This is a genomic window from Xylophilus sp. PBN-3R, from assembly GCF_057747805.1.
In genome coordinates, this window is the sequence record NZ_CM173225.1 from 2,002,358 (window position 1) to 2,058,390 (window position 56,033).

Below are 56,033 nucleotides of genomic sequence, written 5' to 3' on the forward strand. Positions count from 1 at the left end.
TTGCAATTGTTTTCACTCCCGTCACATAAATTCCTGACGAGTCTGAATTTAAACATTTTAAAATAGCGGACTCATTTAAATTTCCTGTCCTATTTGTGCTTCTATCAATTTGCGGATCAACCAACGCATGAACTAGGAACAAATCATTTTTTGCGCAATCGTCGTAAAAGTTGGAGACGTTTTTTTGATAAAGCGGATCGAAGAACTCCAGATTCATTTTCCACGCGGTAAGCATGGCTGCAACGTAATCACCCGTTCGCCCCATCATTCCATTTGACTGGCGTGCCCAGTGCTCGATTAGTGCCCGTCTAGCAGCTATGTCTGCATTGCTTTTCGGTCTAAGATACGAATTGCCAACTAATTCGCCGAGGGCTTCGTTCCAATGAGTGATTGATCCCTGTATTTCAGGGGAATGTTGATCTTCGTATAGGTTCGCGATGTGTTGAATAGAGCCGGAAAAGGCGGGATGTGATTCAAGTTCTTCAACTTGTTGACCCTCATACCAGACTTCACGGCCATCCTTCAGCGATTCTTTGTAATTTTTAGCAGTTCTGAGGCCCATATCTTAAACTTTCAATGAATCGATTAACATAACGGTCAAAGAGTATAAGCACCTTGCATTAATTGGATCTTCTTTAAAGCTTTTGTTAAAAACAGTGTTTGTCGCTTCGCGTAAAGTTGCACCAGTGTTCATGCATGTGATTAAAGCGTCGCATTCAACGAGGGGTGCAAGGAGATAGTCTTCGATCTCTAATTCCCACAGGCCATCAGGAAGAATTCCGAGTTTTGAGATATATTTTGCGGTGAGTTTTTTGTGATCGTATTTGGACGTAGTGCTTTTTGAATCTAATGTAACGTCGCCGTATTGATATACAGGAAGTGATTGAAATTGCGCTTTACCATCAAACGAAATTACTGAGCTGCATGTATAAAAATAACTCGAATTTATGCTTGTGTTGTGCTTGTCAAATTCAGCCAAAAGCTGTGTTGGAGTGTAAGACTTGTTTAGTGGTGCGGCCCAGCGGGTAGATATTGCAGCTCTAATTTCGATAGGAATTCTAGAATGCTGGACAAATCTTATGGAGCAACCCGTTCGTTCAACCATTTCTTTCAGTAAGAGTTCTGAAAAAGGTGATTTATCTGTACCGATGGACTCAAATTTGTGGAATATTTGTCCTTTTTGTTCAATTGATTTTTCTGCCAATTTAAGGGCTGACTTTGATATCGATAAACCGTCGGGGCCGCCATTCCCAGCCGGCGAATATTCAATATGAGGTGGGATTGGAACGCCAGGCGTATTGCCTATAATGATTCCATATTTGTTATTTGTTTGGTAGGTCGTTAGATCGCTATTTATGACATGGATCTTATTTGATGCGCTGTTTAGCGTTGCGGTTATGTGGATCGCTTCGCAACTAATAGGATCGATCTCGATCGCATCGACATAATTTGATATTTTGCTTAGTGCGACACACGATATGCCAGATCCTGCGCCAAGATCTAATGCTTTATCGCACGGTCGTGCATTTGAGAGCCAATCTACAAAGTGTAGTGAATCTTCGCCGATATATACGCTCGAATCCCGGCCTGATTTAGGTGTATCTGTGACCGCAAAAATACCTTTGTACGACGTCATGCGCCATTTTCCTGGCACGAAACTATTTCCTTTCTCTTCCATAAATCTTGCTTTGACTAGCATCTCTACAAGAGTCTGGTTTAACTCGGGGTGCCGTTGGGCAGTCTTTCCTTGATGAAGAACCTCAATTAAAGAACCAACTGCTGTGCTAGTTATGTATTCAGGCAGCGCTGATTCAACGTATGCAGCGTAAGGGTGAGCTACTGCCGCGCGTGCTGCATCTAAGACGGCTGCAAAGCCGATTTCATGGAGGGCAGAATTTAATTCGTTGTTTGCTTGCATTTTAGTTTTTTGTAGTTAGATTGGTTGTCTGAAGCTTTTCAATTATTTTCTCAATTGCTACAGCTGCTGGTGTATCTAACGTGCTTTTGAGGTATCTATCGATGAATTCCGCAGTATCATCTAAGTTTCCATTTAGGATCGAGTTGGTGATGCTTCTGCACAAATTGAACACGCCATTTTTGATGGATTCAAGTGTCCATGTTATTTTCCCGGCGGCGTCAATGGTAATGTGCTTGTTGAGAATGAAATATTTTATTTCGAAATAAGCAGCCTGGCTGTCGAAAAAATACTTTTGATCGCGCCTCAGATAATTCAATATTTCGCACATAAATCCATACACGACGGCATTTTGGTCTAGCCCAAAATCTTTTGTAATGGGTTTTGTTAATAGGCTTGCCAAGCCAAAGCTATCAGCTACGATTTCGCCGAGCACCGATACATATTCAGATCCAAATCGTCTTTTAACATCGGCCCAATTTGTTGACTCTCCGAGTATGGTGTGCGAGATGTCATGTGCTCTTAGCCACAGAAGCTGATTCCGAAACATGTCTTCTGATCGGTTCCAGTGCTTTGCGGCGTCGATGTATTCGCGACCTAAGAGCATGCTCATGCTCTCAAATCGGGAGCGATAACTATCGACAAATAGTATTACTATATTTTCCTGGCCGATAGGGTGGCCATGGTCTTCCGGAAAGAAGTAAGCAAAATGGTAAGGCGGTATCGCAGCCTCACCTCCCCTTGCGATTGAGTTCGTACATAAAAATTCGGGTGGGGCAGCGAAGGTCGTATTGTGTACACCGAGTTCGATCTTTAATGAAGAACTAAATGTGCTTAAAAAAACTTCGTCGAATCGTTTGACTAAATCATTGTTTTTTCCATCCAACTCCGACAGGAAAAATGAATGAAGTGGTTTTTCGCTTTTGTTGCGCCAAGTCCCGAGGCCACCCCAGTGGATAATATATTTTTGATCAGATTCTGATGAGCTGAACTTTATGTTTGTATATAAGGAATTAAAATTTACATCGTTGTCTAATCCCGTTATTTTTGGGGCAAGAATTCCATATTTTTCGGTTAGGCGTATTACTGATAATTGTGCTTTTTTATAGATATCTTCAACTACGCTTTTGTTTGAATATATTCCATCAACGTTTTGTAATGCACGAAGTGCATCGCTTAGAAGAGCAACCTCTTGGCATAGGTGATCGCTCCTAATTATCGACTACGCTGCTGTGGGGGGGTCTATTAAAATGCCTGCGACAGAATGGTCTCGGTAGTTGCCGTGTGGCCATAAATTTCTATTGCCGTATTGGTTTAGCTTAAAACTATGTTGGCGATGGTTGTCTATGCTTATTTTTTTCTTTTCAATTTCACTCAAGGTCTATCTCCACGCGCCATTGACGGTTGACTTGCACCCGTTGGGTAATACCTCGTCCCCGGAATTTGGCGGGTCGCCGACCAGGACAACTTTACGCTCCATGTACGTTGACTGCCAGTTTTCCGGACGACCGCATTTCAGCCGCTCTCAACTCAATTTCCATGTTCTGCATCTTTCATAAAGTGACGAAAAATAACGGAGTCAGGACTGTAGACGCCGCAGTCAACCGTTGAAAAGAATATTTTGTGGGAAAGTTTTGCAAACGCTGCAAAATATTTTTAATATCTGGATTGCAGGGGTAGGCATATTGATTATGGATACCTCCGCGCCACGCAGCGCAGAGCCAGCGCAATCAGCGCAGCTTTAATCAATAGGGGAATCCAGCTTCTGCCAGACTTGGCTAGGGCTATCGAGCTACTGTCTTACCGCGCAGCCGCCACCGCCGCACCCAGATCCAGAACCGCCATCGCGTAATAACTCGACCAGTTGTACCGGGTAATCACATAGAAATTCTCGGTACCGGCCACGAAACTCGGTGCGTCATCTCCGTTTTGCAATTCAATCAACGCCAGCGGGCCGGCATGTTGCAAGGCCGCCCCTTCCAGAACGGCGCCTTTCGCCATGAAGGCGGCAGGACTGAAAGTCGGCAGGATGTCCGGCGCCAGCAGGCCATCCAGGTCCAGCCGGCCGGCATCGAAGGAAACCGGATAAACCGCCGGCATGCCGGTCTTCCAGCCGTAGCCCTTGAAGTAGCTCGCCACCGAGCCGATGGCGTCCTGCGGGCTGTTGAACAGGTCGATCCGCCCATCCCCGTCGAAGTCGATGGCCCATCGCCCCCAGCTGGAGGGCATGAACTGCGGCAGGCCCATGGCGCCGGCGTAGCTGCCCCGGGCGGTGTCCGGGTCCAGGGTGCCGCGCTGGACCATGGTGACGAACTGCTCCAGCTCGCCGCGGAAGAAGTCGGCCCGTTCTTTCGCTCTCGGATGGGCGGCGGGGAAGTCGAACGACAAGGTCGCCAGCGCGTCCAGGATGCGCACGTTGCCGATCTGCTGGCCGTAGATGGTCTCCACGCCGATGATGCCGACGATGATTTCCGCCGGCACGCCGTATTGGGACTCGGCGCGTTCCAGGGCGGCGCGGTTCTCGTTCCAGAAACGCACGCCTGCGCGGAGGCGGATGGGCTCCACGAACCGGCTGCGGTACAGGCGCCAGTTCTTGGCGGTGCCCTTGGTCGGCGGCAACACCAGCTTGGGAACGTAGGGCAGAAAACCCGCCTGGCCGATGATTTCGCGGGTCCACGCGGCATCGAAGCCACGCCGGTTGGCCAGGTCGTCGGCAAACCGCATGGCGTCTTCACGGCCTGCATAACGGACCAGCGGCGCGGCGGGCTTGGCGGGTGTTTTGGCCTTTGGCGGATGCAGCGGCTTGTGCCCCGAGGCCGTGTTGGCCCGTGCGATGAGGGGGAGGGCGCTCGAGGCGATGGCGGCGGCCGCACGGAGCAGGGCGCGGCGAAGAAGAACAGAGGTCATGGAGCTTTTTCAGGACACGGCGGGCGGCCAGCGCAGGCCGCGCATTTCTCGAGCCAGACGACCCAGCGCAGCGCGGCGTTCGTGATCGGCGGCAGGGGCATAACGTTGGGTTTCCAGGCGCAGCAGCCAGTCGGCGACAGGCCGTGCGGCTTCACCCCTCTGCTGCAACAGTTGGCGTGCCAGGGCGCGGGGCGGTACGGCTTCCGACGACGGCAGGCCACGCCGTGCCAGGCGGCTGCGAGCTTGCGCATACAGGCGCAACCAGGGGTCCCGGCGGCGTTGCTGCAGGGCCTGCCAGCCCAGGCCGCCCAGCAGTGCCACAAGCACGAGGCTGCCCAGCACACGTGCCATGCTGGACCAGTCGGGATCGCTGAAACCCAGGCGCTTGAGCAGGTTCAGCTGGCGGTCTTCGGTGTAGTTGAGCACCCACTGGTTCCAACGGTCGTTGAGGGCTTCCCAGGTGAAACGCAGGCGGGTGGCCCAGCCCCTGCCGCCCCCCAATACCTGGCCGAAGACACCCGGTGCCGCCTCGGCGCGGAATTGCTGCAGCCTTTGAGGCGCAACCGATGCGGTGGGGTCGACCCTGACCCAGCCCTGGTTTTCGATCCACACCTCGGTCCAGGCGTGGGCGTCGCTCTGGCGCACGGTCCAGACGCCGTCCACGCTGTTGATGGCGCCGCCCTGGTAACCCGTCACCACCCGGGCCGGCACGCCGGCGGAGCGCATCAGGACGACGAAGGCCGAAGCGATGTGTTCGCAGAAACCGGCCTTGCGGTTGAACCAGAACTCATCCGCCGTATCGCGGCCGTAGACGCCCGGTTCCAGCGTGTAGCTGTAGCCCCCCGTGCGCAGGCGGGCCAGCACCGCGTCGACGAGGGCGGATGTGCCGCCCGCGGTTACGGCGGGCTCGGCCAGCAGTTGTGCGGCCAGTTGGCGGGTGCGCGGGTCGAAGCTGTCGGGCAGGCGGGTGAATTCGGCCAGCGACCTTTCGATGCTGCGCGGGCCGTGGGTGAAATCGGGATAGGCCACTGCGCGGTAACGCTGCAGCTGGGTGAGTGGCCGCGACGAGATCCATTGCAGTTCGGCACTCTGGAAACCGTCGGAGCCGTCGGGGCGGGCGGGCGTGGCGTCCAGGGCCAGCAGCCAGTGGCGGCCGCTGGGTTCGAGGGTGGTTTCGTATCGCAGGGCTTCACCCCGCACCTGCAGGCGTGAGGGTGGATACCAGCGCGGCTGCACCCGGCCGTTGATCTCTTCACCGGCCGGTGTCCAGTTGCGGCCGTCGAAACGCGACAGCACCGGGCCGCGGAAATACAGGTCCTGTTGCGGCGGCGAGGCGCCAGCGGCCAGGTCGGGGAAACGGATGCGCATGACTGGCGAGCCGTCCTGGGCCAGCGATGCGATGGTGCCGACCCGCATCTCCTGCGAAAGGCCGGTGCGGCCGGCCTCGGTGGGGCCGGGCACGCCCCACAGCGGCGAGATGCGGGGGAAGAACAGGAACAGAGCGGCCATCAGCGGCGCGCCATAGAGCATCAGCCGCGCCGCCACCCGGCCGGCCTGGGCGATGGTGGGGCGGCCCACCGGCATGTGCGCCTGCACCAGGGCGGTCATCAGGCCGAACAGCCCCAGCGTTGCCATGAAGGCGAGCGGCAGCGCCTGCGAATACAGGAAGTTCATCAGCAGCACGAAGAACCCGAGGAAGAACACCACCAGCGCATCGCGCCGGGCGCGCAGTTCGAGTGTCTTCAGGGCCAGCAGCAGGATGGCCAGGCTGATGCCGGCCTCATAGCCGGCCAGGGTGCGAAAACGTACGAACACCGCGGTCACCGATACGGCCAGCATCAGCACCCGCAGCGCCGGGCGCGGCAGCGCGGCCGAACGCCAGGCGAGCAAGGCCCGCCACAGCAGCATGCAGCCGGCCAGCGCGCCCACCCAGGGCGGCAGTTGCAGGCTGAGCGGGGCGATGATCCAGGCCAGTACGGCCAGCAGGAACAGGGTGTCGCGGCTGTCGCGCGGCAGCTTCCCGAAGGTTTGGAGAGGAGCGGTTTTCAGCATCGCGCCAGCGCCTCCAGGCAGCGGTGACGATGGGCTGCGCCCTGGTCGGGGGCGATCTCCACGCCTGGCAGGCGCAGGCCGTAGGGCTGGCCCAGCTGGTCCGCCGCGACCACCCAGGCGCACAGGCGCGACAGGCGGCTTTCCAGGTCGGGCGCGCCGGTGTGCTGAATGTCGAACCAGAGATCGTGCTCGCTGGGCTGGGCGGTGTCGCGGCTGGTCAGGTCGCCGATACCGGCGGCAATGGCCCGGGCGGAGAGTTTCCACACCACCTGTCGCAGCGGGTCGCCGCGGCGGTAGGGGCGCACGCCTTCGGGATCGGTGCCGGTATTGAGCATGGCGCTGGTGTGCGGGGCACTGCCTTCACGCGGGGCTCCCGGCGGCAGCGGCGGGGCGGGTTGTTCCGGCCGGGGGTAGACCAGCAGCTCGGCGGCTGGCCGCCACACCGTCCAGGCGCGGAAAGCGCCGATGGGAAAACGTGTTTCGGCTTCGATGGCGGGCAGCGGATGCTGCCCCCGGCCAGGTGGCGTCCAGCCGACCGACAGGCGGGCTCGGCCGCCGGCCGGCACATCGGTCAAGGCACGTTCCGCCTGTCCACGCAGGCCGACGGCGATGGCCGGACGTGGTTGCTGGCCTTCGTCGGCGATCTCGACCTCCAGCGCGGCGGCGCTGCCGGCGAACACCGGCGCCGGCTGCAGCAGATGCAAGGTGGCGCCGCGCAGGGTGGCGTGGCCCACATGCATGGCGGCTACCGCGCTGCCGCCCAGCAGGAAGGTGAGCAGATAACCCAGGTTGAGCTGGAAGTTGATGGACGCGATCAGCAACACCAGCAGTACCAGGGCCAGCGTGGCGCCGGCTCGCGTCGGCAATATGTAGACGTTGCGCTGTGTCAGCAACTGGGTGTCCTGCCGGCGGGTGCGCGAGAAGATCCAGCGCGAGACCCGGCCGGCCTCCGGGTCGGAGGGCCGCAAAGACTGCGGTGTCACGGCAAGGGCACCGCCTCGGCCATTGCGCGCACCTGCTCGATGGCACCGCGCCCGGCACCACTGACCGGCACCAGCCGGTGGGCGATGCACTGTGGCAGCACCGACTGGATGTCGTCCGGCGCCACGTAGTTGCGGCCGGCCAGCAAGGCCTGCGCCTTGGCGGCCCGGAGCAATGCCAGGCCGGCGCGTGGCGACAGCCCCTGCAGAAACCAGCGGCCCGATCGGGTGGCGGCGATCAGTGCCTGCAGATAGTCCAGCAGCGCGTCGGACGCATGCACCGACAGCACTTCCTGCTGCAGGGCGTTGAGCTCATCGGGCGTCAGGCAGGGCGCCAGGTGGTCGACCATGTCGCGCCGGTCGCCGCCCGCCAGCAGCACCCGCTCGGCGGCGCGGTCGGGGTAGCCCAGCGAGATACGCATCAGGAAGCGGTCGAGCTGCGATTCGGGCAGCGCGAAGGTGCCCAGCTGGTCGTGCGGGTTCTGCGTGGCGATCACGAAGAAGGGTTGGGGAAGGGCGCGGCTGTCGCCTTCCACGGTCACCTGTTTTTCTTCCATCGCCTCGAGGAGGGCGCTCTGGGTCTTGGGGCTGGCGCGATTGATCTCGTCGGCCAGCAGCACCTGGGCGAAGACCGGACCGGGATGGAACACGAAGGTCTCGGCGCCGCGTTCGTAGACCGACACGCCGATGAGGTCGCTGGGCATCAGGTCGGCGGTGAACTGCACCCGTGAAAACTGCAGGCCGAAGGTGCGTGAAAGCGCATGCGCGAGAGTGGTCTTGCCGACTCCTGGAACGTCCTCGATCAGCAGGTGGCCGCCGGCCAGAAGACAGGCCACGCAGTCCCTGACCTGGTCGGCCTTGCCGACAATCACCGTGTTAAGCTGGTCCAGCAAGGACTGGAGTTTCTGAGGTGTCTGCATGGCGCCGACGTTAGCCGAAAAAAGAGACATCGATCTAGCCCCATGAACAAGACCGGTTACTTCAGCCATCCGGCCTGCCGCCGCCACGACATGGGCCGCGGCCACCCCGAATGTGCCGCGCGGCTCGACGCCATCGACGACCGCCTGCTGCTGACCGGCGTGCTCGACGCGCTGGAGCGGATCGAGGCCCCGGCCGCTCAAGATTCGGACCTGCTGCGCGCCCACACTCCCGCTCATCTCGAATACCTCCGCACGCTCGATGCAAGGCTGGCATCCGACGTCGCGGCCGGCGGCCCGGCGCATGCGGCCATCGACCCCGACACCAACCTGTGCAGCCACACGCTCGAGGCAGCGCTGCGGGCGGCCGGTGCCGCCATCGCCGCCACCGATGCCGTCGCGGCTGGCGAGTTGTCCAACGCCTTCTGTGCGGTGCGGCCGCCCGGCCACCACGCCGAACACGACAGGGCGATGGGTTTCTGTTTCTTCAACAACGTCGCCATAGCCGCGCTGCGCGCGCTGGAGGTACACGGACTGCAAAGGGTGGCGGTGATCGACTTCGACGTCCACCACGGCAACGGCACCGAAGACATCCTGGCAGGCGACGAGCGGGTGCTGATGGTCGGCCTGTTCCAGCATCCGTTCTTCCCGTTTTCCGGCACCGAGGCGCCGGCCGACAACATGCTCAACCTGCCGGTGCCGGCCTATACACGCGGTCCGGCCATTCGCGAGATGGTGTCGCAGCAATGGCTGCCTCGGCTGGATGCCTTCATGCCTCAGATGGTCTTCATCAGCGCCGGTTTCGATGCCCACCGCGAGGACGAACTGGGCCAGTTGGGTTTGGTCGAAGCCGACTTCGCCTGGATCACCGAAATGATCCACGGCGTGGCTGCCCGGCATGCGGGCGGTCGCATCGTGTCCTGCCTCGAGGGCGGTTATGCCCTGGACGCGCTGGCCTGCAGCGTCGAGGCCCATGTGCGCGTATTGGCCGGGGTTTAATGGGTCGAAACGATTCACGCGCCATCCGCGACATAAAATTGTCCGGATATCTTTGCTATTGAATCAATCTCATCTGGAGGCGCTTGCAATGAAGGTACTGGTCCCCGTCAAACGGGTCGTCGACTACAACGTCAAGGTCCGCGTCAAGTCGGACGGCACGGGTGTGGACATCGCCAACGTGAAGATGAGCATGAACCCCTTCGACGAAATCGCCGTCGAAGAAGCGGTTCGCCTGAAGGAAAAAGGCATCGTCACCGAAGTCATCGCCGTGTCCTGCGGCGTCGCTCAGTGCCAGGAAACCCTGCGCACGGCCCTGGCCATCGGCGCCGACCGCGCCATCCTGGTCCAGACCGACGTCGAACTGCAGCCCCTGGCCGTCGCCAAGATCCTCAAGGCCCTGGTCGACAAGGAACAACCCGGCCTGGTCATCCTCGGCAAGCAGGCCATCGACGACGACAGCAACCAGACCGGCCAGATGCTGGCCGCGCTGGCCGACCTGCCGCAGGCGACGTTTGCCAGCAAGGTCGACCTGGCTGCCGACGGCGTCACCGTCTCGCGTGAAGTCGACGGCGGCATGGAGACCCTGGCACTCACCCTGCCCGCCATCGTCACCACCGACCTGCGCCTGAACGAGCCCCGTTACGTCACCTTGCCCAACATCATGAAGGCCAAGAAGAAGACGCTCGACACGGTCACGCCGGCCGACCTGGGCGTCGATGCGGCGCCCCGCCTGAAGACTCTGAAAGTCAGCGAGCCGCCCAAGCGCGGCGCCGGCATCAAGGTGCCCGATGTCGCCACGCTGGTGGCCAAACTCAAGACCGAAGCGAAGGTGATCTGATGGCTGTCCTCGTCATTGCCGAACACGACAACGCCGGCATCAAGCCCGCGACCCTCAACACCGTGACCGCAGCTGTCGCCATCGGCGGCGACGTGCACCTGCTGGTCGCAGGCCAGAACGCCCAGGGCGCAGCCGATGCGGCGGCCAAGGTCGCCGGTGTCTCCAGGGTGATCCTGGCCGACGGTCCCAGCCTGGCCGAAGGCCTGGCAGAAAACGTCGCCGCGCAGGTGCTGGCGCTGGCGCCGGCCTACAGCCACATCCTGTTCCCGGCGACGGCTGCCGGCAAGAACGCCGCGCCGCGCGTGGCCGCGAAGCTGGACGTGGCGCAGATCAGCGACATCACCAGGGTCGACGCACCCGACACCTTCGAGCGGCCGATCTACGCCGGCAACGCGATCGCCACCGTGCAGAGCGCGGATGCGACCAAGGTCATCACCGTGCGCACCACCGGCTTCGACGCCGCGGCGGCAGAAGGCGGCAGCGCATCGGTCGAAAAGATCGAAGCGGTGGCCGACAGCGGCAAGAGCAGGTTCGTCAGCCGCGAGGTGACCAAGAGCGACCGGCCCGAACTGACCGCGGCCAGGATCATCGTCAGCGGTGGCCGGGCCCTGGGCAGCAGCGACAAGTTCAACGAGGTGCTGACGCCGCTGGCCGACAAGCTGGGTGCGGCGCTGGGCGCATCGCGTGCGGCAGTCGATGCGGGCTACGCGCCCAACGACTGGCAAGTGGGCCAGACCGGCAAGATCGTGGCGCCCAGCCTGTACATCGCCGCCGGCATCTCGGGTGCGATCCAGCATCTGGCCGGCATGAAGGATTCCAAGGTGATCGTGGCGATCAACAAGGACCCCGAGGCTCCGATCTTCGGTGTGGCCGATTACGGGATCGAGGGGGACCTGTTCACCCTGGTCCCCGAACTGGTGGCTGCCCTGTAAAAAAACAGGCCATGTCATCTAAAATGCCGGCGCCGGTGACGCCGGCATTTTTTTGCGCGTCATAAAAACAATCGAGACTGCTGCGCTCCGCGCCCCATGAAGACTTCCGCCTCGCGGCTGCCCCTGATCGATAGCCTCAAGGGCCTGGCCTGCTGCCTCATCGTCTGGCACCACCTTGCTTTCTACGGCCCCATGTCCGAGGTCGCGCGTCCGCTCGCACCCTGGCTGATGGACGTGCTGGCCGACTACGCACGCATGGCGGTCCAGCTGTTCCTGGTGATCGGCGGTTTCCTGAACGCCCGGTCGCTCGCGCCGCGCGGCACCTCGTCCATCGACGCACCCTGGTCCCGCATCGGCAGGCGTTACCTGCGCCTGGCCACGCCTTATGTGGTGGCGCTCTTCACCGGCCTGATCGCGGCCATGCTGGCCCGGCCCTGGCTGCCCGGTCCGCTGGTTCCCGATGCACCGCATGAATCACAGCTGCTGGCGCACGGGCTGTTCCTGCAGGACCTGCTGGGTTCCGAGGCGCTGTCGGCCGGCGTCTGGTACGTGGCCATCGACTTCCAGTTGTTCGCGGCCACGGTGCTGCTGCTCTTCGCTGCGCAACGCTGGTCGCGCCGGCCGGCGCTGACGGCCTTCTGGCTGGTACTGGGCATCGCCAGCGGCTCGCTGGTGTGGTTCAACCGGCATCCTGAACTGGACCCGACGGCGCTGTACTTCTTCGGTGCGTACGGCCTGGGCATCCTGGCCTGCTGGGGCGCGACCTCGCAGCGGCCGTGGCAGTGGATGGCCGGCATCGCCGTGCTGGGCGGGGTGGCGCTGGCCATCGACTTCCGTGCCCGCATCGCCATCGCGCTGGTCGCCGCGCTGATGCTGGTGTGGACCCAGGCGCGCCAGGAGTCGCAGGGCGTGGACTGGCAACCGCCGCGGCCCATCGCGGCGCTGGGCCGCATCGGGCGCATCTCTTATTCGGTGTTCCTCATCCACTTTCCGATCCTGCTGTGCGTGGGCGCGCTGGTGCATCACCTGTGGCCGACCGCGCCGGTGGTCAACGCCCTGGGCATGCTGGCGGTGTTCGGCCTGGCCTTGCTGGCCGGCCTGCTGCTGCACCGGACGGTCGAATCGCGCGCCACCGGGCCGGGCCGCCTGTTGCTGGCGATGGTGTCCATCCTGTGTCTGGGTGCCGTCCTGAGGTGATACGGGCGATGGCCTGCGGGTAAGCCCTGGTTTGGGTATGCTCGCGGGCCTTCTTTTCGACCCCTCAATGAAAAACAATTTTTTGCGCGCCGCACTGGTGCTGGGCCTGCTGCAGGCCATCGGTCCTTTTGCGATCGACATGTACCTGCCGGCGTTGCCGTCCATCGGCCAATCGCTGAACGCGTCGGCGCTGGCTGTGCAGATGAGCCTGATGGCCTTCTTCATTTCGCTGGGCGTGGGCCAACTGATCTACGGTCCGGTTTCGGACATGTACGGCCGCAAGCTGCCACTGTATTTCGGCCTGATCCTGTTCGCCGTCGGCAGCGTGGGCTGCGCCCTGGCGCCGGATATCCAGACCCTGGTCGCCCTGCGTTTCATCCAGGGATTGGGCGCCTGCGCCGGCATGGTGGTGCCGCGCGCCATCGTGCGCGACCTTCATACAGGCAACGAAGCGGCGCGCCTGATGTCGCTGCTGATGCTGGTCTTCAGTGTGTCGCCCATCCTGGCGCCGCTCGCCGGCAGCTTGGTGATCGAGTTCTTCGGCTGGCGCGGCGTGTTCTGGACGGTGCTGGTCGCTTCCCTGCTGGGCCTGGTGCTGCTAGGCACCAGCCTGCCGGAAACCCGGCCGCCTGAAGAGCGTCTGGGCAGCAGCGTGCGCGGTGCCGTGGCCGCCTATGCGCAACTGCTGCAAGACCGCCATTTCCTGGGCCTGGTGTTCATCGGCGCATTCGGCATGTCGAGCTTCTTTGCCTATCTGGCGCATTCGTCCTTCGTGCTGATCGACCATTACGGGCTGACGCCGCGCCAGTACAGCCTGGCGTTCTCGCTGAATGCGGCGTCGTTCATCGGCGTGTCGCAGTTCACCGGAAAACTCAGCCGCCGTTTCGGCTTGAAGCGGCTGGTGTCCGGTGCCGTCGCCGGTTTCACTGTCACCATGGTCGTGCTGGCCGCATTGAGCGTGGCAGGCGTCGGCAACCTGCCGGTGATGGTGGCGTTGCTGTTCGTGGGCTACGGATTTCTGGGTCTCATCGTGCCGACCACCGCGGTGCTGGCGCTGGAAGACCACGGTGCCATCGCCGGCACCGCATCGGCCCTGATGGGCACCCTGCAGTTCGTCACCGGAGCGGTGGTGGTGACGATCTCGGGCCTTTTCCTGGACGGAACCGCCCGGCCGATGCTGGTGGCGATCGCCGCCTGTGCGGTGGCGGCCTACCTGATGACCCGGCTGACACTCGGACGCCGGGCCTGAGCAGGTTCCTTCCGGCTCTTCAGCCAGCGGCAATCGCGGGTGGGGTGGCGACCGGGCCACCCACGAAATAACGCGCGGCGATCAGCAGCGCACCAGCGCCGACCAGCGCGCCGACGAATGCGCCCATGGCTTCCTGGTCCCAGAGCTTCATGCCCTGGCCGGCGAAACTCACCGCCAGCGCGCCGACGATGCCGATGCCGCAGGCCAGCAGCAGGGCTTTCAGACCGGTGGCCAGGCGCATGGGATGGAAGGCGTTCATCAACATGCCCAGGATGAAACCTGCGAACAAAGTCCAGAAAAGACCGACGGTCATGAAATTCCCCTTGAAAACAGCCGTGCGCGGGCAGCACCCAGACGGATGTGTCGGGGTGGGGCGAGACTAGGCTTCTCCGATGCGGGTGCCACGCGGGTAAGTGCCCGGTCATCGCGGATGAATACCCTATGGCCGGGTATTCGGACAGGCAGGTACGAACATTGCGGCGAGTTAAATTCGTGACCGGTCACCTTTTTCGTCATTCTTCAATTTCTTCCAGCCGCATGAATCCCGCTCGTCTGCTTCGAGGCATCGCTCTCACTTTTTGTCTGGGTGCCGTATCCGCCTGCATGGCCCAGGCTTATCCCAACAAACCGATCCGGCTGATCGTTCCCTTCCCGGCCGGCGGCGCCACCGACCTGTTCGCCCGCACCCTCGCGCCGAAGATCGCCGAAAAGCTCGGCGGCTCGATCGTCATCGACAACAAACCCGGCGCGGGCGGAGTGATCGGCTCCGACCTGGCGGCCAAAGCCCCGTCGGACGGTTACACGCTGCTGCTGACGACCACCAGCACCCATTCCATCGGCCCGGCGCTGGGTGCGAAGATGCCTTTCGACCCGGTGCGCGACTTCACGCCCATCGCCCACGTGGGCGACGCGCCCTCGGTCATGCTGGTGCCCAGCAATTCGCCCGCCCACACGGTGCGTGAGTGGATCGACTACGCAAAAAAGAACCCTGGCAAGCTCAACTACGCATCCAGCGGCAACGGCACCATCGTGCAATTGACGGCCGAACTGTTCAAGGCGCAGGCAGGCGTGTTCGTCACCCACATCCCGTACAAGGGCACCGCGCTGGCCATGCCCGACCTGATCGCCGGCAACATCGACGTGTTGTTCGATTCGCTGCCCACCGGCATGCCCCACGTGCGCGACGGACGCCTGCGCGCGCTGGGTGTGACCACCCTCAAGCGCAGCCCGCTGGCGCCCAACCTGCAACCCATCGCCGAGGTGTTGCCGGGTTATGAATCCAACACCTGGTTCGGCATCTACGGTCCCAGGGCATTGCCGGCCGAACTGGTGACCCGCATCAACAGCGCCGCGAATCAGGTGCTGGCCGACCCGGAGGTGAAAACCAAGCTGGCCAGTCTGGGCGTCGAGCCTGCGGGCGGAACGCCGCAGCAGTTCGCCACGATGGTCGCGGTGGATGCTGCCAAGTGGAAGAAGATCGTCCTGGAGCGAAAGATCTCGAACGATTGAAAAGGGGCCGGCCTGTCAGTCCTCGACGGACTCCCCCAGGAACCCGCCGCTCTGATGCGCCCACAGGCGCGCATAGATCCCGCCCGCGGCCATCAGCGTGCGGTGATCGCCCACCTCGGCAACGCGCCCGCCGTCCAGCACCACCAGCCGGTCCATCGCGGCAATCGTCGACAGCCTGTGCGCGATGGCGATGACGGTCTTGCCTTCCATCAGCCGGTAAAGGCTTTGCTGGATCGCCGCTTCCACTTCCGAGTCGAGTGCGCTGGTGGCTTCGTCCAGCAGCAGGATGGGCGCGTCCTTCAGCATCACGCGGGCGATGGCGATGCGTTGCCGCTGGCCTCCCGACAGCTTGACGCCGCGTTCGCCCACATGGGCGTCGTAACCGGTGCGTCCCTTGGCGTCCGACAACTGGCCGATGAAACCGGCGGCTTCGGCCCGTTCCGCCGCATGGCGGATGGCGGCATCGTCGGCATCCGGCCGGCCGTAGGCGATGTTGTCGCGCACCGAGCGGTGCAGCAGCGAGGTGTCCTGCGTGACCATGCCGATGTTGGCGCGCAGGCTGTCCTGGGTGATGCCGGCGATGTCCTGGCCGTCGATGAGGATGCGGCCGTTGTCGAGTTCATAGAACCGCAGCAGCAGGTTGACCAGCGTCGATTTGCCTGCACCCGAACGGCCGACCAGGCCGATTTTTTCACCCGGCTTCACGACCAGGTCCAGGCCGTCGACGATGGGGCGGGGCGGCGGTGCGTCTGCCGGTGCGTTGGCCGCCACCGGGTAAGAGAAACGCATGTTCTCGAAACGCACCTCGCCGCGCGGCACGGCAAGGGCCGGGGCGGCTGGCGCGTCCAGCACGGCCTGTGGGGTGGACAGCGTCTTGATACCGTCCTGCACGGTGCCGACGTTTTCGAACATGCTGCTCAGCTGCCACATGATCCAGTGGGCCATGCCGTTCAGCCGCAAGGCCATGGCGGTGGCCGCGGCGATGGCGCCCACACCGACCAGGCTGTGGGTCCAGAGCCAGAGCGAACAGCCGGCCACGCCGATGATGAGCGACATCGACAGGGCATGGTTGACGGTCTCGAAGCTGCTGACCAGCCGCATCTGCGCAAAACCGGTGCCCTGGAATTCCCGCATGGCTTCGCGGGCGAAGCCGGCCTCGCGCTGCGAATGCGAGAACAGCTTGACGGTGGCGATGTTGGTGTAGGCGTCGCTCACACGGCCGGTCATGAGCGAGCGGGCATCGGCCTGTTCGCGGCCGACCCTGGCGACGCGCGGCACGAAATACACACAGGCCGAGGCATAGGCCACCAGCCAGACGGCGAAGGGCAGCACCAGACGAATGTCGAAGGCGGCTGCGAACACCATGATGGTGACGATGTAGATCAGCATGCCGACCACCACTTCGCATACGGTGAAGATGAGGTCGCGTACCGCCAGGGCGGTCTGCATCATGCGGGAGGTGATGCGGCCCGAGAACTCGTCCTGGTAGAAGGTCATGCTCTGGCCGAGCAGCAGTCGGTGGAAGTTCCAGCGCAGGCGCATCGGGAAGTTGATGGCCAGGGCCTGGTGCTGCACCGTGGTCTGCAGCCATACCACCCCCACGCTGGCCGCGATGACCACCGCCAGCAGGGTCAGCAACGGGCCGCGCTGTGCCCACAGGTCTGCGGGCTGGGTCTGGCCCAGCCAGTCGACCACCCGGCCCAGAGCGGCGAACAGCACCGCATCGAACACGCCGATGGCGGCGGTGAGCAGCATCAGCAGCAATACCCAGCCGCGCGAGCCTTCGGTGCAGCGCCAGATGAAGGCTGCGAAGGAACGCGGCGGCAGGGACGGCGCGCCAGGCGGGAAAGCCTGCACCCGCGACTCGAAAAAGCCGAACAGTCCCGAGGGTCTTGGAGAGTCGGGCGGAGTGGAATTTAGGGATTCTGGCGTTCGGGACAAACGGAAACTTTCTGGAGTGAACCATCACTATGCCAACGATGTGTGCAGGGATGGCGGGCCGGGAACGGTACGAAAGGACCGTGGCCTCTGGATGACAGGCAATTTTCGCGCACCTCGCCGGTGCCTGCGTAAAAAAGCATGGACGCCCCTATCGCAGATGGCGTTACTGTATAAAAATACAGGTGTCCGTGGTTTTTCCTCTCATTCTTTTTGTCTCGCTCTCATGTCCCTCGCTGCCTTCGATGCCCATGCCGCCGCCCAGCCTGATGGCTTCAGGCAGGTCTGGCGCGCCGAATCGCTTGCGCGGGCCGAGGGTGCGGTTGAATCCAGCGGGTTCGCCGCCCTCGATGCCGAACTGCCTGGTGGCGGTTGGCCCGTGGGGGCCATGACCGAGGTGCTGCATTCCGGCCCCGAGACCTTTGCCTGGCCGCTGTTGTTGCCGGCCCTGGGCCGTGCGGTGGCGGCGCAAGAGCGGCCGGTGGCGATGATCGGTGCGCCTTACCAGCCCTTCAGCCCGGCACTGGCCGCGCAGGGGGTGCCGCCGGAGGCCTTGTTGTGGGTGCGGTGCGATGCGCCCCAGGCGCGCCTGTGGGCCTGCGAACAGGCGCTGCGCTGCGCCGATGTAGCGGCGGTGCTGGCCTGGCTGCCGCAGGCGCGGGTGGGTGAACTGCGAAGGCTGCAGCTGGCGGCCGCGCAGTTTGATCGGTTGCTGTGGGTGTTCCGACCCGCCGCGCAGGCCGGCCATGCATCGCCCGCCCGTCTGCGCCTGCTGGTCGAAGGGGGCGATACGCCCGACCAGTTGTCCATCCACCTGCTCAAACGGCGCGGTCCGCCGCTGGCCGCACCCGTGTCGGTGGCGGCGCATCCGCCGCGGCTGGCGGCGGTGCTGGCTGCCGCGCGGCAACGGCGGGACACACGCCAGCCCGGTGTTGTCACGGCGCCTGTCGCTTCGGCCGGAGTCACCGTCCTTCGCCTGGTGCTGCCACCCAAGGAGACCGCCAATGCGCTGGATCGCCCTGCAGTGGCAGCTTGAACACGCTCCGGTGGTGCCGGGTGAGCCCCTGCCGCCGGATGCGACCCTGCCCACCCGCGAGGCGCTGGGCTGGTGGGCGCTGCAGTTCACGCCGCGTGTGGCCTGGCTCGACGAGGCATTGCTGCTGGAGGTGTCGGCCTGCGAACGTCTATGGGGTGGCCCGCGCGGGCTGGTGGCGGCCATGCTGTCGAGCAACCCGGCACCCGAAGCCCGCCTGTTGCGGGCCGACGGCAGCAGCAGCGTCACGGCGCTGGCTCGGCTGCGGCTCTTTGCCGCGGATCGGCGTCCGCCAGCCGATGTCCCTGCCGACCTGCCGCTGTGCACACTCAGCGCGGCCCGGCCACATCTGGACATGCTGGAACGCCTGGGCTGCCTGCGTTGGGGAGACGTCGAAAAACTGCCGCGTGCCGGTGTGGCGCGGCGTTTCGGCATCCCGCTGCGCGAGGCGCTCGACGTCGCCTGGCTGCGTCGGCCCGAGGTGTTTCCCTGGCTGCAATTGCCTGAGCATTTCGAACTGAAGCTCGAATTGCCGGCACTGGCCGAAAGAGCGCCCGAACTGATGTGGTCGGCCGGCCGGCTGCTGAAGTCGTTGCAGATCTGGCTGCGTGCCCGCCATCGCGGTGTGCTGGCCCTCGAACTGCAATGGACACTCGACCTGAAACGTATCGACGGCGTGGACCTGCCGCCGTTCCAGGAGCTCCTTCTGCGCACCGCCGAGCCGCTGCAGGACACGGCACACATCCAGCGCCTGATGGGCGAGAAGCTGGCCCTTCAGAAGATGCTCGCGCCGGCCAGCTGGCTGCGCCTGCGCTCGCTTGAAACCGCGCCCTGGGGGGGCGCAAGCTTCAGTTTCCTGCCCGAGGACAACCGCAAGGGCGATGCGCTGCATGAACTGGTCGAACGCCTCAGCGCGCGGCTGGGCGAGGGCAGCGTGCTGGCCGCCGTGCCCCAGGCCGACCACCGGCCCGACGGCATGCAGCAGTGGTTGCCGGCACGTTCGAACCTGCGCCGCTTTCTCGGTAAGACCGCACCTGGCAAGCCGTCGCCGGTCCGCCGCGACGTGCAGGCCGACGGCATCTACCCCGGCTGGCTGCTGCCCGACCCGTTGCGCCTGGAAACCCGCCAGGGCAAGCCGCTGTGGCGCGGCCTGCTGCGCACCGTGGCGGGCCCGCAGCGGCTGGAGACCGGCTGGTGGACATCGCCCGACGGCAAGGCTCCGCAACGTGCGGTGCGTGACTATTTCATTGCCGAGAGTCCTGGTGCGGGTCTGGTGTGGATTTTCCAGGAACTGCATCGGCAGCGCGACATGCCGGTCGAACTGGAAACCGAAGGCGGCGACTGGTTCCTGCACGGCCTGTATGCCTGAAAAGGAAGTCAGCCTGCAGGGGCGGCCCGATCCGCCTTCGGTGCTGCGGTTTCCTGTGCCCGCACGCCCGCCCGCCGTCGAGGCAGCCCTGGCGCCGCCTTTTTCCGTTCTCTATACCGAGCTTCACTGCATCAGCAACTTCAGTTTCCAGCGCGGCGCCTCGCACCCGGACGAACTGGTGATGCGCGCGCTCAAGCTGGGTTACCAGGGCATCGCCATCACCGACGAATGTTCGGTGGCAGGTGTGGTGCGGGCCTGGGACAGCCTGCGGCAGTTCAACCGCGACCTGCCCGAACCGGTCGAATTGCAACTGCTGTACGGGGCCGAGTTCCTGCTGGAAGACGGTGCCCGCCTGGTCGCCATCGCCCGCGACCTGGACGGCTGGGGGGGCCTGTGCCAGGCCATCTCCGCGGCGCGCATGGCGGCCGAAAAAGGCCGGTACGACATCCGCGCCATCGACTGGCGTTTGCTGGCGGGCTGCGAACGTATCTACCTGCCGGTACGCAAGGTCGACACGGTGTCGGTCGACCTGTCGGCCACCTGCGAGCGTTTCGGTGCAGACGGGCTTTGGCTGGGCGTCGAACTGCTTTGCGACTTCGACGACGACCTGTGGTTATCGATGCTGCAGCAGGCGGGCGAAGCGGCCGGCGTGCCGCTGCTGGCCTGCGGTGACGTGCACATGCACGCGGCCGGCCGCAAGCCCTTGCAGGACGTGATCTCGGCGGTGCGCGAAGGCCGGACGGTGGGCGACTGCGGTTTTGCACTGCAACGCAATGCCCAGCGTTACCTGCGGCCGCTGGACCGGCTGGAAACGCTGTACCCGTCCGAACTTCTGCAGGCCACCCAGGTGCTGGCGGCGCGCTGCAGTTTCCGGATGGAACAGATTTCCTACCGCTACCCCAAGGAAAGCGTGCCGCCCGGGCTGTCCCCCGGACAGGCGCTCAACCGCCTGGTGCTTGCCGGTGTCCGGCGGCGTTATCCGGATGGCTCTTCGCGCAAGCTGCGGGTCCAGATCCTGAAGGAACTGCGGCTCATCGCCTTCAAGAAATACGAGATGTACTTCCTGACGGTCGAGGACATCGTGAGGTTCGCCCGGGACGAACACATCCTCTGCCAGGGCCGCGGCTCGGCCGCCAATTCGGTGGTCTGCTACTGCCTCGGCATCACCGAGGTGCGGCCGGACGATTCGAACCTGCTGTTCGAACGTTTCATCAGCAAGGAACGAAACGAGCCGCCCGACATCGACGTCGACTTCGAGCACCAGCGGCGCGAGGAAGTCATCCAGTACATCTATGAAAAGTACGGCCGCGACCGCGCCGCCATCGCGGCCACCGTGGTGCGTTATCGGTCACGCATGGCCATCCGCGATGTGGGCGCGGCCCTGGGCGTGCCCGAGCCGCTGATCGACGCCTTCGCCAAGGACCACTACTGGTTCGACAAGGACATCCTGGAAAAACAACTGGTCGAGGTACAGGCCCGGACCGGGGTGTCGGCGCCTCAGCCCCTGGTCGACCATTGGCTCGAACTGACCCATCAGCTGCGAGGTTTTCCGCGCCACCTCAGCCAGCACGTGGGCGGTTTCGTGCTGACCGACGGCCCGCTGACCCGGCTGGTGCCGGTCGAGCAGGCCAGCATGGAAGGGCGCTCCATCATCCAGTGGGAAAAGGACGATCTCGAAGCCGTCGGCCTGATGAAGGTGGACGTGCTGGCCCTGGGCATGCTGTCGGCCCTGCGCCGCATGATCGATTTCCGCAACAGCTGGCGCGGTACCGACTGGACCATGGCCGAGATTCCCCGGGATCAGGCCGCGGTGTTCGACATGATCTGCACCGCCGATACCGTGGGTGTGTTCCAGGTCGAAAGCCGGGCGCAGATGTCGATGCTGCCGCGCCTGCTGCCACGCAAGTTCTACGACCTGGTGGTCGAGGTGGCCATCGTCCGGCCCGGGCCTATCCAGGGCGGCATGGTGCATCCGTACCTGAAAGCCCGCAAACGCGAGCGCGAGGACCTGGAAATCCTCTACGTGAAGGACGAATTGAAGAAGTCGCTGGAACGCACCCTGGGTGTTCCCATCTTCCAGGAACAGGTGATGCAGTTGGCAATGGACGCCGGCGGATTCAGCGCCGACGAAGCCGATCAGCTGCGCCGCTCGATGGCGGGTTGGGGGCGCAAGGGCGGGGTGCATCACTTCCAGGAAAAGCTGGTGCAGGGAATGATCCGCCGGGGTTATCCGGCCGAATTTGCCAACGCCATCTTCGAGCAGATCAAGGGCTTCGGCGAATACGGCTTCCCCGAAAGTCATGCGGCAAGTTTTGCGCTGCTGGTCTACCTCAGTTGCTGGATCAAATGCTTCGAGCCGGCGTGTTTCCTGGCGGGCATCCTGGATGCGCAACCCATGGGTTTCTATTCGGCTTCGCAACTGGTGCAGGACGCCCGGCGCCATGCGGTAGAGGTGCGGCCGATCGATGTCACGCTGAGCGGCATCGACTCGGTGCTGGAGCGCCACGACAGCCCGCAGGCGCCGCTGTACAGCGGTGTGGAATGGGCACTGCATCCCCGCCCCGCGTCCGACAAGGGCAAACCGTCGCGGCCGGCGCCGGGCGAGCCGGTTTGGCCCGGTACGCAGGTGCCGCAGCCAGGGCGGCTGTCCCAGCCGGCGGTGCGGCTGTCGCTGCGGCTGGTGGCGGGTTTATCGAAGGAGGGCATGGAACGCATCGTCGCGGCGCGTGGCAGATCACCGTTCACCAGCACCGAGGACCTGGCCTTGCGCGCCGAACTCGACACCCGCGACATGCAGGCGCTGGCGGCGGCCGATGCGCTGATGTCGCTTTCGGGCCACCGGCGCCAGCAGATGTGGGAGGCCAGTGCACAAAGACGTTCGCCCGCCTTGCTGCGGGGCGTACCGGTGCTGGAAGATCCGCTGATCCTGCCCGAAGCCTCGGAAGCCGAAGAAATCATCGGCGACTACGCCTCGACCGGTCTGACACTGCGCCGCCATCCGCTGGCCCTGCTGCGCGAGCGCCTTCGCAAACAACGGCTGATGACAGCCCAGCAGATGCGTGACAAACCCCACGGCACGCCGGTCCAGGCCTGCGGCATCGTCACCATGCGGCAGCGGCCGCCAACCGCCAAGGGCACCCTGTTCATCACGCTGGAAGACGAGACCGGTGTCATCAACGTCATCGTCTGGGCCGATGCGGTCGAGAAGTTCCGTGACGTGGTGCTGAAGTCGCGCCTGCTGGCGGTGAAGGGTGTCTGGCAACGCGACCACGAAAGCGGCGGGCAGGTGCGGCATCTGCTGGGGCGTGATTTCCGCGACATGACACACATGCTGGGACGGCTCGGAACCCAGAAGAGCCGCGACTTTCACTGAACCTTTGCCTACAGCTTCAGGAACTGCTTTCCAATGCCGTCGGCAACCGGTTCCGACAGGCCCGCCTGTTCGGCAAAACCGCGCCAAGACTCCAGCGCAGACGAGACTTCGGCCATCACCCGGGGAGCCGAACCGACACCGAAACGGTGGGCTTCGTCCAGCAGGTCGGCCCGCTCGAAACCCCTGAACCTGCCGTTGACCGACATCAGGTGCTGGTGGGTCCATTCGCCGTTCGGGTTGTGGGCGAAGGTGACGTCGTAGGCGGGGGCCAGTTCCCAGCCACGGCCCTGCTGCAGCCGGAAGGAAAAGTTCTTGGTGTGGTCGTCGCAGTTGCGCGCCAGCACATTGAAAACCATGCGGCGGAAGGCTTCTTCCATCGCCTCATACGGTAGATCCAGGGCACGGATCGCCATGAACAACTGCGAATAGGCGTTGGTGCCCTTGCGTTTGTAGTCGAGGTGCGACATGGCGCACAGCGTCTGCATGTGGTGGCGCCTGCTGTCCGCACCGCGATCGAAACGCCGGGTCATGAAATGCGCCCGGCCGTTTTCCTGCAGCAGGCGGCAGTCGCTCATCTGCAGGCCGGCCGCGCGGGCCATCAGGTGGTAGGCGTATTCGATGCGGCCGTATTGCTGCGACTGGCCCAGTTCGCTGTCCAGGCCCATGCCGTCGAACTTCAGCAGCCAATGTTCGAAACCTTCCGGCGCGTCGAGCTGGCCGGCGCGGATCTCGCCGCTTTCGGGGTTCCAGGCGACCACCGCCTTGGCGCGTGCACCGCCGGCCGACGTGCCCACTTCGATGATGCTGCGCAGCGCTGCATTGGCATGGTCGTCGTCGTCGATATGGCCGGCCACCGCCTTGCGCGCCTGCTCGACCAGGTTGCTCAGCACGATGGACGTCGGCTTGCGGTTGGCCGGCCCGCGCGACGGCTTGAAGGTCAGCGCGCCCATGCCGCGGGTGCTCATGTAGCCGAGCCGGTCGAGCGGGCTGACGGCATTGGCGGGAATGCCGTGGTCGGCCATGTAGCGGTTGATGAGGGCGTTGCCGAAGTCGTCGGGCAGGGCGTCGCTCAGCAGGGCTGGAAGACGTTTGTAGGTGGCCTCGGGCAGTTCGGTGAACAGGTAGGGGCGGCTGCCGCGGGCCGGCATGTGCAGCGGCGAAGGTTCTATGCCGCTGGCCTTGAAGGCTTCGGTGTAGGCGAATGCGTAATAGCCATATGCCGGGTCGAGGGCGACCGCGCCGATGTGGCGGTCCCACAGGTAGACGTCGACCTTGTCGATGTGGCGATAGGCCGTGCGGCGGGCTGGGCGCCTGGATGCTTCAGGGCTTGTTGGCATGGCGGTTCCGGCTGGCGCGCTGGCGGGGCTCGGCTGCCCGGTTCAGCATCAGGGGGTTGATGGTGGAGACGGGCGCGATGGTGTCCAGCCATTCCTCGCGGCCAAGGGCACGAAGCACCGAGGTGAGGGTGCGAAGAGTGGAGCCCCGGCCGCCTTCGAGATTGCGCAGCGACCGTTCACTGATGCCGGCGCGTTCGGCCAGCGTTTTCTGGTCGAGGTCATGGTCCAGGCGCAAGACCTTCAGGCGTTCGCCGAGCGTGGCTTCCAGTTCTTCGGGGGTGAGGTGTCGGGTGGTCATGGGGTTCCTGCCAGGCCACTCTAATCATCCCGTGACAACCCGTCAAATGAAACTCCATAACCAGCCGATATTTGCCGGTTAAATTGTTTTATTCAATTAAGCGGCGTATTTTTGCCGTTTAATTTGAGGCGTTCATGCAGCAGGCTGCTGCTTGATGTGTACTGCAGCACCTGGTTGCGTTGCGGATTCAGCAGGTCGGCCGCGGCAAAGGCAGCCAGGGTGGCCTCGTGGAAGGCCGAAAGGATGAGCTTCTTCTTGCCGGGATACGTCACGATGTCTCCCACCGCGAAGATGCCCGGCTGGCTGGTGGCGAACCGGGCGGTATCCACCGGGAGTTGTTTGCGGTCCATGGCCAGGCCCCAGTCGGACAGCGGTCCCAGGCGCGGGCTCAGGCCTTGCGCCACCACGATGGCTTCGACGGGGAGCGGCGGCAGGTCGCCATCGGGGCCGGCGCGTTCGACGCCCGTCAGCCGACCTTCGGCCAGCAGCAGGGTGGTGACCTGCCCGGCTTCGAACACGATACGGCCCGATTCGCAGAGGGCTTCGAACCGCGCCAGCCGATCAGGCTCGGCCTGGATCTGCGCCCGTCGGTGCATCAGGGTGATGACGGCCGGGGGCTGGGCCTCGGCCAGCAATGAATCGATGCGGTCCAGCGCCAGTTCGTCACCACCGATGACCAGCACCTGTTTGCCGCCCAGGCTGCCCGGCGCGGGACGCCAGTGAAACACCTGCGTGTTTTCCAGCGCCTCGATGCCTTCGACCTTGAGCCGACGCGGCGCGAAGGCTCCGACCCCGGCGGCGATGAAGACACAACTGCTGTGGAAATGCCGATCCCGGGAAGTGGCAAGCCGCCAGCCGCCATCGTCGCCACCCGAGGCCAGCGTGACGACTTCCTGGCCCAGGTGCAGGCTGGGCTCGAAAGGCTTCACCTGCTCCAGCAGGCGGTCGGTCAATTGCTGGCCGGTGCAGGCCGCGATGCCGGGGATGTCGTAGATGGGTTTGTCGCCATAAAGCGTGGCGACCTGGCCGCCCGGGGTTTCCTGGGCATCCACGATGTGGCTGTGAATGCCCAGCAGGCCGAGTTCGAAAGCCAGAAACAGGCCGGCAGGGCCGGCACCGACGATCAGCGCGTCGGTGGCGATCAACGGATCAGTTCGGCCAGCTTGTTGGGCTTGTCTTTCCACTCGTCCGCGTCGGGCATCGAGGGCTTGCGTTTGGTGATGCTTTTCCAGCCGGCCAGGCGTGCCAGTTCGGCGTTCAGTTCGATGAAGGCCAGCTGGTCCGGCGGCACGTCTTCTTCGGCGTAGATGGCGTTGGCCGGACATTCGGGAATGCACACGGCGCAGTCGATGCATTCGTCCGGATCGATCGTCAGGAAGTTCGGGCCTTCGCGGAAACAATCGACGGGGCACACGTCCACACAATCGGTGTACTTGCACTTGATGCAATTTTCGGTGACGACGTGGGTCATGGTCTCAGTGCAAACGTTCAGGGAAAGCCCGCGATTTTAGGGGTTCGCGGGCGAAAACAGAAGAATGCCGGGCGCAAAACCCGGCATCGGACTCGATCGATGGGGCACCGACGATCAATCGACCAGCACGGCAGCCGATGTGCGCTGGCTGGCGGTGTCCACCAATACCAGTGCGCCCAGAGTGCGCGAGCGGCTGAAAGGCAGCGTGGCCAGAGGCTCCTGAAGTGCGAATTCGACATGGCCGAGGGCGTTGGCTTCCAGCTTTTCAGCCGGTTGGCGCTCCAGTGTCTGTATGTCGAGCCTGTCGACAATACGCGACACCTTGGCCTTCACCCAGCGATGGCCGTGCAGCGCCCAGTACACGCGGCCTGGCACCAGAGGTTCGTCGTCCAGCCATGCGACCGTGGCGCGCAGGGTGCGTTCGGACTCGAAAGCGCCGGGCTGCAGCAGCCAGTCGCCGCGAGAAACATCGACTTCACGGTCCAGCACGATGCCGGTGCTGTGGCCGGCGGCGACGTGTTCCTGCGGACGGCGGGCATGGTCCACCACCTGCGCCACACGGGCGACGGCGCCGCCCGGCATGACGATCACATCCTGGCCGACGGCCACCTGGCCGGCGTTGACCCGGCCCCAGAAGACGCGGCGGCCCTTCTGCGTATCGGCCGAAGAAGAAAACTTCTCGACCCACTGCACCGGAAAGGCGAACGGCAGGTCCACGTCGGCCGGCGTGGCTGGCAGACCTTCGAGGATTTCGAGCAGCGACGGACCGTCGTAGCCGGCCCAGCCTGCACGCGCATCGACCACGTTCCAGCCTTCGAGCGCCGACATCGGCACGGTAGCCGCGACCGTGATGCCGGCTTCGCGGGCGAAGGTTTCCAACGCCGTGCGGATGCGGTTGAAAGCGACCGTGGCGTTGTCCACCGCATCGAGCTTGTTGACCGCGAAGATCACCGACGGCACCCGCAGCAGATGGGTCAGCAGGCTGTGGCGGCGGGTCTGTGGCAACAGGGTGTGTTCGCCGGCGGAGTCAGACGACGCCCAGGCCAGCTTGGTCGCGTCGACCAGCACCACGGCGGCGTCGGCGCTGGAAGCGGCGGTGACCATGTTGCGGGTGTACTGCTCGTGGCCCGGCGCGTCGCCGATGATGAACTTGCGTTGTGCGGTGGCGAAGTAGCGGTAGGCGACATCGATGGTGATGCCCTGTTCACGCTCGGCCGACAGGCCGTCGGTCAGCAGTGCCAGGTCGGTGGCGCCGGAACGCTGCACGCCGGCCAACTGGTCGGAAAGGACGGCGCGGGTATCGACCAGCAGGCGGCCGATGAGGGTGCTCTTGCCGTCGTCGACGCTGCCGCAGGTGATGAAACGCAGGGCCGCACCGTGTTGTTCGTCAATATTGCTCATCAGAAGTACCCGTCCTTTTTGCGCTTTTCCATCGAAGCGTCTGAAGTCTTGTCGTCCATGCGGGTCGATCCGCGCTCGCTGACCTCGGCCGACAGGGTTTCGATCACCACGTCTTCGGCGTTGGCGGCAGTGCTGGCCACCGGGCAAGTGCAGGTGATGTCGCCGACGGTGCGGAAACGCACGTCGCGCAACACCGGCGTTTCGCCTTCGCGTGCCGGGGTGAGCGACGTGACCGGCACCAGCAGGCCCTTGCGTTCCACCACTTCACGCTGGTGCGTGTAGTAAAGCGAGGGCAGGGCGATGTTTTCGCGGGCGATGTATTGCCACACGTCGAGTTCGGTCCAGTTGGAGATGGGGAACACACGAAAATGTTCGCCCGGCTGGATGCGGGTATTGAACAGGTTCCACAGTTCGGGCCGCTGGGCCTTGGGCTGCCACTGGCCGAAGCTGTCGCGGTGCGAAAAGATGCGTTCCTTGGCGCGCGCCTTTTCTTCGTCACGGCGGGCACCGCCGATCAGGGCGTCGAAGCGGAATTCCTCGATCGCTTCGAGCAGCGTGACCGACTGGTGCACGTTGCGCGACTCACCTTCGTGGGCCAGACGCACGGTGCCGCGGGCCATCGAATCCTCGACGCTGCGGACGATGAGTTCGGCCTTCAGTTCGGCGGCGCGGCTGTCGCGGAAATCGGTCACTTCATGGAAGTTGTGGCCGGTGTCGATCATCAGCAGCGGATAGGGGATCTTGCCCTTGCCGACCGCGTCGCCGTCATTGCCCACGAAAGCTTTTTCGGCCAGCTTCAGCAACACCAGGGAATCCTTGCCGCCCGAGAACAGCAGGGTGGGGCGCTCGAACACGGCGGCCACTTCGCGCAGGATGAAGATGGCTTCTTCTTCCAATGCATCGAGGTGGCTGTCGGCGAGGTGTGCGGTCCCGAGAAGCTGGGGTTCTGTGCGGGCGTTCATGCGGCGGTCTCTTTCACGGGGCGGCTCAGGGGATAAAAACTGATGGGCGAAACGTCGGATGCCAGCGGGTCGTCCTGACTGGTGCCCGAAGGCGCGCCGTCATGGCCGGCAGCCACATGCAGGCCGCATTCCTTGGCGCTTTCGTTTTCCCACCACCAGCGGCCGGAACGGAAGTCTTCGCCCAGGGTGACGGCGCGGGTGCAGGGCGCACAGCCGATGCTCGGGAAGAACTGGTCGTGCAGCGGGTTGTAGGGCACGCCATGCAGGCTGATGTAATGCCAGACGTCGCCCCAGGTCCAGGCGGCCAGGGGGTTGACCTTGGCGCGACTGCCGGCCTTGGCGTCGTCGGGCGCCTCGATGTCGTGCACCTCGGCGCGAGCCTGCGACTGTTCGCGGCGCAGGCCGGTGATCCAGCCGCGTTTGCCGGCAAGGGCCCGCTCCAGCGGCACCATCTTGCGGATGTCGCAGCACTGCTTGCGCAGGCCTAGGCTTCGGTACATGGCGTCTTCGCCGTTGGCCGCCACGAAGGCGTCGGCCACGGCCGCATCGGGGCGATAGACCTCGACATCGCGGCCGTAATGGGTTTTCAGGCGGTCGATCAGCGCCAGGGTTTCATCGTGCAGCTTGCCGGTGTCCAGCACGAACACCGCGCAGTCGATGCCGCTGCGCCGGATCAGGTCGGTGACGACCATGTCTTCGGCACCCAGGCTCGATGCCTGGGTCAGCGGGCTGTATTGCGCCGCCGCCTTTTGCAGCAGCGCGGTGGAGAACTCGACCTTGGCGTCGAAATCGGCAGAAGGGCGGCCGCGTTGCAGCGCCAGCAGGGCGTCCGACATTGGCTGGGCCTCTCAGGCTTCAGCTTCGACGAAGTGCGGCTTGGCCGACACATCGCCTTGGTAGAAGCCGGAAAACCGGTCGAACTGGCGCTGGGCGGCAGAAGCGTCGACGCCGGCCTTGAGCACCGCGCTGCTGAAACCCTGGCGGGCCATATGCACCAGCTGGTCGATCAGCACGTCGCCGTTGGCACGCAGGTCGCCCTGGAAACCCAGGCGTTTGCGCAGCAGGAAGGCCTGGCTGTAGGCGCGGCCGTCAGTGAACTTCGGGAAGTTCAGGTCGATGCGTTCGATGCCTTCCAGCCGGTCGGCCAGCGTGAGCGGGTCTTCGTCGTTGGCCAGGGTCAGCACACGGGCCGCGTCGTTGGCGGTGGCGGCGCTTTCTTCGGCGGAAACCAGGCGCAGCGGCTTCAGGTGGGATGTCGTCATGGTGGGGTTGTCCTTCGGTCAGGCCAGGGCTTCTTCGGCCTTGGGCGCGCGGGCTGCGTTGGCGGCAGCCTTGAAAGGGTCGTGGCCGACGCGGCGCAGCGTGTCGATGAACGATTCGCCGTTCAGGCGGGTGTCGCGATAGGTGCCGAGCACCGCCTCGATCACGTCGGGCACCTCGGCACCGGTGAACGAAGGGCCGACCGCCTTGCCGACCTGCGGAGCACCCGATAGCGCCGAGCCGTCGGAGCCGCCCAGGGTGACCTGGTACCACTCCTTGCCGTCCTTGTCCACGCCCAGGATGCCGATGTGGCCGCTGTGGTGGTGGCCGCAGGAGTTGATGCAGCCGCTGATGTGCAGATCGATTTCGCCGATGTCGTCGAGCTCGTCCAGGTCCTGGTAACGCTCGGTGATGGCATTGGCGATAGGCAGCGAACGGGCGTTTGCCAGGGCGCAGAAATCACCGCCCGGGCAGGCGATCATGTCGGTCAGCAGATGCACGTTGGTGCTGGCGAAACCGGCGGCACGTGCGGCCTGCCACAGTGCCGGTAACTGGATTGCAGGCACCCAGGGCAACAGCAGGTTCTGGTCGTGGGTGACGCGGGCTTCACCGGCCGAGAAGTCGTCTGTCAGGGACGCGGCGATTTCCAGTTGGTCTCCGGTGGCGTCGCCGGGCGACTGGCCGGGGCGCTTGAACGACAGCGTGACAGCACGCAGCGCCGGGTTCTGGTGAGGCGCGACGTTGCGCTGCAGCCAGCGGGCGAAGGCCGGTTCTTCGGCTGCGAATGCCAGCACGGCAGCATTGGCGGCGGCCACGCCGGCTTCGGAATCGTCCACGGCCAGTTTCGGCGGTACGAACGATGCATTGACACGATCGAACTCGGCCTGCGTGATGGTGTGCGGGCCGCCGTCGTGTTCGACGATCTGCTTGTATTCGGCTTCGACGTCGTCGATGTAGCGCTGGCCTTCGGCCTTCACTAGGATCTTGATGCGGGCCTTGTAGATGTTGTCACGGCGGCCGTAGCGGTTGTAGACCCGCACCACGGCTTCGAGGTAATTCATGATCTGGTTCCAGGGCAGGAACTCGCGCAGCACCGTTCCCAGGATGGGTGTGCGGCCCATGCCGCCGCCGACCGAAACGCGGAAACCGACTTCGCCGGCTTCGTTCTTGATGACATGCAGGCCGACGTCGTGCCAGGCGGTGGCGGCCCGGTCTTCGGTGGCGCCGGTGATGGCGATCTTGAACTTGCGCGGCAGGAACGCGAACTCGGGGTGCAGCGTGCTCCATTGCCGCATGATTTCCGCAAACGGGCGAGGGTCGGCGATCTCGTCGACCGCCACGCCGGCGCGTTCGTCGGTCGTGATGTTGCGAATGCAGTTGCCGCTGGTCTGGATACCGTGCATGTCGACGGTCGCCAGCAGGTCCATTACGTCCGCACCCTTGGCCAGGGGAATCCAGTTGAACTGGACGTTCTGACGGGTCGTGAAATGGCCGCAATGGGTGGGCAGGAACGTGGTGCCCAGGGCGCCCTGGCCTGCCATCGCCGTCTTGAACGCGTCGGCTTCGGGTTCGTCGTATTCGCGTGCGATGCGCGCCAGCACCTTGAGTTGGGCACTGGAGATTTCGCCGTAGGGCACCGCCACCCGCAGCATGGGCGCGTAACGCTGCACATACCAGCCGTTCTGAAGTCGAAGCGGCTTGAACTCGTCTTCGGTCAGTGCGCCGGCTTGCCAGCGCTCGAGTTGGTCACGGAACTGGTCCGCACGGTGTTGGACGAAATTTCGGTCGAAGGCGGTGTATTGATACATCGGAAGTCGGGGGGCACCATTTTTGGATGCCCGACGCGTCATGGGCGACGCTCGGGCTTTAGGTGTACTTTAAGACTTTGATGTCTTAAGACCAACGACTTCTTCGTTCTTGACATATATGCCCAGGTTATGAGCCATATGCAATTAGCGAGTTAGAAGGCCCGGCCTTCCCCGCCGCCCTGCCCACCGGTGGGTGCCGCCGACTGCTGGGTTCTTACCTGGGCCGACATGCGTTTACGCATTCGTTCTGTCGAAACCGCCTCGGCCAGGCGTGGCGCGACGGGCAGCGGTTCGTCGTGCAGCCGTGCCAGCAGCAGTTCTGCGCACAGCAGCGACAAGGTCATTCCTCGCGCGCCGAGTGCGGTGCACAGCCAGGCCGACGTTTCGCCCACCGTCCACGGTCCGACGATGGGCAACCGGTCGGGGGAGGTGCCGCGAACGCCGCGCCAGTCAGACGCTGAAACGAACATGGCCGGCAGGCGCGGACCCAATGTCGGCAGCAGTTCGGCGAGGCGACGCTGGTTGTCCGCGCGATGCCGAAACCGCTCATCGTCGGAAACCCCGGTGCACGACACATCACGCTCGAAACTGGCACCGGTCAGCCAGACTTCGCCGCGCCCGGCCGGCACCGCCGGCAGGAAATGTCCGTGGCCGTTGACAGGCAAGGGTGTCGCCGGCTCGCCTTCGACCGGTCCGAAAGCCACCTGCCCGGCCACCGGCTGCAACGGAAACCCCTGAGCCAGCAGCTGGACGGTTTCGAAGCCGGCGGCGACGATCACCGGGACATCGCCCAGGCTGGCGATGTCAGGCACACGCCGACCGTATTCCACCGAAATGCCGGGCGTTGCCAGCAAGGCCGAAACCAGGCGCGCCGGCCGCAGCCAGCCGGCGGTCTGGTGGTGCGTCAGCGTGCCGTCTTCATGGCGCTGGCACACACCGGACAGGTTCCAGTCGACACCTGGCCGAAGCAGACCCGGCAATACGTTCAGCAAGGCCCGCACCCCGGCGCGTGTGAGGCGTGAAAGCACCGCATCGTCGGCCGACACGTGGGGCGCAAAAAGCCCGGCCGGAACGCCCGATGCGCCGGAGGCCGGGCCTGCGCCGGCCTCCATCACCTTCACCTGCCAGCCGCGCAAGGCCATGCCGCGCGCCACGGCAGCGCCTGCCAGTCCGGCGCCGATGACCACACAATGGCCCGGCGTTCGCAGCGGCGCATCGACATGCCGGGCCGGCATATGCACCAGTCTCGCCTGGATGGAATGCCGTTCAAGCGGAATCCCTTCCACGTCCGTCACGAAAAAACCGGCAGAGGTGAGACCATCCCGCACGGCGCGTGCATCGGTCCAGCTGGCCAGGCGCGCATCACGGCGGCAGCAGCGGGCGACCGCACGCATGGAGTCAGGGGTCCATATGTCAGGGTTGCGTTCGGGGCTGAAGCCGTCGAGGTAGACGCTGTCGGCAAAACGGCCGAGGCCGCGCAGCGACGTGGTGCTGTCGCCCACCAGCAGGGTGAGAAGCACCCGGCCGCCGTCCAGCACGATACGGTGGGTGCCGGGTTCGATTCCCCACCAGCTGCGTGCCAGTTCATCGCCCAGCGGCGCCAGGTCGGGGTCGATCGAGGCATTGCGCCGGATACCCTCGGCATCGACTGGCCAGGCTTCGGTGGCGAGGTAATGCAGTTGCGGCGGCCGCTGCGGATCGTTCCGCCAGGCCTGCCAGGTGCAGAGAAAATTGAGTCCCAGGCCGAAGCCTGTTTCCAGCACGCACCAACGGGGGGCGCTCCGCCAGGCGGCGGGCAGCCCGCACCCAGCCAGGAAAACATCGCGGGCCTGAGAAAGGCCGCCATGCTCGCCGTGGAAAGACTCCTGGAAACGGGGGCTGAAGGGCGTGCCGTCGGCCCGCCACTCGACGGGTTCGGACACGATGGTTCCAGGAATCAGGAAGCGGTCGGGGGCACGTAACCCTGGACGCCGTCGGCGCCGTCGCCGAAGAAGTGCTTTTCCATCTGGCGCGCCAGGTATTGGCGTGCGCGGGCGTCGGCGAGGTTCAGCCGGTTTTCATTGACCAGCATGGTCTGCTGCTTGAGCCAGTCTGCCCAGGCCTGCTTGCTGACGCTTTCCCAGATGCGTTTGCCCAGTTCGCCCGGGTAGGGAGGAAAGTCCAGGCCTTCCGCCTCTTGGCCGAGTTTGATGCATTGGACGGTACGCGCCATCGGGATGTGCTTTCTAAGTTGATTTTTCGAGTAAACAAGGAGGAACTTATTCGTTCCGCGTGCAGTAGTCGACTTTCAGAATCGACCGCTCAAGACCACTTTCGAGGAAGAAGAGCATGCAAGCGCGCCGCGACTTTATCAAGATTCCCCTGGCAGCCTCACTGGCCGCAATGATGGCCCTGCCCGGTGCCTCGGCGTTCGCCCAGGCTCCGGCAGCTGTCACCCTGCTGAACGTCTCGTACGATCCGACGCGCGAACTGTATGTGGATTACAACCCGGCTTTCGCCAAGTACTGGAAGGCCAAGACCGGCCAGGACGTGAGCATCAAGCAGTCGCACGGCGGTTCGGGCAAGCAGGCGCGTTCCATCATCGACGGCATCGACGCCGATGTGGCCACGCTGGCGCTGGGCGGCGACATCGACGCGCTGGTCAAGCACAACGGTTTGGTCAAGGCCGACTGGCAGAAGAAGCTGCCGCACAACTCCGCTCCCTATACCTCGACCATCGTGTTCCTGGTCAAGAAGGGCAATCCCAAGGGCCTGAAGGACTGGGACGACCTGATCAAGCCGGGTGTGCAGGTCATCACCCCAAATCCCAAGACTTCCGGTGGCGCGCGTTGGAACTACCTGGCGGCCTGGGAATTCGGCCGCCGCAAGTACAACGGCGAGCAGGGCGCGGCCGACTACATCGGCAAGCTGTTCAAGAACGTGCCGGTGCTGGACACCGGTGCCCGTGGCGCCACCATCACCTTCGTGCAGCGCGGCGTGGGCGACGTGCTTCTTGCCTGGGAAAACGAAGCCTTCCTGGCCCTGAAGGAATTCGGCCCCGAGAAGTTCGAGATCGTCGTTCCCTCGGTTTCCATCCTGGCCGAACCGTCGGTGGCGGTGGTCGACAAGGTGGTCGACAAGAAGGGCACCCGTGCCGTCGCCGAGGAATACCTGAAGTACCTGTATTCCGACGAAGGCCAGGACATCGCCGGCCGCAACTTCTATCGCCCGACCGGCGAAAAGGCCAAGGCCAAGTACGACAAGCAGTTTCCCAAACTCGACCTGGTCACCATCGACAAGGCCTTCGGCGGCTGGGAGAAGGCCGACAAGGCCCACTTTGCGGACGGTGGCTCGTTCGACAAGCTGTACGTTCCGGGCAAGTAAGACCTCGGGGCATCAAGCCCCGGGCGATCACATCCGGCGGAATTCGGCCAGTTCGCGCGACATCCGCGAGAACTCGGCCACCAACTGCGGCGTGGCGCCGTAAAACACCAGGAACTTGCCCGCCAGCGTGCGGGCATAAAGCCGTGGGGCTATGAGCCAGTCCAGGCCCGGCACACGGATCAGCTTGACGTAGGCGAGGTCGCCCAGCGGCAGGCGCTTGTTCCAGATCCAGCGCTGCTCGATCATCTGGCCGTCGATGACGGTGCGGCTGCGCAGCACGCTCCACCATGTCCAGGTCATCAGCACCAAACCCGCGGCCACCCACATCATCCCGGGACCGAAGGTGATGGCGTCACGCAGCCAGAGCCGGGCGATCCAGCTGAAACAGCCGCCGACGACCAGGGTGGTCAGCGTCTGGAAAACCCGCGAGAAAGCCGGTCCCTCGACACGCCCGCCATCGGGTGCGAACACGAAGGGCGCCGGCCCCGTTCCGGCCATCGACAGGCTGCCCATCATCATTTCTTCTCCGGCTCGGGAGATGGCGCCGCGCTGCCCTTGAACAGGTCGTCCATTCGTTTCTGGCGTGCTTCTTCGGACTCGTCGTCGTTGTTCGGCTGGTCGCTGACCGGCGCCTCGATCTGCACCTTGTCGAGGTCGATCACCTCCGCCTTGTCCAGGAAGACGGTCACCGTTTGCGGCACGAAGATCACGATGGCCACCAGCAGCAACTGCAGCAGCACCCAGGGGATGGAACCCAGGTAGATGTCGCTCGACTTGATGGGTTTCGGGATGCGTTTTTCCTTGAAAAGCGTGTCCGAGATGCCCCGCAGGTAGAACAGCGCGAAACCGAATGGCGGATGCATGAAGCTGGTCTGCATGTTCACGCACAGCAGCACGCCGAACCACACCAGGTCGATGCCCAGTTTGGCGGCCACCGGGCCCAGCATCGGCAGGATGATGAAGGCGATCTCGAAGAAATCGAGGAAGAACGCCAGGAAGAAGATGAAGATGTTGACCGCGATCAGGAAACCCACCTGTCCGCCGGGCAGGCCCGACAGCATGTGTTCGACCCAGATGGCGCCGTCCACGCCCTGGAACACCATGGAGAAGGTGCGCGCGCCGATCAGGATGAACACCACCATGGCGGTCAGCCGCATGGTGCCGACCATCGCGTCCCAGATCATCCTGAAGGTCAGCCGGCGGTGCAGCGCGGCCAGCAGCAGGGCGCCGACCACACCCATCGCGCCCGCCTCGGTGGGGGTGGCGATGGCCGTGTTGATGCCCGGCAGACCGCCCATGGAGCCCAGCACCGCGAAGATCAGCACCGCCGACGGAATGATGCCGCGCAGGCACTTGCCCCACAGCGCCCAGCCGTGCAGCGTGCGTTCGGACTTGGGCACCCCCGGAATGTGGTGTGGCTTGAACACACCCAGCATGAAGGTGTAGCCGGCGAAGATCAGCACCTGCAGGATCGACGGACCCCACGCACCCTTGTACATGTCGCCCACCGACCGGCCGAGCTGGTCGGCCATCACGATCAGCACCAGCGACGGCGGCACCAGCTGTGTGATGGTGCCCGAGGCCGCCAGCACGCCGGTGGCGTAACGCATGTTGTAGCCGTAGCGGATCATCACGGGCAGCGAGATCAGCGCCATGGCGATCACCTGGCCGGCCACCGTACCGGTGATGGCGCCCAGGATGAAACCCACGATGATCACCGAGTAGCCCAGACCGCCCCGTACCGGGCCGAACAGCTGGCCCATCGAGTCGAGCATGTCTTCGGCCAGGCCGCATTTCTCGAGGATGGCGCCCATGAAGGTGAAGAAAGGGATGGCCAGCAGCAGTTCGTTGCTCAGGATGCCGAACATGTTCAGCGGCAGGTTGGCCATGAAACTGGCCGGGAACCAGCCCATCTCGATGGCCAGAAAACCTGAGCCGAGGCCCAGCGCGGCCAGCGAGAAGGCCACCGGGAATCCGATCAGCATGATCAGCACCAGCCCCAGGAACATGAAGGGGGCGAAATTTTCCATTTGCATATTGGTCTCCTCGGCTCTTTTGTTCGGGCCGCTTACTGCAGGGGCTTCTCGTAATGCGTGTCCATCTGGAACTTGCCGGCCAGGTAGAAGCCACGTTTGATGAATTCCGACACGCCCTGCAAAAACATCAGCCCGAAGCCCAGCGGCAGCAGCAGCATGGCGGGCCAGCGGATCAGGCCGCCGGCGTTGCCGGACATTTCGTGTGTCAGGTACATCTTCATGAACAGCGGCCAGCTCAAATACGCCAGCAGCCCCATCACCGGCAGCAGGAAGACCGCGATGCCGAACATGTCGACGATGACCGGGCCGCGGCCCTTCAACCGGCCGTACAGGATGTCGACCCGCACGTGTTCGTTCAGGTTGAGCACCGTCGGTGCGCCCAGCATCACCGTAGCGGCGAACAGGTACCACTGGATCTCGAGCCAGCCATTGGAGCTGATGTCGAAGCCGTAGCGGATGAAGGCGTTGCCGGCCGAGATGAGCGCGGCGGCCAGCACGGCCCAGGCAGCGACCTTGCCGAGCTGGGTGGTGACCCAGTCCACGGTGCGTGCGAATGAGATGAGAGCGGACATGGCGGACCTTTTCGGGGTGCGTGGTTGCGGTTGTCTTGTGGGTGTTCTGCGCGCCGGAATGCTAAGCCCGGCCCCCTGCGCGGCGCTGATAAATGGCTGACGTGTTTTCGCGGGGTTTTCCCCTATCGCAACGCCAAGTTACGATTCGCGGACCCTTTCTGGAGTGCTCCGAGCCATGAGATTGCTGCTGGTGGAAGACGATGTGATGGTGGCCAGCGGCATCAAGCTGGGCCTGGCCGACGCCGGTTATGCGGTCGACTGGGTCGGCAGCGGCGAACGTGCCGAAGACGCCTTGCAACGTGCGCCGTTCGACGCCGTCATCGTCGACATCGGCCTGCCGCGCATGGACGGGCTGGAGCTCACCCGGCGCCTGCGCAACGACGGCCATGCCATGCCGGTGCTGATCCTCACCGCCCGCGATGCGCTGGAAGACCGGGTGCAGGGCCTCGATCTGGGCGCCGACGACTATCTGGTCAAGCCCTTCCAGCTGCCCGAACTGCTGGCCCGGCTGCGTGCCTTGCTGCGGCGCTCCCATGCCGCCACTTCTGCGGTGCTGAGCTTCGGCCCCATCGAGCTGGACACCGCCCAGCGCCGAGGCAGCGTTGCCGGCCAGCCGCTGGAGCTGGGTCCGCGCGAATGGACGGTGCTCGAATACCTGTTGCTGCAGGCCCCCAACCCGACAGCGAAGGACAAGCTGCTTCAGGCGCTGACCGGCTGGGACCGCGAGATCACCGCCAATGCGGTGGAGGTCCATATCTCGCGGTTGCGCGGAAAGCTGGAGCCGCACGGTGTTTCGCTGCGGGCCATCCGCGGATTCGGCTACCGGCTGGAGCTGCGGGACTCAACGCCGGCCGCGTCAGCGACGCCCGGCACGCCTACATCCACCAGCCCATGAAGACCCGGCGCAGCCAGGTTTTCCGCGGCCTGCAACGTCGCCTGCTGGTGCTGTTGCTGCTGCCCCTGGTGCTGCTGGCCTTGCTGTCGGCCTGGATCGACTACCGCTCGGCCGACAGCGCCGCGCTGCAGCAGGATGCCAAGCTGCTGCGCATGGCGCCGCTACTGGCCGATTCCATCATCGTGCCGCCACCCGAAGGCAGCCCCGCTCCGCAGGTTCCGCAGGTGCTGCTGGCACCGCCGGTCGAGGAGTTCCTGAAGGACCGGCATGGCGTCTCCGCCTGGAGCCTGGCCGACGATGTGGGACGGGTGCTGCAGGGCGACAGCTGGCTCGAATCGCCCGCGCCCGGCACCCGCGAACCCGAGTTCCTCAGCCGCGAATACGAGGGCGTGCTGTACCGCATCCTGGCCCAGCGCATCGTCACGCCGGCCGGTGACTTCGTCATGCAGCTGGCCGACGGTTCCGACCCGCGCCAGAACTGGGGCCGCGCGGTGCTGATCCGTGCCTTGCTGCCCAACCTGGTGCTGCTGGCCCTGGGTGCGCTGGCCATGCAGATGGCGGTGCGGGCCGCGCTCAAGCCGCTGCTCGACCTGAAGGACGCAGTGGAACGACGTTCGCCACGCGACCTGAGCCCGCTCGACGAAGGCCCGACGCCCGACGAAGTACGGCCGCTGGTGCAGTCGCTCAACCGCCTGTTCGGCATGGTCAACGCACAGAGCGACAGCCAGCGGCGTTTCGTCGCCGACGCCGCACACCAGTTGCGCACGCCGCTGGCCGCGCTCCAGTCGCAGGTCGAGGCGTGGGCGCATGCCGCCGACGAGCGCGGTGTTCGGCTGCAGGCTGGCGACGTGCGTGCCATGCGCGACGCCACCCGGCGCACCTCGCAACTGGCGCACCAGTTGCTTGCCCTTTCGCGTGCCGATTCGCATGCGCTGCATGGCCAGCCCGGCGCGCCGGTCGACCTGAAGGCCTTGTGCAACGCCATGATCGAAATCCATTTCGCGGCCGCGCTGGACCGGCAGGTCGACCTGGGCCTGGACTGCGAACCCGCCACCGTCATCGGCCAGGAATGGCTGTTGCGGGAGATGCTGTCCAACCTGGTCGATAACGCGGTGAAGTACACCGCGCCTGGCGGCAGCGTCACCGTGCGCTGTGGGCGCAACGGCCTGAATGCGGTGCTGGAGGTCGAGGACGACGGCCCTGGCATCGCCGTCGAGGAACGCGCCCGGGTGCTGGAACGTTTCTACCGGGTGCGCGGCACCGGCGGCGAAGGCAACGGCCTGGGCCTGGCCATCGCCGAGGAGATCGCCCGCAGCCATGGCAGTCGTCTGCAGCTGGACGCCGGCGGCGGCGGCCGGGGCCTGAGGGTCAAGGCCGTTCTTCCGGCGGCCTGATCGCCCGGCGCCAGCAAAGGATCCCGGGTTTTCCTAGAATGCCGCCACGCCTCCCTGAACGGAGGCGTACGTTTTCAGGGCGGGGTGGAATTCCCCACCGGCGGTGATGGTTTCCAGGGCCTGACGGTCCGGAAACACGAGCCCGCGAGCGCCCGCAGGTGCAAAGCCTGCGGGGTCAGCAGATCCGGTGTGATTCCGGAGCCGACGGTTCGGGATCCTTCGGGTTCCTACAGTCCGGATGCAAGAAAACGTCGATTCACGCCGGCCGCCGGCGTGGGCCGCCTTGCCCTGGACTTTGCCGTTCCACCCGTTTTTTCCGGCTGTCCCATGTCTCCTGTTTCCCTTTCCCCGGCTTCGTCCGCTTCCGCGGCACGCATCGCGTTCGTCCACGCCAGCTGGCACCTCGACATCGTCTCCAGGGGCCGTGAAGGTTTCCTGGCCGGCCTCGCCGAACTCGGATTCGACGCCCGACAGGTCGACGTCTATGCCGTGCCCGGCGCGTTCGAGATACCGCTGCACGCCGCGAAGCTGGCCGCCACCGGCCGTTATGCGGCCATTGCCACCTGCGCGCTGGTCGTCGACGGCGGCATCTACCGCCATGACTTCGTGGCCACCGCCGTGATCGACGGCCTGATGCGGGTGCAGCTCGACAGCGGCGTGCCGGTGTTTTCGGCGGTGCTGACGCCGCACCATTTCCACGAACATGCCGAACACCGTGACTACTACCTGCGGCATTTCCTCATCAAGGGGCGCGAACTTGCGTCGGCCTGCCTCGGCACGGTCGAGGGCCTGCGCAAGATCGAGGCGATGGCTCAGGCGTGACCGGACGTCCCTGAAGTCGCCGGCCCGGCGGCGATCGCGTCCAGCCGGGCGATGGCGCCGGCATCCAGCTTCAAAGCCCCGGCGGCCAGGTTCTCGCGCAGGTGGCCGAGCGACGACGTACCCGGAATCAGCAGCAGGTTCGGCGAGCGCTGCAACAGCCAGGCCAGGGCGACCTGCATCGGCGTGGCCTGCAGTTCCCGCGCGACATCCGACAACGCACCGGACTGCAGCGGCGTGAAGCCGCCCAGCGGGAAGAAAGGCACATAGGCGATGCCTTCGCCGGCCAGCTGGTCCACCAGCGCACCGTCGGCCTGATGCGCCAGATTGAACATGTTCTGCACACACACGATGTCGCAGATCTTCCGGCCCTCGGCCACCTGCCGCGCGGTGACGTTGCTCAGCCCGATGTGCCGCACCAGGCCGCGCTGCTGCAGTTCGGCGAGCACCGTCAGTTCGGCCTCCAGCGAACCCTCTGCCGGGCCGTGCAGTCCGTGCATGCTGCGCAGGTTGACGACGTCCAGCACGTCCAGGCCCAGGTTGCTCAGGTTGTCGTGCACAGCCCGGGTGAGTTGCTCGCGCGAGAAGGCCGGCAACCATGAGGCATCGGCGCCCCGTGTCGCACCGATCTTGGTAACGATGGTCAGGTCGTCGCGGTACGGGTGAAGCGCTTCCCGAATCAACTGGTTGGTGATGTGTGGACCGTAGAAGTCGCTTGTGTCGATATGGTTCACGCCCGATCCCACCGCTTCGCGCAGCACCGCCAGTGCGCCCTCGCGGTCTTTCGGCGGGCCGAAGACGCCCGGCCCGGCCAGTTGCATGGCGCCATAGCCGAGGCGATTGACGGTAAAGCTGCCCAGCGTGAATGTGCCGGCGTTTTCGATGTCGACTGGTATGTGAGCGTGGTCCAAGTTCGGCTCCTGAAAGATGAGGACTCGACTTTAGGCAGGCATACGCTGCGTGATAATCCGCCTCAATTCATACAGGCTGTGCGGCAGGGCGAACAATGGCGGCAGATCTCGGCGACTTGACCGCCTTCGTGGCGGTGGCCCGCGCAGGCGGTTTCCGGGAGGCGGCGCGGCTGACGGGCGGCAACGCTTCGAGTCTCAGCGAGGCCCTGCGCCGGCTCGAAACCGGCCTGGGCGTGCGGCTGCTCAACCGCAGCACTCGCAGCGTGGCGCCGACCGAAGCCGGCTCTCGCCTGCTCGAACGGCTGGGCCCGGCGCTGGCCGAGGTCGACGCCGCGGTGGATGTGGTCAACGGGTTCCGCGACCGACCGGCGGGCACGCTGCGGCTGAACGTGCCGGTGAGCGCGGCGCGGCTGATCCTGCCGGACATCGTGCCGGCCTTTCTCGCCGCCTATCCGGACATCCTGCTGGAGGTGATCGCCGAGGACAGCTTCGTCGACATGCTGGCTGCCGGTTGCGATGCAGGCATCCGCTACGGCGAGCGGCTGGAGCAGGACATGGTGGCCATTCCCATCGGTCCGCGCCGCCAGCGTTTTGCCGTGGCTGCCGCGCCCGATTACCTGCACCGCCGGGGCACACCGCAACATCCGCGCGACCTGCTGGGCCACGACTGCATCCGCGGCAAGTTCGCCAGTGGCACGGTGTACGCCTGGGAGTTCGAACGCGGCGGCGAAAGCCTGAAGGTCGACGTGAAGGGACCGCTGATCGTGCGGGTGGGGGCGGCGACCGACCTGGCGGTGGACGCGGCGCTGGCCGGCAGCGGCGTCATCTACCTGTTCGAGGACTGGCTGCGGCCTTTCCTCGACAGCGGCGCGCTGGTGCCGGTGCTGGAGCCGTGGTGGTTCGGTTTCAGCGGGCCGTTCCTGTACTACCCGAGCCGACGCCAATTGCCGGCGCCGCTGCGTGCTTTCGTCGATTTCGTGCAGGCACGGTCTTGGGCGCCGCCTGCCACGCTCACGCCGCCAGCCGGAACAGGCCGAGCCAGACGGCCTGCGTCCAGCATCGGCATGGCATTGGCCCGCACCCAGTAGTCAAGGTCCGCTTTTTTTCAGGCGTCTGCGACCACATTCAGGCGACGTCGCCGACTGCGTACGAATACCAGCAGGCTACCCGACAGGAATAAGGACATGGTCGCGGGTTCCGGCACCGGAGAAACAACTGCACCCTTGGAAATGACGTTGCTGTCCAGTGTCACCGCACCGTTGAGCGCGAGCGCACTGCCGTACAAAATGCTTGCTGCATTATTCAGGGTAATGCTGGCGTCGGCCAATATGTTCCCGGAAAAACTGCTGTTGTTTCCCAAGGTGGCAGAGCTTCCAATCTGCCAGAAGACATTGGTGCCTGGCAAGGCGCCATTGTTGACCACCGCCACCGACGAGAACGAACCGGTAGTCAGGGCGCTGCCGACCTGGAACACGAATTGCGCATTGGGGTCGCCTTGGCCGTCGAGAATCAGGTTTCCGGTAAGGCTCGCGCCGGAGTTGAAGGAATAGACTCCTGGCAGCAATGTCATGCCGCCGAGGTTCTGCCCTGTCAGGTTTTGCGATGGCGTCAGAAGAAGGGCTTGCGCATAGGCGGTGGCCAGATCGTCCTTCGCGGTTTTTGCAATGGCATCGCCCACATGCATGTCGCCGAGCACGATTGCGGGTGGAAATCCGGTGATGGAAGAACCCGGCTGCAGTCCCACGTCGCCGTCGTAGACCACGCTGAACCCGGTGCTGGTGATGGTCGTCGCGGCGAGCAGGCCAAAATTACCGGCTGATTTAAGGTCGATATTCGCCTGCGATATGCCAGGTAGCGACATGGCTCCCACCACCAGGCCGATCGATAATATTTGGAAAGGACGTCGCATGAAAACCTCCAGGAGGAGTGAATGAATTCCAATTGAACCGCTGGTTATTTGCTGTGCGCAAGACCATTCGGGTCGTGAAATATTATTCAGTTCATGGTGGTTAGCAGGCACTGTCGGTGAGGGTAATAATTGCGCTACCCTTTGTCCGCCTGAAAGCGATGTGCGGATTATCGATCCTTGTGCGTCGATGTTTCCCGCATCTGAATATCCGGCGAGATTTCGGGAAAATCGCTCAGCCTGCCGTGGACGTGGCGATGACGGTGGCGCCGGGTTGCGATGACGTCAGCGTCTGACGCGCCTGCTCGCGCAGCCACAAACGGAAGGTGTTCAGTGCCTTTTCGTGTTTTCGAGCGCTGGGCAATACGAAGTAATAGCCCATGCGGCTCTGGAATCCCCGGCAGATCACCGGCACGAGGTCGCCTCGCGCCAGCTCCTCCTGCACCATCACCCGGGGCACCAGGGCCAGCCCCATGTCCATGGCGGCAGCCTTGATGAGGGTGGAATAGAACTCGTACCGGATGGTGCGGCCGGGCCGCTCGACCGCGGGCTGACCGAGCGACTTCTGCAGTTCGGCCCAGGCGTTGGGCACCTCGAAATGCTCCAGCAGGGTCAGCGACTGCAGGTCGCGGGTGTCCAGGACCGATGCAAACTTCAGCCGCAGGGCTGGCGACATCAGCGCCACCATTTCGCTGCCGAAAAGGTAGTCGGACTCGCAACCGGTCCAGGTGCCGCTGCCGAAACGGAATTCGCCGTCCGCTTCGAGCTGGGCATAACTTCCGCCCGATCGCTGATTGGTGAATTGCACGTCGAATTGAGGATGTTCCTGCAGGAATGACGCGAAACGAGGCAGCAGCCAGCGGTCTCCGAGGATGTGCGGAATGCGCAGGGTGAGCGAGGTGCGCGGCGCATGCAGCTGGGTCAGCTGTTCGGACGCAGCCGACAGTGCTCCCAGCAGGGGCGTTATCTGTTGCAGGTACCAGCGGCCCAGGTCTGTCAGCGCCAGGCCACGATTGACCCGCACGAACAGCGGCACCCCCAGGGTTTCCTCCAGCGAACGCAGCTGCTTGCTCACCGCGCCCTGGGTCATGCACAGCTCCTCGGCCGCGACGGTGCAGCTGAGCTGCCGCGCGGCGACCTCGAAAACCCGCAATGCCGTGGTGGATGGAATTCGGTGGCGCATGGATGAGGACATGGATTTCGCGGTGCAAGGATCAAGCCAGCGTTCGGTCACCGAATTTATTCCTTTGCGGAATGGCGGGCAGAAAATTTGTCGTTTGAAGCGGGCAGGGCGCAGGCACACACTGATGCTTCCATTTGTTAACGAAGCGCCACATGCACGCCAACCGACGCCACGTCCTTCTCAGCCTCATGACTGCTGCCTCCCTGTTCGCCGGTAGCGCCCAGGCGCAGAACCAGCTGGAAGAAATCCAGAAGGCCAAGGTGCTGCGGGTCGGGATCCCGACCGATTTCGCGCCCTACGGTTTTGTCGGCCCCGACCTGAAACCCCAGGGGCTGGACATCGAGATGGCGCAATACATCGCCGACAAGCTGGGCGTGAAGCTGGAGATGATGAGCATCAGCACCCAGAACCGCATTCCCTACCTGCAGACCAGGAAGGCCGACCTGGTGATCTATTCGCTGGGCAAGACGCCGGATCGCGAGAAGGTGATCGACTTCTCTGCCGCCTACGCGCCGTACTTCATCGCGGTCTACGGCCCGAAGTCGATGGCGGTGAAGTCGGCGCAGGACATGGTCGGCAAGACGGTTGCCACCAACCGCGGCACCACCGACGACATCGAGGTGACCAGGGTCGCGCTGCCCGGCACCGAGATCCGTCGTTTCGAAGGCAACGACGCGACCATCAGCGCCTTCGTGGCAGGCCAGACCCAGTTGATCTCGGTCGGGTCGCCGGCCGCCGAAGTGGTCAAGCAACGCAATCCTCAGATGGGCCTGGAAGTCAAGCTCACCCTGAAGACGTCGCCCTGTTTCATCGGCATCGCCAAGGGCGAGGACGGCCTGCGCACCAAGGTCAACGAGATCATTGCAGAGGCCAAACGCAGCGGCCTGGTCGAGAAGATGTCGCAGAAATGGCTGGGCCTGCCAGCGGGCGATCTGCCCATGTGATTCGCAGCGGTCGATGCGGGTCAGGGCGGCCCGCCACAGCGTGGTTGCCGTGGAAATTGAACACGTGACCGCCTGCCCGAGCCCCTCGCGGCGCAAGTTTCATAAACTGTGTCGTGCAGAAAGAAATCAAGTCATTCGTGAAACCTGCGGTCCAGGCCCTCGGTCGCAGCGTCGAGCGCCGCACCGCCTGGTACGGATTTGCCGGCGCCCTGTTGATCCTCGGACTGTTCGGCACGACGCTCTGGCACGAGCGGGACGACGCGCTGGAACACGCCCGCCAGCAGGCCGACAACCTGGCGCTGGTCGCCGAACGGGATGTCAGCCGGAATCTGGAGCTATACGGCCTTTCGCTGCAGGCCATGGTCGAAAACTGGGCTCGTCCGGAGATCAGCGCCTTGCCGATGGCGGTGCGCCGGATGGTGCTGTTCGACCGTTCCATCGAGGCCACCAACGTATCGTCGGCGGTCATCCTCGACAGCCAGGGCGAAGTGCTTCTGAGCATGAAGGACAGCCGCTGGCTCGGCCTGAAGTTCGCCGAGCGCGCTTATTTCCAGTCGCATGTGCAGACCGTCGACGACGGCATGCACATCAGCGAGCCCTTTGTTTCGCGGGTGAACAACAGGACCATGCTGGTCGCGCTGTCGCGCCGCCTTTCGAACGCCGACGGCAGCTTCGGCGGCGTCGCGGTGGTTTATCTCGACGTCAATTATTTCCGGCAGCTGCTGCAGGGCATCCAGCTCGGCAAACACGGACGCACCACCATCTTCGGCCCGCAGGGCAGGGTGCTGATGACCCTGCCTTATGTGCAGGACCTGGTCGGCAATGACGGCACGAACAACCCGATCTACCAGTCCGTGAGCACAGCGCGCACCGGAAGCTTCGTGGGGACCAGCCCGGTCGACGGACGACAGCGCCTCACCGTCTTCCGCACGGTGGATGACAGCGCCATCAAGATCCTGGTGGCGCCGGCCATCGACGATATCTTCGCCAACTGGCGACGCCGTGCGTTCGAAGTCATGGGGGCGGCATTGTTGCTGGCGGCCGCCCTGGTCTTCCTGGCGGCGCTGCTGGGCCGCGAACTGCGCGCCCGCCACCGTGCCGAACAGCGCATGGTCGAAATGGCGCATACCGACGGCCTGACCGGCCTGGCCAACCGCCGTTCGCTCGACACGGCGCTGGCCCGCGAAGGCGCACGGGTCGGCCGCACCGCCACCGAGTTGAGCCTGCTGTTCGTGGATGTCGACTACTTCAAGCGGTTCAACGATTCGCAAGGCCATCCGGCGGGCGATGCGGTGCTGGCGGCGGTCGGCGCCGCGCTGGCCGGTGCGTTGCAGCGGCCGGGTGACCAGGCCGGCCGTTATGGCGGAGAAGAATTCCTGGTGCTGCTGGCGCAGACCGACCTGTCGGGCGCCTGCTTGGTAGCCGAGAAGGTGCGCTTGGCGGTGGCCGCGCTGAACATCCCGCACCCCGACAGCCCGCTGGGACGGGTGACGGTGTCGATCGGCGTGGCCGCCCGCAGTTCGGAAGACGCCACCGAAGTCGACACCCTGCTGGCCTCGGCCGACGCCGCGCTGTACCAGGCCAAGTCGGCGGGCCGCAACTGCGTGCGGGTCTTCGGGCGGCGGCTGGGCGGTCTCTAGCTGCCGGTCAGTCGATCAGCCCGCCTTCGTCGTGGAACGGATAGGGACCTTCGAAGTCGCCGATGGGTGCGAGATGGCTCACCAGCCGACCGTCGTCCGGCAGTGCCAGCACCCGGAAGGCCGGGGGTTCCAGCAGCCATCGGGAAGGCGCGGCGGGGTCGAGGTCCAGCACCACCTGGTGCGCCGGGGCGGGTGTGGTGCAGGCGATGCTGCCGCCGAACCGGACCTCGATGGCACGGTGCAGGTGGCCGCAGATCAGCCGCTCGACATTCGGAAAACGGCGCACAAGCGCTTCAAGCTCCGGTCCGCCCCGCAGCAGTCCGATCTCGTCCATGTGGCCGATGAGGGTGGCGAAGGGCGGATGGTGCAGGGCGATCACCACGGGTTCGCCGCGGTGCATTTCCAGCTCGGTTTCCAGCCAGCCGAGCCGTTCGGCACACAACTCGCCATGCGGTTTGCCGGGCGTGGCCGTGTCGAGCGCGATCAGGCGCAGGCCGCCGACCCTGGCGCTGTATTGCAGGAAACCGCCTTCGACGCCCATGTAGCCGTGGCCGGGAAACGCCCGGCGCAGCGCATCGCGGTCGTCGTGGTTGCCGGGCAGCAGGTAGACCGGCAGGTCCAGCCGGTCCAGCGGCGCGAGCAGTTCGGCCAGGTGGGCGTATTCGGCGGCACGGCCGAAGTCGCTCAGGTCGCCGGTGATCACCACCGCGTCGGGGCGCTGGCGCAGCGCCAGCACGGCGGCCACGGCGCGGCGCAGGTAGGGCGCGGTGTCGATGCGGCCATAGGCCAGCCGGCCGGGTTCGCGGATGTGCAGATCGGTGAGTTGCACCAGGAATGTCGTGGTCATGGGCTGATGGGGAAAGGATCGCCCAGCGATTCGCCGGGCATGAACAGGTGTGGCAACAGGCGGCTTGCGTCTGCCGCCAGCGGTGTGCCGGCTTCGGCGGCGGGCGCCAGAAGGGCGACGCATTGCGCGCCGATGTCGCGGTTGGGCTGGGCGATGGTGGCCAGGTTGGGCACCAGGTCGGCGCCCAGCGCGATGCCGTCGAAGCCGACGATGCTCATGTCTCGCGGCACATGCAGGCCGCAGGCATGCGCAGCGCGGTGCGCTCGCAGGGCCAGCAGGTCGTTGGAACAGACCAGTGCGGTCGGCCGGTCGCTCGCTTGGAGGGTGACGGCCAGCAGGCCGGTCACATCGCCGTCGAAAGGCGCCTCGACCAGCGGGCCGGGCGCCAGCCCGACGGCCAGCATGCCGCGCTCGAAACCCCGATGCCGGGCACGCGACCGGTCGGACGCCTGCAGGTCGCCGCACAGCATGGCGATGCGCCGATGCCCGCGCCTGTGAAGCGTGCCGACCAGTTCCGCGACCGCAGCTTCGTTGTCCACCGACACGCAGGGATGCGCCTCGTGCCGGTTATAGGCCAGCACATAGGGCAGGCCGGCGGCGCGGATGGCCTGCAGCGCCTTCGAACGGGCCGGGTCGGAGACGACCAGCACCAGTCCGTCGACACGCGGCAGCAGGGCTGTGACGGCTGCGAGTTCGCGTTCGGGCTGGTATTCGGTGGTGGCCAGCTGGATGGCATGGCGGACTTGCACGGCGGCTGCCGCGATGCCTTCCAGGCATTCGGCGAACACCGGGTTGCGCAGCGTGGGCAGCACCACGCCCAGGATCTCGCTGCGGCGGCGGCGCAGTGTGCGGGCGGCGCCGAGCGGGCGATATTCGAGCTGCCGGGCGACGGCCAGCACCCGATCACGTTTGTCGGCCTGCACCATCTCCGGCTGGTTGAAGACCCGCGACACGGTGGCCGCCGACACGCCGGCCGCGAGGGCCACGGCCTGGATGCTGCTGCGGCTCATGCGGTGGGCTTGCCGGGCATCAGCCGCCCGGTCGGAATGTGCAGGCCCACTACGTCGCCTGGCAGCCAGGGGCTGTCGCGGCCGGCATCGGCCAGCAGCGGTTGCTGGCCCTGGGCTTCCAGCCGCAGCCGCAGGCGGTCACCCAGGAAACTGCGATGCATCACCCTGGCCAGTGCCCGTCCGGGCAGGGGTGCTGTGATCTCGATGTCTTCCGGGCGCACCAGCAGGCCGTGCGGCGCATGGTGCGCCAGGCACTGGCCGCCCAGCGCGACATCGCCGCCGGCGTCGGCCTCGAGCCGGTTGACCCGGCCCAGGAATTCGGCGACGAAGGCATGCGCCGGCCGCCGGTAAAGGGTTTCGCCGTCGCCCACCTGCACGATGGCGCCGCCCTGCATCACGGCGAGCCGGTCGGCGATGGCGAAGGCTTCCTGCTGGTCGTGTGTCACATGCACGGCGGTGATGCCCAGACTGCGCAGCATTTCGGCGAGTTCGTCGCGCAGGCGTTCCTTCAGCTGGGCATCCAGGGCGGCGAGCGGTTCATCGAGCAGCAGTACGCGGGGCCGGGTGGCGACGGCACGCGCCAGCGCCACGCGTTGCCGCTGCCCTCCCGACAATTCGGCCGGCCGCCGATGCTCCAGCCCGCCCAGGCGTACCAGGTCGACCAGTTCGCCGACCCGTTGCCGGACCTCGTCCGGCGGCACGCCACGCACCCGCAAGCCGTAGCCGATGTTGGCCTGCACCGTCATCTGCGGGAACAACGCATAACTCTGGAACACCATGCCCACGCCACGCCGTTCGGCTGGGCGGGAAGTGACGTCCTGGTCGTCGAAACGGATCACGCTGCCGGCATCGGCCGACTCCAGCCCGGCCAGCAGGCGCAGCAGGGTGGTCTTGCCGCAGCCCGATGGGCCGAGCAGGGCCAGCACTTCGCCGGGTTCCACCGTCAGGCTGGTGGGCCGCAGGCCGCGTGTGCCGTCGGCATAGGTCTTGGCGCATTGCTCGACGGAGATGCGAGTACGCGAGATTTCAGGGATGGAACTCATGGGGCGATGCGTTTCTGCAGCAGCGCGGCGATGCCCTGCAGTGCCCAGAGCACCGGCAGCACCACCGCGAGAAAGACGAATGTGTAGGCCGAGCCCAGTTCGATGCGCATGCTGGCGTAGCTGTCGGCCAGGCCCACCGGCAGGGTGCGGGTCAGCGGCGTATGCAGCATCCAGGTGAGGTTGAACTCGCCGATCGACAGGGTGAAAACCATCAGGCAGCCGGCCACGATCGCCGGCAGCACGGCCGGCACCAGCACGCCGATGAAACGCCGGCCGAACCCGGCGCCCAGGGTGCGGGCGGCTTCGTCCAGCGCGATCAGTTCGCGCCGGGCGAAAGCGGCCGCCACGGTGCGCACCATGAACGGCAGGGTGAACACCACATGCCCGACCAGGATGAAACCAAAACCCTGGCGGAAATCGGCATGACCGCCGTAGACCAGCAGCAGCGCCAGCGCGGTCGCCAGCCCGGGAACGGCCACCGGCAGGGTGAGCAGTTCCTCGAGAAGCCGCGCCGCGCGCGACCGGCTGCGGGCCAGCGCCCAGGCGCAGGGCACACCCAGCACCATGGTCGCCGCCACGCAGCAGATGGCCAGCAGCAGCGATGCGCCGACGGTCGCGCCATAGACGCCCCAGACCTGTTCCAGCCATCGCAGCGTGAGACCGCTGGCCAGGCCGCCGCTGTAGTTGACGACAAACGCGGCCATCACCGACACCACCATCGGCGCGATCAGGAACAGGGCGACGGCAGCGGTCAGCACGGCCAGCATCGGCGTGCGCGAAGGGGACATCGTTTTCATGCGGCGTGACCTTGTCCACCAAACACCCGGGCGATGAACAACGCACCCCAGGTCATCAGGCCCAGCGCCACCGACAGCGATGCGGCGAGCGCGAAGTTGGCGTAGTTGGTGAACTCGTTGTAGATGGTGATCGGCAGCACCTCGAACTGGCTGGCGAGGGTGAAGGCAGTGCCGAATGCGCCCATGCAGGTGGCGAACAGGATGGCGCCGCAGGCGAGGGTGGTGGGTGCCAGTTGCGGCACCCACACGTCGCGCACGATGTTCCAGCGCGACGCGCCCAACATGCGCGCGGCTTCTTCCAGCGGCGCGTCGAGGGCTTCGGCCGCGGCGGTGTAACTGGCGATGGCACGTGGCAAAGAAAAGTACAGGTAACCCAGCAGCAGTCCGATCAGCCCGTACGCGAAGGTGACACGGCCAAGCCCGGCCGCCAGCGTGCCCTGCGCCAGCAGGCCCTGGCGTCCGCCGATCAGGATCACGAAGAAGCCCACGACCACACCGGGGAAGGACAGCGGCACCGTCATCAGCGACAGCAGAAGCCGACGGCCGGGAAACCGGTTGCGGCCGAGGTACAGGCCGACCGCCGCACCCAGCACGAGGGTCATCAGCGTGACCACCACCGACAGCATGAGCGTCTGGCCCAGGCTGGCGAGGTAACGCGGATGGGTCAGCACGGCGAAGTAGGCCGCGGCGCCGCCCGCCTGCGCCGGCAGGGCGAGCAGCCGGGCGGCCGGCAGCAGCCAGAAGGCTGCGAAGAAAGCGGTGGCCGGCGCGGCGCAGGCCGGCAGGATCCAGTCCCTGCCGAAGCCTGGTCGCGCGGAGCCTGGTTCAGCGAACCTCATTCAGGTAACGCTCCGAAAATGCACGCTGGACATCGGCCATGCGGCCGTAGTCGACCGGCCTGGCGCGGGCATAGTCGGCCGCCGGCAGGAACTGCGCCGCCACTTCCCTGGGCATGGCGACGTTTCGCACCGGGCGCAGGTAGGCGCGCGCCCACAGGGCCTGGCCTTCGTCGGACAGCACGAAGTCCAGCACCTTGTGCGAGTCGGCCGCATGCGGAGCCCTGGCGACGGGTGTCATGACGTAAGGCACCACGATGCTGCCTTCCGACGGGATGACGAACGCCACGTTGGCCTTGTCCTTGTACTTCGCGCGGTAGGCGTTGAAGTCGTAGTCGAGCAGGATGGCGATCTCGCCCGACAGCACTCGCGCATAGGAGGTCTGCTTGGGCACGATGGGCTCGTTTTTCATCAGCGCCTTGAAGTACTCGATGCCAGGTGTGAAGTTGTCCAGCGTGCCGCCGCGGGCCTGGTTCACCGCCACCGCACCCACATAACCAACGAAGGCCGATGCCGGGTCCAGGTAACCGATCAGGCCCTTGTAGTCGGGCTTCAGCAGGTCGGCCCACGAACGCGGGATGGGTTTGCCGCCCAGCGCATCGACGTTGACCATGAAACCCAGCGTGCCCGAGTGAATGGAGAACCAATGGCCGTCCTTGTCCTTCAGGCCGGCGGGAATGTCATCGAAGCCGGCCGGTTTGTAGGTGCCGGCCAGGCCGTCTTTCTGCGCCTGGATGGCAAATGTCACGCCCAGGTAGGCCATGTCGGCCACCGGGCTGGCGCGCTCGGCGGTCATCTGGGCCAGCGACTGGCCGGAGTTCTTGTTGTCCGGCGGCACGGTGACGCCGGTCCTGGCCTTGATGGCCTTGATCTGGGTGCCCCAGTCGGCCCATTCGACCGGGCAGTTGTAGCAAATGGCGGTCTGTGCGAAGGCAGCGCCGGCGGAGGCCAGACCCAGCGCCAGGAAGGCGGTGCGGCTGGCGCGGAACATCAGGTTTTTCATGGAGGATGGAGTGACTGCGAGTCACGGCGTTAGAGAACGAACACACGCTGAAAACGATTTCATTAAAAAAGATGCATGTGACGCCACCATGACCGTGCCCAGCCCTTTAGGCTGCGGCCCTGTCGTTCCTTCAACCCGAGGATTACTGCATGTTCACCCTGACTCCCTACCTCAGCTTCGCCGGCAACACCCGTGAAGCCTTCGCCTTCTACGAGCAGGCGCTCGGCGGAAAGATCCAGGCCATGATGAGTTACGAAGACATGCCGAAGCCGCCGGCCGGCGCCACGGCACCCGGGGGCTGCGGCACGGCCCCCCAGGGCGACGGCATCATGCACGCCTGCCTTTCGCTGCCCGGCGGCGCCATGCTGTTCGCCGGCGACGTGCCGCCCGGCATGCCCTACGAAGGTGTCAAGGGCTGCATGCTGGCGGTGCAGTTCGACACGGTGGAAGACGCGCAGAAGGCATTCGCCGCCATGTCGGAAGGAGGCACCGTCACCATGCCGCTGGCACCGGCCTTCTGGTCGAAGACCTTCGGCATGCTGACCGACAGGTTCGGTGTCGGCTGGGCCATCAATGGCGAACCCATCCCCTTGCATCCATGAGGGCCGACACATGCATAACGACCGCGACCTGACCCTCACCCGCGACATTGCCGCGACAGCCTCCCAGCTGTTCCGCTGCTGGACCGAGCCCGCACTGATCCGGCAGTGGTTCTGCCCCAAGCCCTGGACCGTGTCCCGCGCCGAAACCGATGTGCGCCCCGGCGGCAGCAGCCTCATCGTGATGAACGGGCCCGACGGCGAGGTCCACCCCAACCCCGGCGTGTACCTGGAGGTGGTGCCGGGCGAACGGCTGGTCGTCACCGATGCCTACACAAGCGCATGGGAGCCGTCGGCCAAACCCTTCATCACCATCGTGCTGACTTTCGACGACTTGGGCGACGGCCGCACCCGCTACACCGCGCTGGTGCGCCACTGGACGGTGGCAGACCGCGAGGCACACGAAGAGATGGGTTTCCACCAGGGCTGGGGCATCTGCACCGACCAGCTGGCCGCCCTGGCACCCACCGTCTGAAGACCTGACGGCGAGGCGGGATGTAGGCCTTGTTCGCCAGGTGGATCCGGCCAAAGTCGCACAGCGTCCGGTGGTTGGAAATGGCACCATCCTCCGATGGACAAAATGGACCTCACCGTACTACGCGCGCTGCGTGACTGGCGAAGCGCCGGCCGCCACGCATTGCTGGCCACCGTCGTGCGCACCTGGGGTTCGTCCCCCCGACCCGTCGGCTCCACGCTGGCCCTGCGGGACGACGGCGCGGTGGTGGGCTCGGTATCCGGCGGCTGCATCGAGGACGACCTGATCGCCCGCCATGCCCGCGGCGATTTCTCCGGTGCGCCGCAGCTGGTGCGTTATGGCATCGATGCCGACGAAGCCCACCGTTTCGGCCTGCCCTGCGGCGGTACGCTGGAGCTGATGCTGGAGTTCGACCCCGAAGCTGCGTCGCTGCAATCGCTGGTCGGTTCATTGCAGTCAGGCCGGTTGATGCGTCGAACGGTGGCGTTGGGAAATGGTGACGTGAGCCTGGCAGAGACTACGGAACCCGAGGCGCTGCGCCTCGACGGCACCTCGCTCGCCGTCACCTTCGGCCCCGAATTCCGCATGCTGCTGATCGGCGCCGGTGCCTTGTCGGAATACCTGGCCACCATGGCCCAGTTCAGCGGTTTCGCCGTCACGGTCTGCGACCCGCGCAACGAATACAGTGGTCACTGGTCGGTGCCCGGCGTGACGTTGGCCGAGGGGATGCCCGACGACGTGGTGACCGCCTTCAGGCCCGACCGCCGCAGCTGCGTGATCGCCCTCACACACGACCCCAAGCTCGACGATCTGGCGCTGCTGGAGGCACTCGGCACCGAGGCTTTCTACGTGGGTGCCATCGGTTCGCGCCGCAACAATGCGGCGCGACGGGAGCGCCTGGGCGAGCATTTCGATGTCCCGCCGGACGCCCTGGCCCGTCTGCGCGGACCCATCGGCTTGTACATCGGCAGCAAGACCCCGCCGGAGATCGCCGTGAGCGTGATGGCGGAGGTGCTGGCGGTGAAGAACGGGGTGATGCTGCCTGCCGCCATGGACGTGGCCGCAGCCAAGGAAGCCGAGGCTGCATTGGCTGCGTGAGGGCGATGAAAGCCAGGTTTTCACACCCCCCGGTTATGAGGTATGCCGCCGATGAGTTCCCGGAAAGACTGCATGTCCGCATAGGCAGGAGGTAAACGCTGCTATCGCATCCCAGCAGCGTCCGGCCCTGAAGAAGCTTGGTTCGTCAATCGTGCAGCGAAGACAGGAACTGCTTCAGTTCCGGTGTCTGCGGGTTGCCGAACAGCTCGGTCGGCGACCCCGACTCATGCACCCGCCCCTGGTGCATGAAGATCACCCGGTCGGCCACCTTCCGGGCGAAAGCCATCTCGTGGGTGACCATCAGCAGCGTCATGCCTTCCGCCGCCAGCGACTCGACCACCCGCAGCACTTCGCCGACCAGCTCAGGATCCAGCGCGGAGGTGATTTCGTCGCACAGCAGCACCGCCGGTTCCATTGCCAGCGCACGGGCGATGGCCACCCGCTGCTGTTGGCCGCCAGAGAGCTGCTCCGGCCGGGCATCGAACTTTTCTCCCAGGCCGACACGTTCGAGCAGTTTTTTCGCCAGCGCCGTCACCTGCGCCTGGCCGGTCTTCTTGACCAGCGTAGGCGCCAGCATCACGTTGCGGCCCACGGTCAGGTGGGGGAAGAGGTTGAAGCTCTGGAAGATCATGCCCACCCGCTGGCGCAGCGCCCGCATGGCCTGTGCGCTGTCGTACACCAGCGGCTGGCCATCGACGGTCAGCGAGCCGTCCTGGAAGACCTCCAGGCCGTTGATGCAGCGCAGCAGCGTGCTCTTGCCCGATCCGCTCTTGCCGATGATGGCGATGACTTCTCCGCGCGCCACTTCCAGGTCGATGCCCTTCAACACCTCGTTGGTGCCGTAGGACTTGCGCAGCCCGTGGATGGAAACGATGGACGCGCCCGGCGCCGCGGTCGGCTTGGCGGCATCGGCGATG

Annotated in this window: 52 protein-coding genes and 1 riboswitch (2 of these 53 running past the window's edge); of the genes, 19 read left to right on the top strand and 33 right to left on the bottom strand. The window is 64.8% G+C overall.

The genetic code is table 11. The features are described 5' to 3' along the window. The 7 genes from AC3ANW_RS09515 to AC3ANW_RS09545 form a co-directional block, all read right to left on the bottom strand. Window positions 1–562, bottom strand: the 5' end (the start) of a protein-coding gene (locus AC3ANW_RS09515) for a 4-hydroxyphenylacetate 3-hydroxylase family protein (protein WP_488344928.1). Its footprint begins 869 nt before the window's first position; the window shows 562 of its 1,431 coding nt (coding positions 1–562); its start codon is at window positions 560–562; its stop codon lies beyond the left edge, outside the window. 3 nt (window positions 563–565) lie between these two features. Beyond that, window positions 566–1,918, bottom strand: a complete 1,353-nt coding sequence (locus tag AC3ANW_RS09520) for a 50S ribosomal protein L11 methyltransferase (protein WP_488344929.1) — start codon at window positions 1,916–1,918, stop codon at window positions 566–568. Between the two features lies 1 nt (window position 1,919). Next, complete coding sequence (locus tag AC3ANW_RS09525) at window positions 1,920–3,134, bottom strand: hypothetical protein (RefSeq protein WP_488345392.1); 1,215 nt, start codon at window positions 3,132–3,134, stop codon at window positions 1,920–1,922. Between the two features lie 581 nt (window positions 3,135–3,715). After that, entirely contained in the window at window positions 3,716–4,822 is a 1,107-nt protein-coding gene (mltB, locus tag AC3ANW_RS09530) for a lytic murein transglycosylase B (protein WP_488344930.1), read from the bottom strand. A gap of 9 nt (window positions 4,823–4,831) precedes the next feature. Continuing rightward, window positions 4,832–6,874 (bottom strand): transglutaminase TgpA family protein, encoded by a 2,043-nt coding sequence (locus AC3ANW_RS09535; RefSeq protein WP_488344931.1) that lies wholly within the window; start codon window positions 6,872–6,874, stop codon window positions 4,832–4,834. Further along, window positions 6,868–7,857: a DUF58 domain-containing protein gene (locus AC3ANW_RS09540; protein ID WP_488344932.1), complete on the bottom strand. Its 990-nt coding sequence runs from the start codon at window positions 7,855–7,857 to the stop codon at window positions 6,868–6,870. Before AC3ANW_RS09540 ends, AC3ANW_RS09535 begins: the two co-directional genes overlap by 7 nt. After that, window positions 7,854–8,774, bottom strand: coding sequence for an AAA family ATPase (locus AC3ANW_RS09545; RefSeq protein WP_488344933.1), 921 nt, complete (start codon window positions 8,772–8,774; stop codon window positions 7,854–7,856). The genes AC3ANW_RS09540 and AC3ANW_RS09545 overlap by 4 nt, the downstream gene beginning before the upstream one ends. A 42-nt stretch (window positions 8,775–8,816) precedes the next feature. Between AC3ANW_RS09545 and AC3ANW_RS09550 the strand changes: the two genes are divergently transcribed. The 5 genes from AC3ANW_RS09550 (at window position 8,817) to AC3ANW_RS09570 (ending at window position 13,986) form a co-directional block, all read left to right on the top strand. Then, window positions 8,817–9,770 (top strand): histone deacetylase family protein, encoded by a 954-nt coding sequence (locus AC3ANW_RS09550; protein ID WP_488344934.1) that lies wholly within the window; start codon window positions 8,817–8,819, stop codon window positions 9,768–9,770. 88 nt (window positions 9,771–9,858) lie between these two features. Then, on the top strand, window positions 9,859–10,608 hold the full coding sequence (locus tag AC3ANW_RS09555) for an electron transfer flavoprotein subunit beta/FixA family protein (RefSeq protein ID WP_488344935.1): 750 nt from the start codon (window positions 9,859–9,861) through the stop codon (window positions 10,606–10,608). Continuing rightward, window positions 10,608–11,540, top strand: a complete 933-nt coding sequence (locus tag AC3ANW_RS09560) for an electron transfer flavoprotein subunit alpha/FixB family protein (RefSeq protein ID WP_488344936.1) — start codon at window positions 10,608–10,610, stop codon at window positions 11,538–11,540. Before AC3ANW_RS09555 ends, AC3ANW_RS09560 begins: the two co-directional genes overlap by 1 nt. A gap of 96 nt (window positions 11,541–11,636) precedes the next feature. Then, window positions 11,637–12,737 carry an acyltransferase family protein gene (locus AC3ANW_RS09565; RefSeq protein WP_488344937.1) on the top strand — a complete coding sequence of 367 codons (1,101 nt, stop codon included), beginning with the start codon at window positions 11,637–11,639 and terminating at the stop codon, window positions 12,735–12,737. A 67-nt stretch (window positions 12,738–12,804) separates the two neighbouring features. After that, complete coding sequence (locus AC3ANW_RS09570) at window positions 12,805–13,986, top strand: multidrug effflux MFS transporter (protein ID WP_488344938.1); 1,182 nt, start codon at window positions 12,805–12,807, stop codon at window positions 13,984–13,986. Window positions 13,987–14,005: 19 nt separating this feature from the next. Here AC3ANW_RS09570 and AC3ANW_RS09575 read toward each other — a convergent pair whose 3' ends face one another. Then, window positions 14,006–14,299 (bottom strand): hypothetical protein, encoded by a 294-nt coding sequence (locus AC3ANW_RS09575; RefSeq protein ID WP_488344939.1) that lies wholly within the window; start codon window positions 14,297–14,299, stop codon window positions 14,006–14,008. A gap of 224 nt (window positions 14,300–14,523) precedes the next feature. Here AC3ANW_RS09575 and AC3ANW_RS09580 point away from each other — a divergent pair, with 224 nt between their 5' ends. After that, on the top strand, window positions 14,524–15,495 hold the full coding sequence (locus AC3ANW_RS09580) for a Bug family tripartite tricarboxylate transporter substrate binding protein (protein ID WP_488344940.1): 972 nt from the start codon (window positions 14,524–14,526) through the stop codon (window positions 15,493–15,495). A 15-nt stretch (window positions 15,496–15,510) separates the two neighbouring features. Here the strand turns inward: AC3ANW_RS09580 and AC3ANW_RS09585 are convergent, their stop codons facing one another. Further along, window positions 15,511–17,376 (bottom strand): ABC transporter ATP-binding protein, encoded by a 1,866-nt coding sequence (locus tag AC3ANW_RS09585; RefSeq protein WP_488345393.1) that lies wholly within the window; start codon window positions 17,374–17,376, stop codon window positions 15,511–15,513. 283 nt (window positions 17,377–17,659) lie between these two features. Here AC3ANW_RS09585 and imuA point away from each other — a divergent pair, with 283 nt between their 5' ends. From imuA to AC3ANW_RS09600, 3 genes are read left to right on the top strand one after another with little or no spacing between them, the layout of a single operon-like run. Next, on the top strand, window positions 17,660–18,469 hold the full coding sequence (gene imuA, locus AC3ANW_RS09590) for a translesion DNA synthesis-associated protein ImuA (RefSeq protein ID WP_488344941.1): 810 nt from the start codon (window positions 17,660–17,662) through the stop codon (window positions 18,467–18,469). Continuing rightward, a complete protein-coding gene (locus tag AC3ANW_RS09595) occupies window positions 18,438–19,835 on the top strand; it encodes a DNA polymerase Y subunit UmuC family protein (RefSeq protein ID WP_488344942.1) in 1,398 nt (465 codons plus the stop codon). Before imuA ends, AC3ANW_RS09595 begins: the two co-directional genes overlap by 32 nt. Beyond that, window positions 19,828–23,208 (top strand): error-prone DNA polymerase, encoded by a 3,381-nt coding sequence (locus AC3ANW_RS09600; RefSeq protein ID WP_488344943.1) that lies wholly within the window; start codon window positions 19,828–19,830, stop codon window positions 23,206–23,208. Before AC3ANW_RS09595 ends, AC3ANW_RS09600 begins: the two co-directional genes overlap by 8 nt. Window positions 23,209–23,216: 8 nt before the next feature. Here the strand turns inward: AC3ANW_RS09600 and AC3ANW_RS09605 are convergent, their stop codons facing one another. The 11 genes from AC3ANW_RS09605 to AC3ANW_RS09655 form a co-directional block, all read right to left on the bottom strand. Beyond that, window positions 23,217–24,545 (bottom strand): type II toxin-antitoxin system HipA family toxin, encoded by a 1,329-nt coding sequence (locus AC3ANW_RS09605; protein ID WP_488344944.1) that lies wholly within the window; start codon window positions 24,543–24,545, stop codon window positions 23,217–23,219. Continuing rightward, entirely contained in the window at window positions 24,529–24,843 is a 315-nt protein-coding gene (locus AC3ANW_RS09610; protein WP_488344945.1) for a helix-turn-helix domain-containing protein, read from the bottom strand. Before AC3ANW_RS09610 ends, AC3ANW_RS09605 begins: the two co-directional genes overlap by 17 nt. 92 nt (window positions 24,844–24,935) lie before the next feature. Continuing rightward, window positions 24,936–25,988 (bottom strand): NAD(P)/FAD-dependent oxidoreductase, encoded by a 1,053-nt coding sequence (locus tag AC3ANW_RS09615; RefSeq protein ID WP_488344946.1) that lies wholly within the window; start codon window positions 25,986–25,988, stop codon window positions 24,936–24,938. Next, a complete protein-coding gene (gene fdxA / locus AC3ANW_RS09620) occupies window positions 25,985–26,314 on the bottom strand; it encodes a ferredoxin FdxA (RefSeq protein WP_488344947.1) in 330 nt (109 codons plus the stop codon). The genes AC3ANW_RS09615 and fdxA overlap by 4 nt, the downstream gene beginning before the upstream one ends. 114 nt (window positions 26,315–26,428) lie before the next feature. Then, complete coding sequence (locus tag AC3ANW_RS09625) at window positions 26,429–27,715, bottom strand: sulfate adenylyltransferase subunit 1 (RefSeq protein ID WP_488344948.1); 1,287 nt, start codon at window positions 27,713–27,715, stop codon at window positions 26,429–26,431. Next, on the bottom strand, window positions 27,715–28,677 hold the full coding sequence (gene cysD, locus AC3ANW_RS09630; RefSeq protein ID WP_488344949.1) for a sulfate adenylyltransferase subunit CysD: 963 nt from the start codon (window positions 28,675–28,677) through the stop codon (window positions 27,715–27,717). The genes AC3ANW_RS09625 and cysD overlap by 1 nt, the downstream gene beginning before the upstream one ends. Further along, the gene (locus AC3ANW_RS09635) at window positions 28,674–29,513 is read right to left on the bottom strand and encodes a phosphoadenylyl-sulfate reductase (protein WP_488344950.1); all 840 of its coding nucleotides are present in this window, start codon (window positions 29,511–29,513) and stop codon (window positions 28,674–28,676) included. The genes cysD and AC3ANW_RS09635 overlap by 4 nt, the downstream gene beginning before the upstream one ends. Before the next feature lie 12 nt (window positions 29,514–29,525). Continuing rightward, window positions 29,526–29,939 (bottom strand): DUF934 domain-containing protein, encoded by a 414-nt coding sequence (locus tag AC3ANW_RS09640; RefSeq protein ID WP_488344951.1) that lies wholly within the window; start codon window positions 29,937–29,939, stop codon window positions 29,526–29,528. Window positions 29,940–29,957: 18 nt separating this feature from the next. Beyond that, window positions 29,958–31,745, bottom strand: a complete 1,788-nt coding sequence (locus AC3ANW_RS09645) for a nitrite/sulfite reductase (protein ID WP_488344952.1) — start codon at window positions 31,743–31,745, stop codon at window positions 29,958–29,960. 152 nt (window positions 31,746–31,897) lie between these two features. Further along, window positions 31,898–33,667, bottom strand: coding sequence for a tRNA (5-methylaminomethyl-2-thiouridine)(34)-methyltransferase MnmC2 (gene mnmC2, locus AC3ANW_RS09650; RefSeq protein ID WP_488344953.1), 1,770 nt, complete (start codon window positions 33,665–33,667; stop codon window positions 31,898–31,900). Between the two features lie 14 nt (window positions 33,668–33,681). Next, window positions 33,682–33,957, bottom strand: a complete 276-nt coding sequence (locus AC3ANW_RS09655) for an oxidative damage protection protein (protein ID WP_488344954.1) — start codon at window positions 33,955–33,957, stop codon at window positions 33,682–33,684. A gap of 116 nt (window positions 33,958–34,073) precedes the next feature. On the opposite strand from AC3ANW_RS09655, the gene AC3ANW_RS09660 reads away from it, so the two are divergent. Beyond that, window positions 34,074–35,108, top strand: coding sequence for a sulfate ABC transporter substrate-binding protein (locus tag AC3ANW_RS09660; RefSeq protein ID WP_488344955.1), 1,035 nt, complete (start codon window positions 34,074–34,076; stop codon window positions 35,106–35,108). Between the two features lie 27 nt (window positions 35,109–35,135). On the opposite strand, the gene AC3ANW_RS09665 is transcribed toward AC3ANW_RS09660, so the two are convergent. The 3 genes from AC3ANW_RS09665 to AC3ANW_RS09675 are packed head-to-tail and all read right to left on the bottom strand — an operon-like array spanning window position 35,136 to window position 37,716. Further along, window positions 35,136–35,627, bottom strand: coding sequence for a hypothetical protein (locus AC3ANW_RS09665; protein ID WP_488344956.1), 492 nt, complete (start codon window positions 35,625–35,627; stop codon window positions 35,136–35,138). Further along, the gene (locus AC3ANW_RS09670; RefSeq protein WP_488344957.1) at window positions 35,624–37,144 is read right to left on the bottom strand and encodes a TRAP transporter large permease; all 1,521 of its coding nucleotides are present in this window, start codon (window positions 37,142–37,144) and stop codon (window positions 35,624–35,626) included. Before AC3ANW_RS09670 ends, AC3ANW_RS09665 begins: the two co-directional genes overlap by 4 nt. A 32-nt stretch (window positions 37,145–37,176) precedes the next feature. After that, window positions 37,177–37,716 (bottom strand): TRAP transporter small permease subunit, encoded by a 540-nt coding sequence (locus tag AC3ANW_RS09675; protein WP_488344958.1) that lies wholly within the window; start codon window positions 37,714–37,716, stop codon window positions 37,177–37,179. A 175-nt stretch (window positions 37,717–37,891) separates the two neighbouring features. Here AC3ANW_RS09675 and AC3ANW_RS09680 point away from each other — a divergent pair, with 175 nt between their 5' ends. From AC3ANW_RS09680 to AC3ANW_RS09690, 3 genes are all read left to right on the top strand, one after another. Then, window positions 37,892–38,611: a response regulator gene (locus AC3ANW_RS09680; RefSeq protein WP_488344959.1), complete on the top strand. Its 720-nt coding sequence runs from the start codon at window positions 37,892–37,894 to the stop codon at window positions 38,609–38,611. Continuing rightward, window positions 38,608–40,005 carry a sensor histidine kinase gene (locus tag AC3ANW_RS09685; RefSeq protein WP_488344960.1) on the top strand — a complete coding sequence of 466 codons (1,398 nt, stop codon included), beginning with the start codon at window positions 38,608–38,610 and terminating at the stop codon, window positions 40,003–40,005. The genes AC3ANW_RS09680 and AC3ANW_RS09685 overlap by 4 nt, the downstream gene beginning before the upstream one ends. A gap of 66 nt (window positions 40,006–40,071) precedes the next feature. Then, window positions 40,072–40,259: riboswitch (FMN riboswitch) on the top strand. Between the two features lie 73 nt (window positions 40,260–40,332). Beyond that, window positions 40,333–40,827, top strand: coding sequence for a 6,7-dimethyl-8-ribityllumazine synthase (locus AC3ANW_RS09690; protein WP_488344961.1), 495 nt, complete (start codon window positions 40,333–40,335; stop codon window positions 40,825–40,827). Here AC3ANW_RS09690 and AC3ANW_RS09695 read toward each other — a convergent pair. Next, on the bottom strand, window positions 40,818–41,735 hold the full coding sequence (locus tag AC3ANW_RS09695) for an aldo/keto reductase family oxidoreductase (protein WP_488344962.1): 918 nt from the start codon (window positions 41,733–41,735) through the stop codon (window positions 40,818–40,820). The genes AC3ANW_RS09690 and AC3ANW_RS09695 overlap by 10 nt on opposite strands. A 95-nt stretch (window positions 41,736–41,830) precedes the next feature. Between AC3ANW_RS09695 and AC3ANW_RS09700 the strand changes: the two genes are divergently transcribed. Then, window positions 41,831–42,823, top strand: coding sequence for a LysR family transcriptional regulator (locus AC3ANW_RS09700; RefSeq protein WP_488344963.1), 993 nt, complete (start codon window positions 41,831–41,833; stop codon window positions 42,821–42,823). Between the two features lie 17 nt (window positions 42,824–42,840). On the opposite strand, the gene AC3ANW_RS09705 is transcribed toward AC3ANW_RS09700, so the two are convergent. After that, window positions 42,841–43,644: an ice-binding family protein gene (locus AC3ANW_RS09705; RefSeq protein ID WP_488344964.1), complete on the bottom strand. Its 804-nt coding sequence runs from the start codon at window positions 43,642–43,644 to the stop codon at window positions 42,841–42,843. A 232-nt stretch (window positions 43,645–43,876) separates the two neighbouring features. Next, complete coding sequence (locus AC3ANW_RS09710) at window positions 43,877–44,824, bottom strand: LysR substrate-binding domain-containing protein (protein WP_488344965.1); 948 nt, start codon at window positions 44,822–44,824, stop codon at window positions 43,877–43,879. Between the two features lie 188 nt (window positions 44,825–45,012). Here AC3ANW_RS09710 and AC3ANW_RS09715 point away from each other — a divergent pair, with 188 nt between their 5' ends. After that, complete coding sequence (locus AC3ANW_RS09715; RefSeq protein WP_488344966.1) at window positions 45,013–45,768, top strand: transporter substrate-binding domain-containing protein; 756 nt, start codon at window positions 45,013–45,015, stop codon at window positions 45,766–45,768. Window positions 45,769–45,905: 137 nt separating this feature from the next. Beyond that, window positions 45,906–47,408, top strand: a complete 1,503-nt coding sequence (locus AC3ANW_RS09720; protein ID WP_488344967.1) for a sensor domain-containing diguanylate cyclase — start codon at window positions 45,906–45,908, stop codon at window positions 47,406–47,408. Window positions 47,409–47,415: 7 nt separating this feature from the next. Here the strand turns inward: AC3ANW_RS09720 and AC3ANW_RS09725 are convergent, their stop codons facing one another. The 6 genes from AC3ANW_RS09725 to AC3ANW_RS09750 are packed head-to-tail and all read right to left on the bottom strand — an operon-like array spanning window position 47,416 to window position 52,932. Further along, window positions 47,416–48,255, bottom strand: coding sequence for a phosphodiesterase (locus AC3ANW_RS09725; protein ID WP_488344968.1), 840 nt, complete (start codon window positions 48,253–48,255; stop codon window positions 47,416–47,418). Continuing rightward, window positions 48,252–49,265 carry a substrate-binding domain-containing protein gene (locus AC3ANW_RS09730; protein WP_488344969.1) on the bottom strand — a complete coding sequence of 338 codons (1,014 nt, stop codon included), beginning with the start codon at window positions 49,263–49,265 and terminating at the stop codon, window positions 48,252–48,254. Before AC3ANW_RS09730 ends, AC3ANW_RS09725 begins: the two co-directional genes overlap by 4 nt. Beyond that, window positions 49,262–50,308, bottom strand: a complete 1,047-nt coding sequence (locus AC3ANW_RS09735) for an ABC transporter ATP-binding protein (protein WP_488344970.1) — start codon at window positions 50,306–50,308, stop codon at window positions 49,262–49,264. Before AC3ANW_RS09735 ends, AC3ANW_RS09730 begins: the two co-directional genes overlap by 4 nt. Then, entirely contained in the window at window positions 50,305–51,105 is an 801-nt protein-coding gene (locus tag AC3ANW_RS09740) for an ABC transporter permease (protein WP_488344971.1), read from the bottom strand. Before AC3ANW_RS09740 ends, AC3ANW_RS09735 begins: the two co-directional genes overlap by 4 nt. Beyond that, on the bottom strand, window positions 51,102–51,944 hold the full coding sequence (locus tag AC3ANW_RS09745; protein ID WP_488344972.1) for an ABC transporter permease: 843 nt from the start codon (window positions 51,942–51,944) through the stop codon (window positions 51,102–51,104). The genes AC3ANW_RS09740 and AC3ANW_RS09745 overlap by 4 nt, the downstream gene beginning before the upstream one ends. Next, window positions 51,931–52,932, bottom strand: coding sequence for an ABC transporter substrate-binding protein (locus AC3ANW_RS09750; RefSeq protein WP_488345394.1), 1,002 nt, complete (start codon window positions 52,930–52,932; stop codon window positions 51,931–51,933). The genes AC3ANW_RS09745 and AC3ANW_RS09750 overlap by 14 nt, the downstream gene beginning before the upstream one ends. Window positions 52,933–53,093: 161 nt before the next feature. Here AC3ANW_RS09750 and AC3ANW_RS09755 point away from each other — a divergent pair, with 161 nt between their 5' ends. The 3 genes from AC3ANW_RS09755 (at window position 53,094) to AC3ANW_RS09765 (ending at window position 55,116) form a co-directional block, all read left to right on the top strand. Next, window positions 53,094–53,546, top strand: coding sequence for a VOC family protein (locus AC3ANW_RS09755; protein WP_488344973.1), 453 nt, complete (start codon window positions 53,094–53,096; stop codon window positions 53,544–53,546). 10 nt (window positions 53,547–53,556) lie between these two features. Beyond that, complete coding sequence (locus tag AC3ANW_RS09760) at window positions 53,557–54,018, top strand: SRPBCC family protein (RefSeq protein WP_488344974.1); 462 nt, start codon at window positions 53,557–53,559, stop codon at window positions 54,016–54,018. 96 nt (window positions 54,019–54,114) lie between these two features. Further along, window positions 54,115–55,116, top strand: coding sequence for an XdhC family protein (locus AC3ANW_RS09765; protein WP_488344975.1), 1,002 nt, complete (start codon window positions 54,115–54,117; stop codon window positions 55,114–55,116). Between the two features lie 145 nt (window positions 55,117–55,261). On the opposite strand, the gene AC3ANW_RS09770 is transcribed toward AC3ANW_RS09765, so the two are convergent. Beyond that, a protein-coding gene (locus tag AC3ANW_RS09770) for an amino acid ABC transporter ATP-binding protein (protein ID WP_488344976.1) crosses the window boundary here: on the bottom strand, window positions 55,262–56,033 show its 3' portion. 23 nt of this gene lie beyond the right edge of the window; only the last 772 of its 795 coding nucleotides appear in the window; its start codon lies beyond the right edge, outside the window; its stop codon occupies window positions 55,262–55,264.

Coding starts and splice junctions, on each gene's coding strand:
- AC3ANW_RS09520 (WP_488344929.1), bottom strand. CDS start 1,918: ATGCAAGCAAACAACGAATTAAATTCTGCCCTCCATGAAATCGGCTTT.
- mltB (WP_488344930.1), bottom strand. CDS start 4,822: ATGACCTCTGTTCTTCTTCGCCGCGCCCTGCTCCGTGCGGCCGCCGCC.
- AC3ANW_RS09535 (WP_488344931.1), bottom strand. CDS start 6,874: ATGCTGAAAACCGCTCCTCTCCAAACCTTCGGGAAGCTGCCGCGCGAC.
- AC3ANW_RS09545 (WP_488344933.1), bottom strand. CDS start 8,774: ATGCAGACACCTCAGAAACTCCAGTCCTTGCTGGACCAGCTTAACACG.
- AC3ANW_RS09550 (WP_488344934.1), top strand. CDS start 8,817: ATGAACAAGACCGGTTACTTCAGCCATCCGGCCTGCCGCCGCCACGAC.
- AC3ANW_RS09555 (WP_488344935.1), top strand. CDS start 9,859: ATGAAGGTACTGGTCCCCGTCAAACGGGTCGTCGACTACAACGTCAAG.
- AC3ANW_RS09560 (WP_488344936.1), top strand. CDS start 10,608: ATGGCTGTCCTCGTCATTGCCGAACACGACAACGCCGGCATCAAGCCC.
- AC3ANW_RS09565 (WP_488344937.1), top strand. CDS start 11,637: ATGAAGACTTCCGCCTCGCGGCTGCCCCTGATCGATAGCCTCAAGGGC.
- AC3ANW_RS09570 (WP_488344938.1), top strand. CDS start 12,805: ATGAAAAACAATTTTTTGCGCGCCGCACTGGTGCTGGGCCTGCTGCAG.
- AC3ANW_RS09575 (WP_488344939.1), bottom strand. CDS start 14,299: ATGACCGTCGGTCTTTTCTGGACTTTGTTCGCAGGTTTCATCCTGGGC.
- AC3ANW_RS09580 (WP_488344940.1), top strand. CDS start 14,524: ATGAATCCCGCTCGTCTGCTTCGAGGCATCGCTCTCACTTTTTGTCTG.
- imuA (WP_488344941.1), top strand. CDS start 17,660: ATGTCCCTCGCTGCCTTCGATGCCCATGCCGCCGCCCAGCCTGATGGC.
- AC3ANW_RS09595 (WP_488344942.1), top strand. CDS start 18,438: ATGCGCTGGATCGCCCTGCAGTGGCAGCTTGAACACGCTCCGGTGGTG.
- AC3ANW_RS09600 (WP_488344943.1), top strand. CDS start 19,828: ATGCCTGAAAAGGAAGTCAGCCTGCAGGGGCGGCCCGATCCGCCTTCG.
- AC3ANW_RS09605 (WP_488344944.1), bottom strand. CDS start 24,545: ATGCCAACAAGCCCTGAAGCATCCAGGCGCCCAGCCCGCCGCACGGCC.
- AC3ANW_RS09610 (WP_488344945.1), bottom strand. CDS start 24,843: ATGACCACCCGACACCTCACCCCCGAAGAACTGGAAGCCACGCTCGGC.
- fdxA (WP_488344947.1), bottom strand. CDS start 26,314: ATGACCCACGTCGTCACCGAAAATTGCATCAAGTGCAAGTACACCGAT.
- AC3ANW_RS09625 (WP_488344948.1), bottom strand. CDS start 27,715: ATGAGCAATATTGACGAACAACACGGTGCGGCCCTGCGTTTCATCACC.
- cysD (WP_488344949.1), bottom strand. CDS start 28,677: ATGAACGCCCGCACAGAACCCCAGCTTCTCGGGACCGCACACCTCGCC.
- AC3ANW_RS09635 (WP_488344950.1), bottom strand. CDS start 29,513: ATGTCGGACGCCCTGCTGGCGCTGCAACGCGGCCGCCCTTCTGCCGAT.
- AC3ANW_RS09640 (WP_488344951.1), bottom strand. CDS start 29,939: ATGACGACATCCCACCTGAAGCCGCTGCGCCTGGTTTCCGCCGAAGAA.
- AC3ANW_RS09645 (WP_488344952.1), bottom strand. CDS start 31,745: ATGTATCAATACACCGCCTTCGACCGAAATTTCGTCCAACACCGTGCG.
- AC3ANW_RS09655 (WP_488344954.1), bottom strand. CDS start 33,957: ATGGCGCGTACCGTCCAATGCATCAAACTCGGCCAAGAGGCGGAAGGC.
- AC3ANW_RS09660 (WP_488344955.1), top strand. CDS start 34,074: ATGCAAGCGCGCCGCGACTTTATCAAGATTCCCCTGGCAGCCTCACTG.
- AC3ANW_RS09665 (WP_488344956.1), bottom strand. CDS start 35,627: ATGATGATGGGCAGCCTGTCGATGGCCGGAACGGGGCCGGCGCCCTTC.
- AC3ANW_RS09670 (WP_488344957.1), bottom strand. CDS start 37,144: ATGCAAATGGAAAATTTCGCCCCCTTCATGTTCCTGGGGCTGGTGCTG.
- AC3ANW_RS09675 (WP_488344958.1), bottom strand. CDS start 37,716: ATGTCCGCTCTCATCTCATTCGCACGCACCGTGGACTGGGTCACCACC.
- AC3ANW_RS09680 (WP_488344959.1), top strand. CDS start 37,892: ATGAGATTGCTGCTGGTGGAAGACGATGTGATGGTGGCCAGCGGCATC.
- AC3ANW_RS09685 (WP_488344960.1), top strand. CDS start 38,608: ATGAAGACCCGGCGCAGCCAGGTTTTCCGCGGCCTGCAACGTCGCCTG.
- AC3ANW_RS09690 (WP_488344961.1), top strand. CDS start 40,333: ATGTCTCCTGTTTCCCTTTCCCCGGCTTCGTCCGCTTCCGCGGCACGC.
- AC3ANW_RS09700 (WP_488344963.1), top strand. CDS start 41,831: ATGGCGGCAGATCTCGGCGACTTGACCGCCTTCGTGGCGGTGGCCCGC.
- AC3ANW_RS09705 (WP_488344964.1), bottom strand. CDS start 43,644: ATGCGACGTCCTTTCCAAATATTATCGATCGGCCTGGTGGTGGGAGCC.
- AC3ANW_RS09710 (WP_488344965.1), bottom strand. CDS start 44,824: ATGCGCCACCGAATTCCATCCACCACGGCATTGCGGGTTTTCGAGGTC.
- AC3ANW_RS09715 (WP_488344966.1), top strand. CDS start 45,013: ATGACTGCTGCCTCCCTGTTCGCCGGTAGCGCCCAGGCGCAGAACCAG.
- AC3ANW_RS09725 (WP_488344968.1), bottom strand. CDS start 48,255: ATGACCACGACATTCCTGGTGCAACTCACCGATCTGCACATCCGCGAA.
- AC3ANW_RS09730 (WP_488344969.1), bottom strand. CDS start 49,265: ATGAGCCGCAGCAGCATCCAGGCCGTGGCCCTCGCGGCCGGCGTGTCG.
- AC3ANW_RS09735 (WP_488344970.1), bottom strand. CDS start 50,308: ATGAGTTCCATCCCTGAAATCTCGCGTACTCGCATCTCCGTCGAGCAA.
- AC3ANW_RS09740 (WP_488344971.1), bottom strand. CDS start 51,105: ATGAAAACGATGTCCCCTTCGCGCACGCCGATGCTGGCCGTGCTGACC.
- AC3ANW_RS09745 (WP_488344972.1), bottom strand. CDS start 51,944: ATGAGGTTCGCTGAACCAGGCTCCGCGCGACCAGGCTTCGGCAGGGAC.
- AC3ANW_RS09750 (WP_488345394.1), bottom strand. CDS start 52,932: ATGTTCCGCGCCAGCCGCACCGCCTTCCTGGCGCTGGGTCTGGCCTCC.
- AC3ANW_RS09755 (WP_488344973.1), top strand. CDS start 53,094: ATGTTCACCCTGACTCCCTACCTCAGCTTCGCCGGCAACACCCGTGAA.
- AC3ANW_RS09760 (WP_488344974.1), top strand. CDS start 53,557: ATGCATAACGACCGCGACCTGACCCTCACCCGCGACATTGCCGCGACA.
- AC3ANW_RS09765 (WP_488344975.1), top strand. CDS start 54,115: ATGGACAAAATGGACCTCACCGTACTACGCGCGCTGCGTGACTGGCGA.